Source organism: Enterobacter vonholyi (genome assembly GCF_040834095.1).
Lineage (GTDB): Bacteria > Pseudomonadota > Gammaproteobacteria > Enterobacterales > Enterobacteriaceae > Enterobacter > Enterobacter vonholyi.
On record NZ_CP162152.1, the window covers coordinates 3599133 to 3656803 of the forward strand.

45 protein-coding genes (2 of these 45 cut by a window edge) are annotated in these 57671 nt (G+C 56.1%); 15 read left to right on the forward strand and 30 right to left on the reverse strand.

Going from position 1 to position 57671, the window contains the following annotated elements; translation table 11 throughout:
- The 12 genes from recD to rppH all read right to left on the reverse strand — a co-directional run.
- A protein-coding gene (gene recD, locus AB3N39_RS16875) for an exodeoxyribonuclease V subunit alpha (protein WP_367896911.1) crosses the window boundary here: on the reverse strand, nucleotides 1-561 show its start. It extends 1260 nt beyond the left edge of the window; the window shows 561 of its 1821 coding nt (coding positions 1-561); the start codon lies at nucleotides 559-561; the stop codon falls past the left edge of the window.
- Complete coding sequence (recB, locus tag AB3N39_RS16880; protein ID WP_325814274.1) at nucleotides 558-4100, reverse strand: exodeoxyribonuclease V subunit beta; 3543 nt, start codon at nucleotides 4098-4100, stop codon at nucleotides 558-560. The genes recD and recB overlap by 4 nt, the downstream gene beginning before the upstream one ends.
- On the reverse strand, nucleotides 4097-6979 hold the full coding sequence (gene ptrA, locus AB3N39_RS16885) for a pitrilysin (protein ID WP_136195114.1): 2883 nt from the start codon (nucleotides 6977-6979) through the stop codon (nucleotides 4097-4099). The genes recB and ptrA overlap by 4 nt, the downstream gene beginning before the upstream one ends.
- Before the next feature lie 139 nt (nucleotides 6980-7118).
- Nucleotides 7119-10493 carry an exodeoxyribonuclease V subunit gamma gene (recC, locus tag AB3N39_RS16890; RefSeq protein ID WP_143345477.1) on the reverse strand — a complete coding sequence of 1125 codons (3375 nt, stop codon included), beginning with the start codon at nucleotides 10491-10493 and terminating at the stop codon, nucleotides 7119-7121.
- A 12-nt stretch (nucleotides 10494-10505) separates the two neighbouring features.
- Nucleotides 10506-10829, reverse strand: a complete 324-nt coding sequence (locus AB3N39_RS16895; RefSeq protein ID WP_133295081.1) for a prepilin-type N-terminal cleavage/methylation domain-containing protein — start codon at nucleotides 10827-10829, stop codon at nucleotides 10506-10508.
- Nucleotides 10814-11215 carry a DUF2509 family protein gene (locus AB3N39_RS16900; RefSeq protein WP_127732206.1) on the reverse strand — a complete coding sequence of 134 codons (402 nt, stop codon included), beginning with the start codon at nucleotides 11213-11215 and terminating at the stop codon, nucleotides 10814-10816. Before AB3N39_RS16900 ends, AB3N39_RS16895 begins: the two co-directional genes overlap by 16 nt.
- Nucleotides 11212-11772, reverse strand: coding sequence for a prepilin peptidase-dependent protein (locus AB3N39_RS16905; protein WP_127732208.1), 561 nt, complete (start codon nucleotides 11770-11772; stop codon nucleotides 11212-11214). Before AB3N39_RS16905 ends, AB3N39_RS16900 begins: the two co-directional genes overlap by 4 nt.
- Nucleotides 11763-12227: a prepilin peptidase-dependent protein gene (locus tag AB3N39_RS16910; protein ID WP_127732830.1), complete on the reverse strand. Its 465-nt coding sequence runs from the start codon at nucleotides 12225-12227 to the stop codon at nucleotides 11763-11765. Before AB3N39_RS16910 ends, AB3N39_RS16905 begins: the two co-directional genes overlap by 10 nt.
- A 184-nt stretch (nucleotides 12228-12411) precedes the next feature.
- Nucleotides 12412-13206: a thymidylate synthase gene (gene thyA / locus AB3N39_RS16915; protein ID WP_111966081.1), complete on the reverse strand. Its 795-nt coding sequence runs from the start codon at nucleotides 13204-13206 to the stop codon at nucleotides 12412-12414.
- Between the two features lie 6 nt (nucleotides 13207-13212).
- The gene (gene lgt / locus AB3N39_RS16920; protein ID WP_127732210.1) at nucleotides 13213-14088 is read right to left on the reverse strand and encodes a prolipoprotein diacylglyceryl transferase; all 876 of its coding nucleotides are present in this window, start codon (nucleotides 14086-14088) and stop codon (nucleotides 13213-13215) included.
- Nucleotides 14089-14281: 193 nt separating this feature from the next.
- Entirely contained in the window at nucleotides 14282-16528 is a 2247-nt protein-coding gene (gene ptsP / locus AB3N39_RS16925; protein ID WP_111966082.1) for a phosphoenolpyruvate--protein phosphotransferase, read from the reverse strand.
- A 12-nt stretch (nucleotides 16529-16540) separates the two neighbouring features.
- A complete protein-coding gene (gene rppH / locus AB3N39_RS16930; protein WP_013098553.1) occupies nucleotides 16541-17071 on the reverse strand; it encodes an RNA pyrophosphohydrolase in 531 nt (176 codons plus the stop codon).
- Nucleotides 17072-17754: 683 nt separating this feature from the next.
- On the opposite strand from rppH, the gene mutH reads away from it, so the two are divergent.
- The 3 genes from mutH (at nucleotide 17755) to AB3N39_RS16945 (ending at nucleotide 19966) form a co-directional block, all read left to right on the forward strand.
- Nucleotides 17755-18447, forward strand: a complete 693-nt coding sequence (gene mutH / locus AB3N39_RS16935; protein WP_133295084.1) for a DNA mismatch repair endonuclease MutH — start codon at nucleotides 17755-17757, stop codon at nucleotides 18445-18447.
- Nucleotides 18448-18575: 128 nt separating this feature from the next.
- Entirely contained in the window at nucleotides 18576-18794 is a 219-nt protein-coding gene (locus AB3N39_RS16940) for a YgdI/YgdR family lipoprotein (RefSeq protein ID WP_008499668.1), read from the forward strand.
- 131 nt (nucleotides 18795-18925) lie between these two features.
- A complete protein-coding gene (locus AB3N39_RS16945; protein WP_133295085.1) occupies nucleotides 18926-19966 on the forward strand; it encodes an NADP(H)-dependent aldo-keto reductase in 1041 nt (346 codons plus the stop codon).
- A gap of 91 nt (nucleotides 19967-20057) precedes the next feature.
- Here the strand turns inward: AB3N39_RS16945 and lplT are convergent, their stop codons facing one another.
- Together lplT and aas are read right to left on the reverse strand one after the other, a co-directional pair.
- Nucleotides 20058-21251: a lysophospholipid transporter LplT gene (gene lplT, locus AB3N39_RS16950; RefSeq protein ID WP_111966085.1), complete on the reverse strand. Its 1194-nt coding sequence runs from the start codon at nucleotides 21249-21251 to the stop codon at nucleotides 20058-20060.
- On the reverse strand, nucleotides 21244-23403 hold the full coding sequence (aas, locus tag AB3N39_RS16955) for a bifunctional acyl-ACP--phospholipid O-acyltransferase/long-chain-fatty-acid--ACP ligase (protein ID WP_367896912.1): 2160 nt from the start codon (nucleotides 23401-23403) through the stop codon (nucleotides 21244-21246). The genes lplT and aas overlap by 8 nt, the downstream gene beginning before the upstream one ends.
- A gap of 425 nt (nucleotides 23404-23828) precedes the next feature.
- Here aas and galR point away from each other — a divergent pair, with 425 nt between their 5' ends.
- On the forward strand, nucleotides 23829-24845 hold the full coding sequence (gene galR / locus AB3N39_RS16960; RefSeq protein ID WP_127732218.1) for an HTH-type transcriptional regulator GalR: 1017 nt from the start codon (nucleotides 23829-23831) through the stop codon (nucleotides 24843-24845).
- On the opposite strand, the gene AB3N39_RS16965 is transcribed toward galR, so the two are convergent.
- A complete protein-coding gene (locus tag AB3N39_RS16965) occupies nucleotides 24806-25282 on the reverse strand; it encodes a GNAT family N-acetyltransferase (protein ID WP_133295459.1) in 477 nt (158 codons plus the stop codon). The two genes, galR and AB3N39_RS16965, sit on opposite strands and share 40 nt — an antisense overlap.
- A gap of 229 nt (nucleotides 25283-25511) precedes the next feature.
- On the opposite strand from AB3N39_RS16965, the gene AB3N39_RS16970 reads away from it, so the two are divergent.
- The gene (locus tag AB3N39_RS16970) at nucleotides 25512-26549 is read left to right on the forward strand and encodes a LacI family DNA-binding transcriptional regulator (protein WP_111966089.1); all 1038 of its coding nucleotides are present in this window, start codon (nucleotides 25512-25514) and stop codon (nucleotides 26547-26549) included.
- Here AB3N39_RS16970 and lysA read toward each other — a convergent pair.
- Nucleotides 26519-27781: a diaminopimelate decarboxylase gene (gene lysA, locus AB3N39_RS16975; RefSeq protein ID WP_115876207.1), complete on the reverse strand. Its 1263-nt coding sequence runs from the start codon at nucleotides 27779-27781 to the stop codon at nucleotides 26519-26521. The two genes, AB3N39_RS16970 and lysA, sit on opposite strands and share 31 nt — an antisense overlap.
- Nucleotides 27782-27902: 121 nt before the next feature.
- Here lysA and AB3N39_RS16980 point away from each other — a divergent pair, with 121 nt between their 5' ends.
- Complete coding sequence (locus AB3N39_RS16980) at nucleotides 27903-28835, forward strand: LysR family transcriptional regulator (RefSeq protein ID WP_325814279.1); 933 nt, start codon at nucleotides 27903-27905, stop codon at nucleotides 28833-28835.
- 19 nt (nucleotides 28836-28854) lie between these two features.
- Here the strand turns inward: AB3N39_RS16980 and AB3N39_RS16985 are convergent, their stop codons facing one another.
- On the reverse strand, nucleotides 28855-29406 hold the full coding sequence (locus AB3N39_RS16985) for a flavodoxin family protein (RefSeq protein ID WP_173647440.1): 552 nt from the start codon (nucleotides 29404-29406) through the stop codon (nucleotides 28855-28857).
- A gap of 187 nt (nucleotides 29407-29593) precedes the next feature.
- Between AB3N39_RS16985 and AB3N39_RS16990 the strand changes: the two genes are divergently transcribed.
- Nucleotides 29594-29986, forward strand: a complete 393-nt coding sequence (locus AB3N39_RS16990; protein ID WP_111966092.1) for a helix-turn-helix domain-containing protein — start codon at nucleotides 29594-29596, stop codon at nucleotides 29984-29986.
- Between the two features lie 14 nt (nucleotides 29987-30000).
- Here the strand turns inward: AB3N39_RS16990 and AB3N39_RS16995 are convergent, their stop codons facing one another.
- From AB3N39_RS16995 to AB3N39_RS17020, 6 genes are all read right to left on the reverse strand, one after another.
- A complete protein-coding gene (locus AB3N39_RS16995) occupies nucleotides 30001-30693 on the reverse strand; it encodes an aspartate/glutamate racemase (protein ID WP_115876209.1) in 693 nt (230 codons plus the stop codon).
- A 132-nt stretch (nucleotides 30694-30825) separates the two neighbouring features.
- Entirely contained in the window at nucleotides 30826-32241 is a 1416-nt protein-coding gene (locus AB3N39_RS17000; protein WP_136195111.1) for a sugar porter family MFS transporter, read from the reverse strand.
- 313 nt (nucleotides 32242-32554) lie between these two features.
- Nucleotides 32555-33316 carry a 2-dehydro-3-deoxy-D-gluconate 5-dehydrogenase KduD gene (gene kduD, locus AB3N39_RS17005; RefSeq protein ID WP_136195110.1) on the reverse strand — a complete coding sequence of 254 codons (762 nt, stop codon included), beginning with the start codon at nucleotides 33314-33316 and terminating at the stop codon, nucleotides 32555-32557.
- A gap of 63 nt (nucleotides 33317-33379) precedes the next feature.
- The gene (gene kduI, locus AB3N39_RS17010) at nucleotides 33380-34216 is read right to left on the reverse strand and encodes a 5-dehydro-4-deoxy-D-glucuronate isomerase (protein WP_115876212.1); all 837 of its coding nucleotides are present in this window, start codon (nucleotides 34214-34216) and stop codon (nucleotides 33380-33382) included.
- A gap of 233 nt (nucleotides 34217-34449) precedes the next feature.
- Complete coding sequence (locus AB3N39_RS17015) at nucleotides 34450-35628, reverse strand: acetyl-CoA C-acetyltransferase (protein WP_111966096.1); 1179 nt, start codon at nucleotides 35626-35628, stop codon at nucleotides 34450-34452.
- Nucleotides 35629-35721: 93 nt separating this feature from the next.
- Nucleotides 35722-36588 (reverse strand): LysR family transcriptional regulator, encoded by an 867-nt coding sequence (locus AB3N39_RS17020; RefSeq protein ID WP_111966097.1) that lies wholly within the window; start codon nucleotides 36586-36588, stop codon nucleotides 35722-35724.
- A gap of 105 nt (nucleotides 36589-36693) precedes the next feature.
- On the opposite strand from AB3N39_RS17020, the gene AB3N39_RS17025 reads away from it, so the two are divergent.
- Nucleotides 36694-37155, forward strand: coding sequence for a multidrug/biocide efflux PACE transporter (locus AB3N39_RS17025; protein ID WP_325814281.1), 462 nt, complete (start codon nucleotides 36694-36696; stop codon nucleotides 37153-37155).
- Between the two features lie 119 nt (nucleotides 37156-37274).
- Nucleotides 37275-38504 carry an amino acid permease gene (locus AB3N39_RS17030; RefSeq protein WP_248175247.1) on the forward strand — a complete coding sequence of 410 codons (1230 nt, stop codon included), beginning with the start codon at nucleotides 37275-37277 and terminating at the stop codon, nucleotides 38502-38504.
- Between the two features lie 36 nt (nucleotides 38505-38540).
- Here AB3N39_RS17030 and AB3N39_RS17035 read toward each other — a convergent pair whose 3' ends face one another.
- The gene (locus AB3N39_RS17035; RefSeq protein WP_023309067.1) at nucleotides 38541-39011 is read right to left on the reverse strand and encodes an Lrp/AsnC family transcriptional regulator; all 471 of its coding nucleotides are present in this window, start codon (nucleotides 39009-39011) and stop codon (nucleotides 38541-38543) included.
- Nucleotides 39012-39126: 115 nt separating this feature from the next.
- Between AB3N39_RS17035 and AB3N39_RS17040 the strand changes: the two genes are divergently transcribed.
- Entirely contained in the window at nucleotides 39127-39738 is a 612-nt protein-coding gene (locus tag AB3N39_RS17040; protein ID WP_127732236.1) for a LysE family translocator, read from the forward strand.
- A gap of 27 nt (nucleotides 39739-39765) precedes the next feature.
- On the opposite strand, the gene AB3N39_RS17045 is transcribed toward AB3N39_RS17040, so the two are convergent.
- Together AB3N39_RS17045 and yjdI are read right to left on the reverse strand one after the other, a co-directional pair.
- Nucleotides 39766-40038, reverse strand: coding sequence for a GNAT family N-acetyltransferase (locus tag AB3N39_RS17045; RefSeq protein ID WP_008499687.1), 273 nt, complete (start codon nucleotides 40036-40038; stop codon nucleotides 39766-39768).
- A gap of 10 nt (nucleotides 40039-40048) precedes the next feature.
- Entirely contained in the window at nucleotides 40049-40279 is a 231-nt protein-coding gene (gene yjdI / locus AB3N39_RS17050) for a 4Fe-4S mono-cluster protein YjdI (protein ID WP_008499689.1), read from the reverse strand.
- Between the two features lie 176 nt (nucleotides 40280-40455).
- On the opposite strand from yjdI, the gene AB3N39_RS17055 reads away from it, so the two are divergent.
- The 5 genes from AB3N39_RS17055 (at nucleotide 40456) to AB3N39_RS17075 (ending at nucleotide 46945) form a co-directional block, all read left to right on the forward strand.
- Nucleotides 40456-42096 carry a sensor histidine kinase gene (locus AB3N39_RS17055; protein ID WP_133295097.1) on the forward strand — a complete coding sequence of 547 codons (1641 nt, stop codon included), beginning with the start codon at nucleotides 40456-40458 and terminating at the stop codon, nucleotides 42094-42096.
- Nucleotides 42080-42775, forward strand: coding sequence for a response regulator (locus tag AB3N39_RS17060; protein ID WP_023326016.1), 696 nt, complete (start codon nucleotides 42080-42082; stop codon nucleotides 42773-42775). The genes AB3N39_RS17055 and AB3N39_RS17060 overlap by 17 nt, the downstream gene beginning before the upstream one ends.
- 168 nt (nucleotides 42776-42943) lie before the next feature.
- Complete coding sequence (locus tag AB3N39_RS17065) at nucleotides 42944-44032, forward strand: ABC transporter substrate-binding protein (protein ID WP_045909906.1); 1089 nt, start codon at nucleotides 42944-42946, stop codon at nucleotides 44030-44032.
- 80 nt (nucleotides 44033-44112) lie between these two features.
- Nucleotides 44113-45882, forward strand: a complete 1770-nt coding sequence (locus tag AB3N39_RS17070) for an iron ABC transporter permease (RefSeq protein WP_023333293.1) — start codon at nucleotides 44113-44115, stop codon at nucleotides 45880-45882.
- Nucleotides 45875-46945 (forward strand): ABC transporter ATP-binding protein, encoded by a 1071-nt coding sequence (locus AB3N39_RS17075; RefSeq protein WP_023326018.1) that lies wholly within the window; start codon nucleotides 45875-45877, stop codon nucleotides 46943-46945. Before AB3N39_RS17070 ends, AB3N39_RS17075 begins: the two co-directional genes overlap by 8 nt.
- A gap of 210 nt (nucleotides 46946-47155) precedes the next feature.
- Here the strand turns inward: AB3N39_RS17075 and AB3N39_RS17080 are convergent, their stop codons facing one another.
- The 4 genes from AB3N39_RS17080 to AB3N39_RS17095 form a co-directional block, all read right to left on the reverse strand.
- Nucleotides 47156-47608, reverse strand: coding sequence for a hypothetical protein (locus tag AB3N39_RS17080; RefSeq protein ID WP_136195108.1), 453 nt, complete (start codon nucleotides 47606-47608; stop codon nucleotides 47156-47158).
- Complete coding sequence (locus AB3N39_RS17085) at nucleotides 47608-50160, reverse strand: hemagglutinin repeat-containing protein (protein ID WP_367897314.1); 2553 nt, start codon at nucleotides 50158-50160, stop codon at nucleotides 47608-47610. Before AB3N39_RS17085 ends, AB3N39_RS17080 begins: the two co-directional genes overlap by 1 nt.
- Before the next feature lie 75 nt (nucleotides 50161-50235).
- The gene (locus AB3N39_RS17090; protein WP_133295100.1) at nucleotides 50236-50487 is read right to left on the reverse strand and encodes a MafI family immunity protein; all 252 of its coding nucleotides are present in this window, start codon (nucleotides 50485-50487) and stop codon (nucleotides 50236-50238) included.
- Nucleotides 50488-50497: 10 nt separating this feature from the next.
- Nucleotides 50498-57671 carry the 3' portion of a hemagglutinin repeat-containing protein gene (locus AB3N39_RS17095; protein ID WP_367896913.1) on the reverse strand. Its footprint extends 6122 nt past the window's final position, so only the last 7174 of its 13296 coding nucleotides appear in the window; its start codon lies beyond the right edge, outside the window; the stop codon is at nucleotides 50498-50500.

Consider the following 57671-nt stretch of genomic DNA (forward strand, 5'->3'; position numbering starts at 1 on the left):
CAGCGCGGCGAGCAGTTTTGCCACGGTGGTCGTTTTCCCGGTGCCCGGACCGCCAGAAATGACCGAGATCCGACGCGTTAACGCCACGGCAGCTGCCACTTTCTGCCAGTCTGTCGCATCGTCAGATATAAACAGCGTATCCAGCGTTTGCCGGAGCTGCGTTTCATCGCAGGGAAGCGAGGCGTTGCTCTCACTGAAGAAGCGCGCCACCGTCAGTTCGTTACGCCACAGACGGTTAAGATACAAACGTTCGCCGACAAGGATCATCGGCGTCCCGGTATCGGCTCCGCTTACGGCAGGCGAGCCGAGTAATATCTCCTGCCAGTCCACGGCGTCACCGATCTGCGCGAAACACGCCTGTAAAGCTGGCGGCATTTTCTCATCCACCGCCAGACGCGACAGCGGCAGGCACACGTGCCCTTCCCCCGCGTCTTTGCTAAGAATGGCTGCGGCAAGCATGACGGCAGGCTCCTCACCTGCCACCATCATGGCAAACTGCACGTCCAGGTGGCGCAGTAATCGTTGTTCAACTGCGTCCAGCAGTAGCGCCTGCATCGTCATGCCACCTCCTCCGTGCTCGCAGCAAACAGGTTATCCATTTTTTCAATCAGTTCCTCAGCCGGACGCGTGCTAAAGATGCCGGAACGCGGGTCGTTAGCATCCACGCCGCGCAGGAACAGGTAAATCACGCCGCCAAAATGCGCTTCGTAACGGTAATTGGCCATGCGATGGCGCAGATAACGGTGCAGCGCCAGGGTGTAAAGCTGGTACTGCAGATCGTAGCGATGCAGTTGCATTGCCGACGCCATCGCCTGTTGGGTATAGGCTTCGCTGCTGTCACCGAGCCAGTTCGATTTGTAATCCAGCAGGTAGTAGCGTCCTTCGTGGCGGAAAACCAGGTCGATAAAGCCTTTGAGCATCCCCTGCACCTGGCGGAAATTCAGCGGCGGGCATCCGGCAGATAGCGGATCGTACTCGCGGATCAGCGCATCAAGCGCCTCGGCCCTGAGCGGGCTGGCGATGGGGAGATAAAACTCCATCTCCACCTGCTTATCTTTGGCGGTCAACTGATTCAGCGAAATCCCCTGCGTCGTGAGCGGCGCGTGCAGAACCGCGCGGATCCAGTCGGTGAGAACCGGCTGCCACTGTGCGTCGTAACCACCGCTCTGTAACATCTTCAGCACCCACTCTTCGGAAACCGGCTGGGTGAAATCCAGCTCTTCAAACAGGCTGTGCAAAAACGTGCCCGGCGAAGCGCCGCGAGGGAACTGGTGCGGCGTCAGCACAGGCTCAGCCGGCACGCTACCGGCGCCTGCGGCATCCACGTCCAGTTTTGGCATCAGATCCTGCGCAATACTCTGCCCGTGCTGCTGTAAGCCGGAGTAGCTGGTAACGCGCCAGTCGTCGGCAATGGTACGTACCACCTGACGGGCATGGAGATCTGACTCGTGCGGATCCGGCATGTGCCAGCGGCTGTTATCGGGCAGCGATGGAATATGCAGGGCAACATGCTCAGTGCAAAGCGATTCGATGCACTGGCGCAGGCCCGCCGCGTCTTTGGGCTCACCCTGTTGAATAAGCCGCCCCAGCGCGCTCAGATGAAAATCGCTCTCCCCGGTCTTTTCGCCACGGCGACGGAACAGCGGCGCAACGCCCAGGCTGCAGTGCCATACCGAACGGGTCAGCGCCACGTAAAGCAGGCGCAGGTCTTCCGCCAGACGCTCGGCTTCGGCCAGCTCAACGCTGGACTCCGCGTTGCTGAGATCGAGCACCGCCTCGAACGACTCGCGATCGTGGTAAAAAGCCTGATCCTGCACGCGGTAATTGGCGATAAACGGCAGCCAGACCAGCGGATATTCCAGGCCTTTCGACTTGTGAATGGTGACGATCTGCACCAGATGTTTATCACTCTCGAGGCGCATCTGCTGGCTGGATGAATTGCTGTTCGGATCGGCAATCTGCTGCGCCAGCCAGCGCACCAGGGCGTGCTCGCTCTCAAGCTGCGTACCGGCTTCCTGCAAAAGCTCACTGATGTGCAAAATATCGGTCAAACGACGCTCGCCGCCTGCGGTAGCCAGCATATTCTCCGCAATGTGGCGCTGTGCCATGAGCTCGCGCACCATCGCCATGACTCCACGCTTCTGCCATTTTTCGCGATAGCGCACAAACTCCTCTACCACAGCATCCCACGCGGCTTCGTCATTGTTGAGCGCATCTATATCCCGCACGTTCAGTCCGAGCATCGCGCTGGCTAATGCGCTACGCAATGTACTTTCCCGCTCCGGGGCCAGCACGGCCTGGAGCAGCCATAACATCTCTTGCGCTTCCAGCGTTTCAAAGACGCTGTCACGGTTCGACAGATAGACGGATGGGATATTCAGTAACGTCAGGGCGTCTCGGATTAATGCGGCCTCCTGACGGCTGCGCACCAGCACCGTAATATCCGATGCCTTTACCGGGGTGGGGTTATCCCCCTTCCACAGCAGCGCCTCGCCCCGCGCCCCGGCACTGAGCCAGTCACGGATTTGCGCAGCACAGTGTTGGGCCATGGCATTTTGATAGTCGGCAACGCCGCAGCCTTCCCCATCCAGCAGCCAGAAGTTCATGGCAGGCTGCGTCACGCCGTTAAACTCGAAGCGCAGCGAGGCATTTTTCGGGGCAAATTTTACCGGCTGAAACGGGATCTCCCGAAACATAAACGCCGTATCCATGCGGCTAAAGAGCGCGTTGACGCTTTCCACCATGCCGGGAGAGGAGCGCCAGTTGGTATCGAGCGTGTAGTGTGCGTCAACCTCGCTGCGGGCTTTCATATAGGTGAAAATATCCGCCCCGCGGAAGGCGTAGATGGCCTGTTTTGGATCGCCGATCAACAACAGCGCGGTACCGGGCTGCTGGCGCCAGATACGGCGGAAAATGCGGTACTGCTGAGGGTCGGTGTCCTGAAATTCGTCTATCATCGCAACCGGGAAGCGGGTGCGAATCGCGGCGGCAAGCGCTTCGCCGTTTTCACTGCACAGCGCCGCATCAAGGCGGCTCAGCATATCGTCGAAACCCAGTTCACCCCGGCGGCGTTTCTCGCGCGCCACGGCTTCGCGAATTTCGGTCATGGCGCGAGCGATCATCAGATCGTTGAGCGTAAGGTTATCCGCCAGCAGGGTTTCTATTGCCACAAACAGGGGATGCTCAGGCACAATGCCGTCGGCTTTGGTCCGCTCAGCCAGGAAACGCTGGGAGAATTTCTCCAGCGCGTCCGGGAGCTGATAGCCCCGCGTCTCTTCCTGCGCCCAGGCGCTGATCTTGTCGATCCATTTCCCCTGATTGCCGCGGTTGAACTTGCGACGATCGATGCCGGAATTTTCGATGATGGCGTCAATCTCGCCGACTGACTCCATCCATTTTTGCTTGATGTCCGCAATTTTCGCGATGATTTTTTCATGCCGCGAGGCCAGGGTTTCATCTGCCGGCGGCGGGGATTTGATTACCGGCGCTTCCCCCTGGAGATAACGATCGATCGCGCGCAGCAGCGCCTCCGGGCCTTTCCAGAGCGCGTGTACCGCTTCGGCAATATCACGCTGTAAGGGATAGCAGTGGCGACGCCAGAAATCCGCGCAGGCCTGATAGCGAAGCACGGATTCATCTTCAATGAGCTGCTGTTCGAACAGCATTCCGGACTCGAACGCATTCAGGCTCAGCATACGCTGGCAAAAACCGTGAATGGTAAAGACGGACGCTTCATCCATCTGCCGTTCAGCGAGCAGCAGCCACTGGGCGGCCTGATGCTTATCGGCAATCTCTTCCAGAAGGCTGGCGTAGAGGGGGTTATCCGTGCTCTGACGCAGGCAGGCAATGCGAAGCTCGTGGATATTGGTTCGAATACGGCCCCGCAGCTCCGCGGTAGCGGCCTCGGTGAAGGTGACTACCAGCAGCTCTTCCACGCTCAAAGGGCGTGGAAAAGCTGCGTTGCCGCCAAGCCCTAACAGCAGGCGCAGATAGAGGGCGGCAATGGTGAAGGTTTTTCCCGTTCCCGCTGAGGCTTCAATCAATCGTTCACCCTGCAGAGGTAAACGTAAGGGATCAAGGGACTCAGCGGTATCGGTCATTCTTTCTTACTCCAGGGCATAGATTGCTGCAGCGCGCTGACGCTCTTCCAGACTTTCCAGCCTTTCGGGTTCACGTACTCCGTTTTCCCGTTCTGGCTACCGGAAACCTGAGACAGGATGGTGATTCCCTGCGGCTTAATGACCGCCTGATGGAAGAAGTCGGCAACCTTCTGCGGCGTCAGCTGTTTTATCTCGGCCACTACTTTATCACGCGAATCAAATTTCAGATTACCGCGATCGAAATCTTTGCTCAGCTGAGAGGCTTCTTCACCCAGCGTCTGCGGCGGCTGCATCACCTGCGCGATGACGGCCTGCTGGATCTGAGCAAACTCTTCCGGCTTCATGGCACGCAGTTTTGCTTCCACCTGCGGGAAGAAGGCCTGATAACGCTTCCAGAGATACGCCGGTTGTTTGTCGCTGCTTTGCAGCAGGAAGCCCAGCCCCCACTGACGCCCGACGTTCATGGAGAAGGCAAACACCGCGTAGCCAAGCTGCTCCTCGGTGCGTAACTGGTTATAGAACCACGGCTGAATAATCTGCCCCAGCACGGCACTCTGCGCCGAGCTGGCGAATTCATCATAGCCCGTTGGCACAAATACCGCGGCCAGCGCGGAATCCGTGCTGTTACCCGCCTTTTCAAAAATCACATTTTGCTTTTTCTCAACCAGCACGTCCTGGTTGCGGCACCACTCGTCGCCTTTAGAGCCGAGCTGAGTGCGAACATTCTGCGCCAGGGTTTTAGCCTGCTCCTCACTCATGTTGCCGACAATCAGGAACTCCGGACGCGTATTGGTTTTCAGCGCGTCACGGTACGCCAGCACGTCTTTTAAGGAGATGGAAGGCAGCAGCGCGCGGCGCTCCTCTCGCTGGAAATAAGGAACCTGCGACAGCATTTGCGCCGGCATAAGCGCAAGATCGTAGGCCTTGCCCTTCTCGGCAGAATCCATCATCTGGGCATACCAGGATTTAGCCTGCTCAAGCTGCTCTTCCGTCGGCGTGTAGCTGAAGTAGCCCTCCAGCAAGGCCTGGAACAGCTGAGGCAAGCGCTGGGTATAGCCGTTTGCATTAAGCATCAAACCGTTATTGGCGTTGGTGGAGAAGCTGATCCCGCCCACGGCGGCCTGGTTGCTGAGCTGATCGAGAGCGATACCGGCGAGATAGTCATTGAGTGCGAACATCACCTGATTTTTGGCGCTGTTCATTGCTTTCGGGTTACGCAGCACCACGCTGACATCGGCTTTTGGCTCACTGGCAAAATAGCGGCTTGGAGTATACACAACGCGCAGCGTTGGCTCATCAATGATGAGTTCTGGATGCGGGTAATCTTTCGTCGTTTTGATAAGCGAAAAATCATCCGGAATATAGGGGTTCAGCTCCGGCAGCTTCAACGCAATCTCCCCGGCCTTCTTCTGCCAGTCGGCGAAGGTCTGGGCGCTGATTTTATCCACCTGATAAGGGGCATCGACAAAGTACGCCGTCTTGTTATGCGGTTCGTTCGGGCTGATGTACCAGATGCGGGCATTCTCCGGCGTCATCATCGCCAGGCGGGCTTTTACCGCCCCGGCATCATACTGGTCGGCAATATTTACCGCGTCGAGGGTATGTTCCACCGGCACGCGGATCATGGTATCCGCCAGCCACTCCACATAGTCCATGTCGCGGGTTATGGATGGGTAGCGGAAGTCGAGATCCAGCACGTGCGCGAGTTCATCAAAATAGCGCTTATCGACGCCTCTCTCGCGCAGCAAAGCGAGGTAGCTAAAGATAGCCGCCACGACTTCATCGCGGTTGGCCAGCCCTTTGTCGGTCAGGGTGGCGGAGATCGCCAGTACGCCGCTATTACCGTTCACTACCGGATCGGAATCGGCGCGAATACCTTCCGCCAGCCCCTGCTTTTGCAGCCAGTCAGACAGCGTACCCAGGCTACGGTTACCTATCAGGTAGGTCACCAGCTCATCGGTTTTACTGCGAAACTGAGCCGTGTTGTTATCAATGCGGAATTCGACGCGCAGCACTTTGCGCGGCATGGCAGGAACGTAGTGGATCACGATACCTTTTTGCGCGTCCGTGACCACCGGAACGGTTATTTGCGGCAGGTCGATATTTTTATTCGGCACCCGGCCAAACGTTTTGGCCGCCATGTCTGCCAGCTCAGGCAAAGGTTTATTGCTGTAGATGACCGCTTTCATCAGGTTGGCGGAGTAGTATTTATCGCGAAACGCGTGCAGGGCATCCAGCACCGGGCTATTCGGTTTGTCGCTCAAGGTTTCGAGGTTACCGCCGGAGAAGCGCGAACCCGGGTGCGCCGGGTTGATGGTCTCGGCGCTGACCTGCGCCATGCGCATACCGTCTCGCGTGCGGGCCATGGTCAGCTCGGCATTCACCGCATTGCGTTCACGATCGGCGTATTTTTTATCCAGCAACGGCGCGGCGATGGAATCAGCCAGACGGTCGACTGCCCCTTCCAGCGCATCATTTTCGACTTCGAGATAAAAGGCCGTGCGGTACGGTGCCGTACTGGCATTGTGGCTACCGCCATGCATCTTGAGAAATTCGGACAGGCTATCTGGCTGTGGGTATTTTTTTGACCCCATCAGCGTCATATGTTCCAGATAGTGTGCAAGTCCAGGATGAGCGTCAGGATCTTCCAGCGACCCAACCGGCACCACTAATGCCGACAGGGATTTCACCGCCTGCGGGTCGGAAACCAGCAGCACGGTCATGCCGTTATCAAGACGAATAGCCTGATATTGACGGGTATCTTTTTCGCTCTTACGGATAGTTTCCTGAACGGGTTGCCAACCGGAGTCTGCGTGAGTGACGGGCGCCCAAAGGGCAATAAACAAAACAAACGCTTTAAACAAGGTGCTGCCTGGCATTACGACCTCTTTATCACGGCTACATCATAAACAAACTGCGTGCTGGACACGCCAACATCTCTTTCTTTGGGTACATCAGTCCGTGATAAGAAGTGCATCATAAATGAACACCCTTAGCTGCGCAATTTTTATACAGCACTCAGGACTGATTAAATTTAAACAACGGCAGCAGGTAGCGCTGCGCCTCTTCCGTAATAGCCTCAAAGTACTCTGGCTCAAGCGTTCGCCATAAGCGCTGATACCAGACATCTTCACCTTCGCCACGCACCATCATGTTACCTTCGTAGGCCTGCATAAACTTACTGCGGGCTTTCTGCAGCGAAGCCTCATCCGTTAACATCGCATCATTCTGCGCGTCATAACAGGCTTTTATCCAGGCGCCGCCACTTTCCGGCAGTAGCAGGAGGGGTTTGTTCATTCCCTGGCGGTAGCCATCAATGTACAAAGACAGATACCGTAACGCCTGATCAGACTCCATTGGCGGGAAGCGCCATTCGCCCTCTTTGCGCACGAAAATGCGGCTTTCGCCTTTATGCCCACCCGCACTGTAGACAAGATGTTCCAGCCAGAGTTGCAAACCCTGTGAAACGCTAAGCATTGAAGGCCGCCAGCGAAGCAGCCCATCCTGCTGAACCTGGGTTAACCAGCCCGTGAGCTGTACCCCGTTGCAGTTGAGATCGATTTCAATACTATTCCCTGGCTGTCGGCACGCTCTTACGCGCTCTGCCAGGGCGGTCATCTCCTGACACTGCGCCTCCCAGACGATCTCCCCGAACGCCCCATAAGGCAACTGTCCCGCAGCGCGGTAGCGGCGGTAAAGTTTTTCAGCATCTTCCTCTTCAACCAGCGCATTCAACAGCTGCAGGTTTAACTGGTAGCGCTCCAGACCTTCCAGCGTAAACGGCTCTGCATCAGGAATTTCACTCTCTTCAGAACGGAAATTGACCTGTAGTCGCTGCTGGAAGAAAGCGCGCACAGGATGCGCCCAAAACCGCTGAAGCTGCTCGAAGGTCAGGGTGTCGACAGGGCGAGGGTCGAGTTCCTGAATAAAATCGGTATGCGCATTCCCCTCTTTTTTCGCCGCTGGCAGCCACTCCTGCGCATAGCTCTGGCGCTCGCTGGCCGTATAGTTCACCGGGTCAAACGGCATGCGGCTGTGGAAACAGGTGATATGGTCTTTCACCCTCTTCTCGCTTTCATCGCAGTTGCGCTCTTCATCCCCCGGCAGGTAGTGGCTCTGACCGATATAATCCACCAGTTCCTGCACCAGAACGGAGGGGAAACGCTCGCTGTTGTCCTGAATCGAACGGCCGATATAGCTGATATAAAGCTTACTCTGGGCGGAAATAAGCGCCTCAAGGAAGAGATATCGGTCATCATCACGGCGGCTACGGTCGCCCCGTTTTGGATTTGCGCTCATTAAATCGAACCCCAACGGCGCGAGCGCGCGAGGATAAACGCCGTCGTTCATGCCAAGTAAACAGACCACTTTAAACGGGATTGAACGCATTGGCATCAGGGTGCAAATATTGATGGGGCCTGCCAGGAAACGCTGGCTGATTCGCTCCTGGTCAAGCCGCTGCGTCAACTCATCCCTCAACAGCGACAGCGGAATGGCCTCCTGATAGTGGGAATTGACGCCTTCGTCGATGATAGCCTGCCACTGCGTTTCAATGAGCGCCATCGCCGCTTCGGTGTCATTGTCCGGCAGGAAGAAATCATTAAGCAACGCTCTGCAAACCGGGAGCCATTCTTCAAGTGGACGCGGCTGCAGCAGCTCGTGTCGCCAGCGGTTAAGCTGCATCAGGAGCGATGCTAAATGCCCCACCAGTTCAGCAATTAACCCGCTGGACTCATCGTAAGGCAGCACCTCATTCCACTCGCCCTGACTGCTCTCCATGGCATAGCCCAGCAGCATACGCGTCAGGCCAAATCGCCAGGTGTGCTGCCCGGTTGGAGGAAGTTCGAACTCCTGAACGTTATCGTCATCGATACCCCAGCGAACACCAGACTCATTCACCCACTGGCGAAGGTAGCGAAGCCCCTCTTCATTGATGTTGAAGCGTGCAGACAGAACGGGGACATCCAGTAACGCCAGGACATCTTCGGAGATAAAGCGGCTATCCGGCAGTGAGAGTAAAGTGATAAACGCCTGCAATGCCGGATGCGACTGACGGGCACGACGGTCAGAAATAGCATAAGGAAGATATCGCTCGCCCGTCGCGCTGCCAAAGACGGCCTGAATAAAGGGGCTGTAGCTGTCGATATCCGCCACCATTACCACGATATCGCGTGGCGTCAGTTCGGGATCGTCCTGCAGCATCGCCAGCAGCTGGTCGTGAAGCACTTCGACCTCACGCTGAGGGCTATGGCAAACATGGATCGTGATGCTGCGATCGTCAGCGTCCAGCTTACGCTTGCTGTCGCTGCGTTCGAACTCGTTCGCCGTCACGCCCATGACGGCACGGTTTTCCAGATCCAGAATATCTAACTGAATATTATGCAGCAGGCTGTCCGGAGCGATCTCGACAAAGGCATCCACGTCACCTTCGCCTGAGGAAGTGATGTCTGAAAGCATGTGAATGTAGTCACGCCCCAGCTTCCCCCATGAGGCAAGCAGCGGATTGGGCAGGTTCTGGATACCATCTTCGTCAAAAAGCTGCCCGGCAGTCGAGCCGTCCTTAAACAGCGGGACGGACCGTTCTTCAAAAAGGCGCTTTCGTTGGCGAGTTACCAGACGCGCAAGCCAGCGTTCATCGAGGATATCCCCCCAATACTGTCGGCAAGGGTTGGTGAACAAAATATGAATATCAATATGTTTACCCAGCGCATTCAACGCCTTCAGATAAACAGGCGGTAAAGCGGATATCCCGCAGATAAAAACGCGTGACGGTAGTCTTGCTGGACGCTCTGTCGCATTTTCGAGTATTGAAATAAACCGATCGTACAGGTTGGCACGGTGCCACTTAGGCTGCCCAAGTTTCTCCGTATGTTCTACCAGTGCTTTCCACAGCGGTGCCTGCCATATTTGCGCCTCCGGCAGACCTTCAACCAGCTCGCCCGCTTCCCAACGAATTAACCAGTCAGAACGGTAAACAAGGTATTGGTCGTAGAGATCGGCAGTACGCGACGCCAGCTGGAACAGCTTGCGCTTGTCGGTATCGTCATTGAGGTAGTGGCGCAGCATGGCGAATTCATCATGCTGCAGCATTTCCGGCAGCAGCGCCATGAGCTTCCAGCTCATGGCCTGCTTGTTGAAGGCGCTCTGCTCCGGGATGTCCGGCAACACGCGCACAAACATCTCCCAGATAAAGCTCGCGGGCAGCGGGAAATCAATATTTGCGGCTATGCCAAATTTACGGGAAAGCGACATTTGCAGCCACTGTGCCATACCGGTGCTCTGCACCAGCACCATTTCAGGCTCAAAAGGATCGTCAAGCCGCTCGCGCTCAACGATAAACTCCATCAGCGCTTCCAGCACATCCAGACGATTTGAGTGGTAGACCCTTAACATAGACGCTCCCGACTACTGGCTAACCGGGCAATGCAGACGCGTTAGCTCACCGCGCCGCCCCAGAGGAGAAATAAGTGTAACCGTGATGCTGACACATCCTGCGTGCGTTGTCTGCCCCCGACTGGCCTGCCAGCCTGCAGGGAGAACATTTGTTGAGAGCTGAGACTGATTCCAGGCATGGTGCCAGAGCTGGCGATACTGGTTAAACAGGGTAAACCGCGCCGCCAGCGCCCGGTGATAACCCGACAAAGCCGTCACGACGATCACCAGCAGCATCATCGCCAGCAGGACTTCCACCATGCTAAACCCTTTTTCTTTGCTCACGGCAGCTGGCATAACGCGCTCTCCTTAAGGGGACAAAAATCACTCCAGCCGTGAGGCAAAAAGCGAACTTCCCCGTCGACAATCTCTGCTGCGCGCCAGAGCAGCAGGCCGCTGTCTCCGGCAATCAGTAACGCGCGCCCCTCACTCAGCTGGCGCAAACACACTCGCCACGCAGGTGTCTTTTTGCACTGAATCTGGGGCTCTGACGACCAGCTCTGAACCCGTCCCCACTCAAGCGCTGACTGTACCGTCGCCTGCTGCTGAAGCGAGCGGCTCTCGCCGCCAACGAGCGCGCTAAACGTTATGAGCTGCTGATTGAGACCCGTGAGGATCAGTGTCCCGAGCACCAGTAAAAGCAGAACCAGCGCCAGCGAAGATATGCCGCGTTGACGATTCAAAGGTTGTATCCCGTGACCGTATACAACGCCTGCCAGGGCTCCCCCTTCTCGCCTTTGCGAATCGCCGCCATTTCGATATTCACCTCAGGCGCAAAACCGGCATGCTCCACTGTTCTTACCACAAAATGCGCGATCGTAAGCCTGCTCGGGTCAGTAAGCTTTTCCCATCCTTTTCCTTCACATGAGGTCGCTCCACGCAGGGTTTCCAGCGCCCCCGACTCCAGACGAAAACCGGTGCTGTCATTTTCTGATGCGCTGTTATCCCAGCTGCCGTTACTGTTGGCGTCCGACCGCACAATGACGCAACTTCCAAGCCTCGCGGTCACCAGCGCCTGCCCCTGACAGTTTCCCGCGCAGTACCCCGCACGCTGAAGCTGTTTGCCCACGGAAAACAGATGATGCCAGACCTCTTCCTCTAGTTCTCTCTGGCCGGATTGCACTAAGACCGCTCGCTGCAAGCCGGGTAAAAATCGCGATGCGCTTATCAGCAAAAGGCTGCTAATCGCCGTAGCAATCAGAACTTCAGTCAGCGAGAAACCACGCTGCCTCATCGACATGAACCTCCCCCAGTGACCTTACACATCCTGATGCGTCCTCCATTTGAGACAATAATCAACCACTCTCCTGCACGGCTTTGAACGCGTATCCGCCCTGCCCACGCCGTATCCCTTAATCCATAGAACGCGAGCGACGGCGTTACCTCGCCGATCGCGACTTCAGGCCAGAGTGGTATCAGCACAAAGGGACTGCCCTTCTCACAGCCTTGGGCGGCAGAGCTCACCAGACAGTCCCGGCCTCCCACCCGCTGATGGGTAATTTGATGGTCGCGGTTGTAGCGGTTGGCATGATTGCGTAGAAAAAGCAGGTAATCTCGCACCTGACTGGCGGTTTGCCACAGCCGCTGCTGCCGCTGCCAGCTGTCCCATCCGTACAGCCCTGAGGCGCTAAGAATAACGACAAGCGATATGGCGACCAGCGTTTCGATAAGCGTAAAACCGTTCTCTTTTTTCATACCGGGAGTGTGGCGAAGCACCGTGAACATGACGAGCATCGAAATATCGTTTTACGAGGCGTTATCCGGAGAATTGGAAGAGTTGCAGCGCGTTGCACGCTTTCTGGATAGCGCTTCGGGAAACGAGATATAGGCGAAAAAAAACCGGCGCTAAACAGCACCGGCTGTGTCACGCTTTATCGCATCAGATAGCGACGGGCGCTTTGATGCCCGGATGTGGGTCGTAGCCCTCAATTTCGAAATCATCAAAGCGGTAATCGAAGATTGATGCCGGTTTGCGCTTGATAACCAGCTTCGGCAGCGCACGCGGTTCGCGCGTCAGCTGGAGATGCGTCTGTTCCATATGGTTGCTGTAAAGATGGGTATCCCCTCCGGTCCAGACAAAATCCCCCACTTCCAGATCGCACTGCTGCGCCATCATGTGGACCAACAGCGCATAGCTGGCAATGTTAAACGGCAGGCCGAGGAACACGTCACAGGAGCGCTGGTAGAGCTGGCAGGAGAGCTTCCCATCCGCCACATAGAACTGGAAGAACGCATGGCACGGTGCCAGCGCCATTTTATCCAGCTCGCCGACGTTCCAGGCGGAAACGATGATGCGGCGCGAATCCGGATCGTTTTTCAGCTGGTTCATCACGGTGGTGATCTGGTCAATATGGCGGCCATCAGGCGTTGGCCATGCGCGCCACTGCTTGCCGTAAACCGGGCCCAGGTTGCCATTTTCATCTGCCCATTCGTCCCAGATTGAGACGTTATTTTCGTGCAGATACGCTATGTTGGTATCGCCTTGCAGGAACCAGAGCAGTTCATGAATGATCGAGCGCAGGTGGCAGCGCTTTGTCGTCACCAGAGGGAAGCCTTCTTGCAGGTTGAAGCGCATCTGGTGGCCAAAAATGGAGAGCGTACCGGTGCCGGTGCGGTCGTTTTTCGGCGTGCCCTCGTCGAGCACTTTTTTCATCAATTCAAGATACTGTTTCATGGTTCCTCAGGAAATTTGTTGCTGTGGACGACGACGATACGCCCAAATCATCATAATGGTACCCGCGACAATCATCGGTATGGAGAGGATCTGCCCCATGCTGATGTACTGTACCCATTCGCCGGTAAACTGTGCGTCTGGCTGACGGAAGAACTCGACGATAATACGGAATGCGCCGTAGCCAATAAGGAACAGGCCGGAGACAGCGCCCATCGGACGCGGTTTGCGGATAAACAGGTTGAGAATGATAAACAGCACAACGCCTTCCAGCGCCAGCTCGTACAGCTGAGACATATGGCGCGGCAGAACGCCGTAGGTATCGAAAATGGACTGCCACTCCGGATGTGATGGCAGCAGCGCGATATCTTCCGCGCGGGAGCCCGGGAACAGCATCGTATAAGGCACGCTCGGGTCGACGCGGCCCCACAGCTCACCGTTGATAAAGTTACCCAGACGACCGGCACCCAGACCAAACGGGATCAGCGGCGCGATAAAATCCGAAACCTGGAAGAAGTTGCGTTTGGTGCGTTTGGCAAAAATCACCATCACCAGGATCACCCCAATCAGGCCGCCGTGGAAGGACATGCCGCCGTCCCAGACGCGGAACAGGTAGAGGGGATCGTTCAGGAATACAGGGAAGTTATAGAACAGCACGTACCCAATACGGCCACCGAGGAACACGCCGAGGAAGCCCGCATAGAGCAGGTTTTCAACTTCGTTTTTCGTCCAGCCGCTGCCGGGACGACTGGCGCGACGGCCAGCGAGCCACATGGCAAAAATGAAGCCCACCAGGTACATCAGACCGTACCAGTGAAGCGAAACAGGTCCTACTGAGAAAATGACCGGATCAAATTCCGGAAAATGCAGATAACCACTGTTCATCTGTCACCACAAGATGTTGTTATTCCGCTGAAAGTGGACAGCGGTAGAAATGCGATTCTGCCGTAAGCAGAGGCTCCAAAGTTGCGAATCATAGCATAAGGCGGGCGCGGAGGATGCGCCCGAGATGTAAAAGATGTGTATAGGGTGTTATGCCCGCTGGTGCCCTCTCCCACCGGGAGAGGGAGAAAGACGATTAGCGGCCGCCGCGGATTAGGCCGCCCATACCGCGTCGTTCCATAAACGCCGCGACCTGGTGACGGACCTCAGCAGCCAGCTGCGCCTCAAGGCTGCGTTCTGCGAGTTCGCGAGCATCATTGATGTCGATATGTCGCAGCAGGTATTTCACGCGGGCGACAGCGCGACCGTTCATCGACAGATGGCGGTATCCCAGACCAATCAGGATCGCAACGCACATGGAATCCCCGGCCATTTCACCGCACAGGCGTAAATCAATGCCGTACTGCTCCGCTTCACGGGCAATCATCGCTAACGCGCGAATGATCGCCGGATGCAGGCTGTCGTAGATACTGGCGACGCGGGTATTGTTGCGGTCGACGGCCAGAATATATTGCGTCAGGTCGTTCGTGCCGACAGAGATAAAATCAACACGACTTGCCAGCTGCGGCAGCATAAAGACCATAGACGGCACTTCAAGCATCACGCCGATCCGCGGTTTCGGGATCGCATAGCCGATCATCTCTTCCACTTCACGCCCGGCACGTTCGATCAGCCGCCGCGACTCGTCTATCTCATCAATGCTGGTGACCATCGGCAGCAGGATGCTGAGATTGCCCGTCGCCGCGTTGGCGCGCAGCATCGCGCGCACCTGGATCAGGAAGATCTCCGGCTGATCGAGCGTAATGCGGATCCCACGCCAGCCCAGGCACGGGTTTTCTTCGCTGATCGGCATGTAGGGGAGCTGTTTATCCGCGCCGACATCCAGGGTTCGCAGGGTGACAGGTTTGTCGTTAAACATCTGCAGCATCCCCTGATACTGCGCCACCTGCTCCTCTTCGGAGGGGAAACCGCTCTGCAGCATGAACGGGATTTCAGTACGGTATAGGCCAATGCCGTCGATGCGGCTGCCCAGCTTTTCTTCATGCTCAGGGCTTAAACCGGCGTTGAGCATGACTTTGATACGCTCGCCGCTCTTAAGCTGTGCGGGCAGGTTGACGTCATCTTCCGCCAGCTTGCTTAATTCATTCTCTTCGCTGATAAGACGCTGGTATTCCTGGAGCAGAACCGGCTCAGGATCGACCAGCAGCTCACCGCGATAGCCGTCGACCACCAGCGTACGTCGGTGCAGTACCGACGGCTGAATGTCCGCCCCCATAACGGTAGGGATACCCAGCGCGCGCACCATAATGGCGGCGTGTGAGTTGGCGGCACCATCGCGCACCACGACACCGGCCAGCCTGTCCTGCGGCAGTTCAGCCAGCGTGGTTGCCGACAGTTCATCGGCGACCAGAACAAACCGTTGAGGCCAGGCATTCGGCCCCTGAATGGTGTCATCAAGATGGAACAGCAGACGTTGTCCCAGGGCCCGGAGATCTCCAGCCCGCTCTTTCAGGTAACCGTCGGTCAATGCCGCAAATTGGTCGGCAAATTTCTCGATAACCTTCTTAACGGCCCACTCCGCGACCGAGCCTTTATCCACTTCAGCAAAAAGCTCACGACGCAGACGCGCATCGGAAAGCAGGTGCGAATAGAGGTCGAAAATGGCCGCCGTCTCTTTTTGCGCACCTGCGGCAAAACGCTTGCTGTAACGACGAAATTCATTCGCCGCCTCTTCCAGCGCGGCGGTAAGACGCTCGCGCTCAAGCGCTTCATCAAGCGTTGAGGCTTCGTAAACCTGCTCCATTAACGGCAGCGTGGCGTCCATCCAGCCTTCAGCAATCGCTACGCCTGGCGATGCCGGAAGGGCACGAATGCGCGTATGGCGATACTGGCCAAAGAGCGCGGCAAGCTGAGACTGGGAGAGGATCGCCGCCATCTGCGTGGCCAGCGTGACGAGGAAAGACTCCTCGCTTTCGTCATACTGACGTAGCTCACGCTGCTGGACGACCAGTACGCCGAGCAGCTGGCGACGCTGGATAATCGGTACGCCAAGGAAAGCGCGGAAGCGCTCTTCTTTTACGGAAGGAATGTATTTAAAGCTGGGGTGTTTTTGCGCGTCAGCAAGGTTGATGGGTTCAGCCAGCCGCCCAACCAGACCGACGATACCCTCATCAAATGCGAGCGTTACGGTGCGTCCACGTGGCTTCTTCAAACCACGGGTCGCCATCAGGTAATAGCAGCGCCGATCGTGGTCGGCCAGATACACCGAACAGACCTCGGTCTCCATCGCAAGACAGATGTCGGTGACCAGAATATTCAGCGCCTCGTTCAGACGCGGAGCGCTGGCCACCTTCTCGACTATTTCTCGCAAGCGGGTGAGCATGATTTGCGTAGCTTAACCTCTTTTACGTCGCCAGGCAGGTGCGCTCTGCGGCTTAGGCGGGATCTCCTGAAGCTGCATGACCACACTTGCAAACTCTTTCATCACCCTACGGTAAACATCGCGTTTAAATGACACGACCTGACGAACAGGATACCAATAGCTCACCCAGCGCCAGCCATCGAACTCCGGCGTACTGCTGGTTTGCATATTGATGTCTGAATCGTTGCCCACCAACTGCAACAGAAACCACTTCTGTTTCTGGCCGATACAAACCGGCTTTGTGTCCCAACGCACCAAACGTTTCGGTAACTTGTAACGCAACCAGTTGCGGGTCGAAGCCAGGATGCGAACATCTTTCCGGCTCAAACCGACCTCTTCAAAAAGCTCCCGGTACATCGCTTGTTCTGGGGACTCTCCCGGATTGATCCCGCCTTGCGGGAACTGCCAGGAGTGCTGACCATATCGCCGGGCCCACATTACCTGGCCCTGACGATTACAAATTACTATTCCTACGTTCGGGCGGTAGCCATCGTCATCAATCACCGGACTACCCCAAACTAAACCTTATATATGAATGATTGTTTCACACTACAGGGAGGCGGTAAACCACTCTCTTACAGGGCTGCAGCCTAATAACATTTGAATAACTCACAAATAAGTGCTGAGTTATAAACAGATGAGAGCCATTAAAAGGAATTTTATTCACCTTTTCTGTGGATATAGTTGTGAAGAAGTGTCTAATTACCAATGAACAACCTCAAACAATGCCGTCCCCCCTTTTTTAGCTTAATTCAATAATGCAATTATTTTCATATAGTTAAATGTATTTCCATGAACACAAAACAGAATAGCGTGACGATCGTCACGTCAGGGATCATCGTGCTGATGAAAGATCGAACAGCGTCGGTTTTATCCACAGATTGTGCCAATAAGTTAGTCACAATTTGTTTGAAATTTCGATTTTCCACGCACGTCAAGGCTGTAAATTGAAACAGTAGTCAGGGTTATGCCCAGTTATCCCATTTTTCTGTGGATAACATGGTGTAAGATCCTGTTCATTGTCAGTGACCAGATTTGAACAACCCGTTTTCCGACTCTGGTGAAACGATTTCAAACCAGTAAAAAAACATATAAATCATGCACATGGAATATTCGTACAGAAATAGTTAAACTCTATCCACAGGGGACAATTTCTTCGTTTATTTTTTAATCAAAAGGTTACCATCATGCATCCGCTTACACCCTTGCTCTCACCGCCGTCCAGCGAGGGCCAGTTGCTACAGCAGGCACAGCGTCTTGCAGGCTTTTCGCTTGGCGAGCTGGCGGCAATAGCAGGGCTTAAGATCCCGAAGGATCTTAAGCGGGATAAAGGCTGGATCGGCATGCTGCTTGAACTATGGCTGGGTGCCAGCGCAGGGAGCAAACCTGAGCAGGATTTTGCTGCACTTGGCGTGGAGTTAAAAACTATCCCTGTAGACAGCCAGGGCAAGCCGCTTGAGACCACCTTTGTCTGCGTTGCGCCATTAACCGGCAATACCGGCGTGACGTGGGAAACCAGTCACGTTCGCCACAAGCTGAAGCGCGTATTATGGGTACCGGTTGAAGGTGAGCGTCAGATCCCCCTGGCTGACCGTCGCGTTGGCGCACCGCTGCTCTGGAGCCCGGACGAGGATGAAGAGCATCAGCTGCGCCTGGACTGGGAAGAGCTGATGGACATGATTGTGCTTGGGCAGGTAGAGCGCATCACCGCCCGACACGGAGAAGTGTTACAGCTGCGTCCGAAAGCGGCCAACAGTAAAGCACTTACCGAGGCAATCGGCGCGCAGGGTGAACCGATACTGACGTTGCCGCGCGGTTTTTATCTCAAAAAGAATTTCACCGGCGCACTCCTGGCACGTCATTTCCTGTTAAAAACATAGTTTTTTACTTATTTTGCGAGCTCTCAAACATAATCGACTGCTTTTTAAGATTTTACCGCTTCCTCAAGTCGCCTTATCGGGTTAATACTAGATTATGATTTGATACAAGCCAGATGAGGACGATAACGATGAAAAAATGGGCAGTATTAGTGTCAGCAGTCGGTTTAGCGTTTGCCGTATCGGGCTGTAGCAGCGATTACGTCATGGCGACAAAAGATGGTCGAATGATCCTGACCGATGGCAAACCCGAAGTCGACGATGATACCGGTCTGGTCAGCTACCGCGACCAGGAAGGCAATAAAATGCAGATCAATCGCGACGAAGTATCGCAAATTATCGAGCGATAATCAGAGAGAGGTCAGTCGCTTGCTGGCCTTTTTGATTTTTTTCTTCCCCTTTTGCTTCCCCTCTGCCATGTTTATATTCCTTTGTCGGGCACGCCCTGACGCGGTCTATAAGTCTACTGAGGAAGCCGGCTATGCATTATCACCGTATCCCCCACAGCGCTCTGGAAATAAGCCAACTGGGGTTGGGCACGATGACATTTGGTGAACAAAACAGCGAAGCCGATGCCCATGCACAACTCGATTACGCCGTCAGCCAGGGCATTAACCTGATTGATGTTGCAGAGATGTACCCAGTTCCGCCACGCCCTGAAACGCAGGGACTTACCGAAACCTACGTCGGTAACTGGTTGGCAAAGCGCGGCAACCGTGAAAAGCTGGTGATTGCCTCAAAAGTCAGTGGCCCCGCGCGCAATAACGATACCGGGATCCGTCCGAACCAGATCCTCGATCGCAAGAATATCCGCGCCGCTCTGGATGCCAGCCTGAAGCGCCTGCAAACCGACTATCTCGACCTCTACCAGGTGCACTGGCCTCAGCGACCAACCAATTGCTTTGGCAAGCTCGGATACAGCTGGAATGAGAGCGCCCCCGCCGTGACGCTGCTGGAAACGCTGGAAGCGCTGACCGAGTGCCAGCGCGCGGGAAAAATCCGCTACATTGGCGTATCTAACGAAACGGCCTTTGGGGTCATGCGCTATCTACACCTGGCGGATAAGCACGATCTTCCGCGTATTGTGACTATCCAGAACCCGTACAGCTTGCTTAACCGCAGCTATGAGGTGGGTCTGGCCGAAGTGACGCAGTATGAAGAAGTGGAACTGCTCGCCTATTCCTGTCTCGGCTTCGGCACGCTGACGGGGAAATACCTGAACGGCGCGAAGCCGGCGGGGGCGCGAAACACCCTCTTTAGCCGCTTCACCCGCTACAGCGGTGAGCAGACGCAGAAAGCCGTTGCTGCCTATGTGAATATCGCAAAGCGTCACGGTCTTGACCCTGCACAGATGGCGCTGGCCTTCGTGCGTCGTCAGCCGTTTGTTGCCAGCACCCTGCTGGGCGCGACCACGATGGAACAGCTGAAAACCAATATTGAGAGTTTCCACCTGAACCTGAGTGAAGACGTGTTAGCAGAGATTGAAGCGGTGCATCAGGTATACACTTACCCGGCACCGTAATAAAAGTAAAACGGCAACGCAGGTTGCCGTTTTAGGGGTTGCCCCCTCTCCCTGCGGGAGAGGTCGGGGTGAGGACATCAGGCCTCACTTATCAACGGCGACGCTGCCAAATCCACAAGCCCGCGATCGCAATCGCAAACAGCCCACCAAACCCGACGCCGATCCCCACCACCGGCACACCCACTTTTACCGCCAGCGAGTAGAGCCCCAGCATTAACAGCATTGCCAGGTTTTCACCCAGGTTTTGTACCGCGATAGCATTTCCCGCCCCGACGGTCTGCTTACCCCGTTCCTGCAGCAACGCGTTCAGCGGCACCACGAAGAAGCCCCCCAGAATACCAATCAGGATGAGGAGGACATACGCGGGCAATAACGCATGCTGCAGCGAGAAGATAAGCACCACGACGCCAATCAGGATCCCTGCGGGCATGCAGCGTGCGACCGTCTCGAGCGTCACCAGCTTCGCCGCCGCACCCGCCCCAACCACAATGCCGATGGCCACCATCGCATTAAGATAGGTCGGCGTCGCATTGTCCGTAATGCCCAGCGCCACCGGCACCCACAGGACCAGCAGGAAGCGCAGCGTGACGCCCGCCCCCCAGAACATACTGGTCCCCATCAGGGAGAAACGAGTTTCCCCGTTACGCCACAGCACGCGGCACGCGTTGAAGAAACTGCCGGTCATCGGTTTGAAGCGCCAGGATTGCCCCGGGCGAGCCACTGGCAGCTTCGGAATAAAGAGGTTCGCCACGACCGCCCCGCCATACACCACCGCGCAGATGCCCAGTGCCGCCAGGACATGCCAGTCGGCCAGTACGCCGCCCGCGACGGATCCGAGCAGAATAGCAGCAATGGTTGACGACTCCATCAGGCCGTTGGCTTTCACCAGCTTATCGCCCGTGGTCAGCTCTCCGAGGATGCCATACTTTGCCGGGGAGTAGGCGGCAGCGCCAATGCCCACCAGCGTGTAGCCAATAAACGGATTGAAGCCAAAGCAAATGCTGGCGGCACCCAGCAGCTTGAGACCGTTGGCAAACATCATCACCCGGCCTTTCGGGAAACTGTCCGCTACCTGCCCTACGAACGGAGCAAAAATAATGTAAGCGCCCACAAACACCATCTGCAGGATCGGCTGACTCCAGTCGGGGTAAAACTCGGCTTTCAGCAGCGCCAGCGTGGCGAACAACAGCGCATTATCACCGAACGCAGAGAGGAACTGCGCGGCAATGACCGCCATCATGCCTTTTGAACGCAGTGAGGTGTTAGTGTGTACTGACTCACGCATTTTGCTGTTCCGCCTCTTCAACCATGCCTTTCAGGGTCACGAAATCGGGCTTCCCGCTACCCAGCACCGGGAGCTGCTTCAGGTAGCGAATGTCGCGCGGCACGGCCAGTTCAGGGATACCGTGTTCACGCGCATAGCTCAGTAACCTGTCGCGCTTAAGTTCAGCGTCGGTCGTAAACAGCACCAGCGCCTCGCCTTTGCTGGCATCACTCTTCACCACCGTAGCATGCATCTTATCCGCAGACACGGCCGTTGCCAGCTGTTCGACCATTTCCAGTGAGACCATTTCACCGGCGATTTTGGCGAAGCGTTTCGCGCGTCCCTGAATTTGTACAAAGCCCTGCTCATCGAAACGGACGATATCGCCGGTGTCGTACCAGCCGGTTTCAACCTCGCCGTTGACGTTTTCCGCCGTCGGCGCTTCCAGCACGCCCGGATTTTCCACGCGCAGATAACCGTTCATCACGTTTGGCCCTTTCAGCTGCAGACGGCCACCGTCCTCAATGCCCGGCACCGCCAGCAAACGCGCATCCATTCCCGGCAGGATTCGGCCAACCGTACCCGGTTTCGCCGCCATCGGCACGTTAATCGAGACCACGGGCGCACACTCGGTAACGCCATAGCCTTCAAGAATGCGCAGGCCAAACTTGTCCTGCCAGATCTGGCGCGTGCTCTCCTGCAGTTTTTCCGCACCGGCCACCACATACCGCACGCGATAGAAGTCATACGGATTGGCGAAACGCGCATAGTTGCCCAGGAAGGTTGAGGTTCCGAACAGGACGGTGCAGTTACGGTCATAGACCAGCTCCGGCACAATGCGGTAATGCAGCGGGCTCGGGTAGAGGAACACTTCTGCGCCGGTCAGGAGCGGCGTGAACAGCCCCACCGTCAGGCCAAAGGAGTGGAAAAGCGGCAGCGCCGACATAAAGCGGTCATTCGCGGTAAAGTCGGCGATGCTTTTGATCTGCTCAACGTTCGCCAGAATGCTCTTGTGGCTGTGGACGACGCCTTTCGGGTTGCCCTCCGATCCCGACGTGAAGAGGATAATCGCGTCATCTTCCGGCTGCTGTTTGACCTGGGCCAGACGCGGCACCAGCAGATGCGCAAAAATCCACAGCTTGTCGCCGCTGGTCACGTCCGCTTTCAGATCCTCCAGGAAGACCCAGCGCACCTGGGTGAGCTGCTCGGGAAGGTGCCAGAGCTTGCCTTTGTCCAGGAACTGTCGGGAGGTAAAGACGGTATTAATCTGGGCTGCGGTGATGGCGCTGGTCAACCCCTTCACGCCCGCCGTGTAGTTCATCATTGCCGGGATACGGCCCCGGGAAACCGCACCGAAAATCACCGCCGCGCTGATGCCCGCATTAGGCAGCATCAGGCCAATCTTTTCGCCTTTTTTGCTGTACTTCTCCAGAATACGGCCCACAAACAGGGTTTTGGTCAGCAGTTTGCGATAGGTGTCCGGGGTAAAGTTGATGTCTTCGATGCAGTTTTTCTTCGCGCCATAGCGGTACTGCGCGGATAGCAGAGATTCGTACAGCGTTTCGCGCGGGCGCACGGCCATGCGCGCTTCCATCATAATCTGGTGCAGCATTTCCCCGGCGATTTTACGGCGATCGCGGGCACGCGGCGCTTCTGGCATCGGTAACGACGTTGGCGGCAGAATATGCAGGGTTATTTTAGGGAACAGACGCTGCTTCACCAGCCCCTTCAGGCGGCTGAAATGGGTTAGCTCCGCGCCTTCAATGCGCAGCGGCACCACGGTCGCTTTTGATTTCGCTGCAACAAACCCCGCGCCGTCGTAGATTTTCATCAGCGAACCGGTCACTGAAATACGCCCTTCAGGGAAAATAACCACCGGACGCCCCTGCTCAACCAGACGCACCAGATGCTTAATCATCATCGGCTTGGTCGGGTCGAGCGGCACAAAATCAATCAGCGGCGTGAGCCAGCGCATGTACCACTGCTGGCTGATAGAGGTATAGACTGCAAACACCGGGCGCACGGGTAAAAACAGCGCTAGCAGGATACCGTCTATAAAGGAAACATGATTTGGCGTGATAAGAACGCGTTCGCCGCGAAGCGCCTGGGCATCGCCAGTAACGCGGATGCGAAAAAGAATACGGAAGAGTGTACGGAAGAACCCAAATAGCATCTCAACTCCCTTTGCCAGCCAGTGTGGAGGGTTGATAGTAAATGGTGGCAGATTACACGAGAAGTGATACGGGAGCGACAGCAAAAGTGGAGGCGAAAAAAAACCTGCGCATCCGCGCAGGTTGGTGCAAGAGATGAGTACGAAACCGTACTAAGAATTCTCACCAATCAATACCTCTGGGATCTCAACTGTATCAATCTCATTAACATCCTCGCCATCGGACAATCGCAACAGCCTGAGGCAAAGTGTAACCAAAGGTTCAGATTGACATTCTTCAGACATGACTGCGCGTGTAACGATTACACCACCAGGGTTGTCCTGCGTCACGTTTGTGGAGAGCGGAAATCCGCTCCCCTTGAATGCGCGCCGCTTTTCCGCAACACTATTTGGTGTGTAAACGCTTACCCCCAATAAGAAGGTAATGAATGGCGACAATAAAGGATGTGGCCCGTCTGGCAGGCGTGTCGGTGGCAACCGTCTCCCGCGTGATTAACGACTCCCCAAAAGCCAGTGACGCATCGCGCCAGGCGGTACAAAATGCCATGGAATCCCTGAACTATCATCCCAATGCCAATGCCCGCGCGCTCGCCCAGCAGTCCACCGAAACCATTGGGCTGGTGGTGGGTGATGTTTCCGATCCCTTTTTCGGCGCCATGGTTAAAGCGGTTGAACAGGTTTCTTATCAGACAGGTAATTTTTTACTGATCGGCAATGGCTATCATAATGAACAAAAAGAACGCCAGGCCATTGAACAGCTGATCCGCCACCGCTGCGCGGCGCTGGTGGTTCACGCCAAAATGATCCCGGACGCCGAGCTGATTCACCTGATGAAGCAGATGCCCGGAATGGTGATCATCAACCGCATTATTCCCGGATTTGAAAAACGCTGCGTGGCCCTCGATGACCGCTACGGTGCCTGGCTTGCAACGCGGCACCTTATTCAGCAGGGCCATACCCGAATTGGCTATCTCTGTTCAAATCATCCGATTTCTGATGCAGAGGACCGCCTGCAGGGCTACTACGATGCCCTTCGTGAAAACGGGCTGCCGTGTAATGACCGCCTGGTGGCCTACGGTGAACCGGATGAGAGCGGCGGTGAACAGGCCATGACCGAGCTGCTGGGTCGCGGACGGAATTTCACGGCGGTTGCCAGCTATAACGACTCAATGGCCGCAGGGGCGATGGGGGTGTTGAATGACAACGGAATTGAGGTACCGGCAGAAATTTCGCTGATTGGCTTCGACGACGTGCTGGTCTCCCGCTACGTTCGCCCGCGTCTGACCACCGTGCGCTACCCAATCATCACCATGGCAACGCAGGCCGCCGAGCTGGCGCTAGCGCTAGCTGAACAGCGCCAGCCGCCGGAAATTACGCATCTGTTTAGCCCGACGCTGGTTCGCCGTCACTCCGTTGCGTCACCTGCGGAAGCGCAGAGCGAATAACGGTAGAGGTGAACCCGCGTGTTGGGGTATTCCAGACCATCACCGATGTACTGCCAGCCGTAACGTTCGTAGAAGTCGCGGCAGGCAGACCAGAGATGGAGCTCCTCATACCCGGACTGCGCTGCGTAAGCGATAACATGCTGCTGAAGTTGTCCCGCCAGCCCCTTACCTCGCGCCGCCTCATCAACGTACAGCGCCGCCAGCCACGGAAAGAGATCCTGTCGGGTGATCAAATCGCAGCGCCAGAGCCCTACCGTGCCAAGAAGCTGTTCGCCTTCAAGGGCAATAAACGTCAACGGTAATGCCCCCGGTGTCTGGCTGTGCTCAACAATACTGTGGAAAAATTCCCGAGAAAGCCCTTCGCCAAAGGCCTGCCAGAGCCAGTCGGTGACCTGCTCCGCATAGTGCGGTGCCTGGTAAAGCGGGAGGATGGCTATCTTTTTCACGTTTCACCTGCATTTTCTCATGTATTTACTGGCCTGATGCTCCAGCCCGGTTCGGTGATTATCTTACCAGAGTCAGGCTATTGAGTTTGACTTCAGGCTGGCCGGACGAATCGTTACCAAAAAGCGTGATCGTGGCAGAGTTTTTGCGCTTCCCGCATCGCTTATACGGCATAAGCTCTGTGGTAAACTGCAGATCGTTACGTGGAAGCAGGAATGTAGAATGGCAACAATGCTGGATGTATCACTGCGCGCGGGCGTGTCGAAGGCCACGGTATCGCGCGTGCTGAACGGCACAGGTCAGGTAAAAGAGAGTACGCGTCAGCAGGTGTTTGCTGCGATGGAAGAGCTGGGCTATCGCCCGAACTTTCTCGCGCGCTCGCTGGCTAACCAGACCAGCAACAGCATTGGTCTGGTCGTCTCGACCTTTGACGGCTTTTATTTTGGCCGCCTTCTCCAGCAGGCGTCGCGGCAGACCGAAACTCACGGGAAACAGCTGATCGTCACCGACGGTCACGATGCGCCGGAACAGGAAGAACAGGCGGTGCAGATGCTGGCCGATCGCCAGTGCGATGCCATCGTGCTTTACACGCGCTACATGAGCGAAAAAGCGATCGTCAAACTGATGAACACCGTGAAAACGCCACTGGTGGTCATTAACCGTGAAGTGAGCCAGGCGCCGGATCGCTGCGTGTTCTTCGAACAGCAGGATGCCGCATTCAAGGCCGTGGATTATCTGATCGGCCAGGGCCATCGGGAGATCGCCTGTATCACCGTCCCGATCCACACTCCCACGGGTAAAGCGCGGCTGATGGGCTATCGCAAGGCGCTGGAAAAGCATGGTATCCGTCTGGACGAGCGTCGGATAAAGTACGGCGATGCGGGAATGACGCGGGGATACGAGCTTTGCAAGGAATTGATTGCCGACGGAGTACCGTTTAGCGCCCTGTTTGCCTGTAACGACGATATGGCGCTGGGTGCGTCCAAAGCGTTGCACCAGGCGGGGCTTAAAATCCCGCAGGATATTTCACTGTTCGGCTTTGACGATGCCCCAAGCGCGAAATGGCTGGAGCCTGCGCTCTCATCGGTTTATCTGCCCATCGACAATATGATTGTCACGGCCATCGATCAGGCGATCCGGCTGGCAAAAAACCAGCCGGTCGATGCCATCCCGCCGTTTACCGGCACGCTGGTCTTACGCGATTCGGTCACAACGGGACCGTACTTTAATCAGATGAGTTCTAAAGCCAGCAGTTCCTGAATGGTCTGGCGACGGCGGATCAGCCGCGCTTTACCGTTATCAAACAGCACTTCCGGCAGCAGCGGACGGCTGTTGTAGTTAGATGACATAGATGCCCCGTAGGCACCGGTGTCATGCAGCACAAGATAATCGCCCGGTTTGACCTCTGGCAGCGCGCGGGTTTCCACTTTGCCGCCTTCCTGCTGGGTAAACACGTCGCCCGATTCGCACAGCGGCCCCGCAACGACCGTCTCAACGCGCGGCGCCTGCGTTAAATCACGGCCGTCAGCAGCCAGGGCGGTAATGTGGTGATAGCTGCCATACATGGACGGACGCATCAGATCGTTAAAGCCTGCATCAATCAAGACGAAGTGGCGAGACCCCATCTCTTTCACGCTGCGCACCTGCGAAACCAGCACGCCGGCTTCCGCCACCAGGAAACGACCCGGCTCAATTTCCAGCTTCACCGCATGGCCCAGATGCGCGGCGATTTGGTCACGCGCGGCGCTCCACAGACCGTAATAGTGATCGGTATCGATCGCCTCTTCGCCTTCGCGATATGGAATGGAGAGACCGCCGCCCGCAGAGATCGCCTCCAGATCCTGACCGAAGTCGACAACCTGGCGCACCATCGCGCCGCACACCTGCTCCAGGTGGCCGTAATCCACGCCAGAGCCAATATGCATATGAATACCCACCAGCTTCAGGCCGTAGCGCTGTAATACCTCCAGCGCGGCAGGCATATCGGCATACCAGATCCCGTGCTTGCTATTTTCGCCGCCGGTATTGGTTTTTTGGCTGTGGCCGTGACCAAAGCCCGGATTCACCCGCAGCCAGACGCGATGGCCGGGAGATACCTGACCCAGCTGCTCCAGCATATCCACAGAACCGGCATTCACCGGGATCTGCAGCTCGTGAACGCGCGCCAGCGTCGCGTCGTCGATCACATCGGCGGTAAAGACGATCGCGTCGCCGTCAGCTTTCGGATCGTATCCGGCCGCCAGCGCGCGTTCGATTTCGCCAAGCGAGACGGAGTCGACCTTCACGCCCTGCTCACGCATCAGGCGCAGAATATGGATATTGGAGCAGGCCTTCTGGGCAAAACGCACCACGTCAAACTGATGCAGGGCGGCGATCTTCTCGCGGACAATCTGCGCGTCGTAGACCCACACCGGACAGCCAAATTCGGCAGGCAGGCGCAGCAGGTTGTCGGCGTTCAAATCGGTATCAGTCTGGTTCAGCGGGCGTGGCATGGTCTTCTCCGGATAAATGCGTTTTGATGATTACGCCACAGCGCAAAGAGAATAAAAAATATCGTTTTATCGCGAGTCTATGCAAAAATGATATGGACAGTTCTCTGCTTTCAGGTGCCCTATGCCCGCCGTCAATTTACGCCACATCGAGATTTTTCACGCCGTGATGACCACCGGCAATCTCACCGAAGCCGCACAGATGCTGCATACCTCGCAGCCGACGGTGAGCCGCGAGCTGGCCCGCTTCGAGAAAGTGCTGGGGCTGAAGCTGTTCGAACGCACCCGGGGCAGGCTTCACCCTACGGTGCAGGGACTACGCCTGTTCGAGGAAGTTCAGCGCTCCTGGTACGGGCTGGACAGAATAGTGAGTGCAGCCGAAAGCCTGCGCGAGTTTCGCCAGGGCGAGCTGTCGATCGTCTGCCTGCCCGTCTTCTCGCAATCTTTTTTACCGATGCTGCTGCAGCCCTTTCTGGCGCGATACCCGGAGGTCAGCCTCACCATCGTGCCTCAGGAATCTCCCCTGCTTGAAGAGTGGCTTTCGGCTCAGCGCCATGATTTAGGCCTAACCGAAAACCTCTCAACGCCAGCAGGCACGGCGCGCACGGAGTTACTTTCGTTAGATGAAGTGTGCGTTCTGCCCGCCGGGCATCGGCTTGCCGGTAAGGCGGTGCTCACGCCAGAGGACTTCCACGGGGAAAACTACATTAGCCTGTCGCAGACCGACAGCTACAGACAGCTGCTGGATACCCTGTTTGCCGAGCATCAGGTCAAACGGCGAATGGTGGTGGAAACGCACAGCGCGGCTTCAATTTGCGCGATGGTGCGAGCGGGCATCGGCGTCGCGGTGGTGAATCCGCTTACGGCGCTGGATTATGCGGAAAGTGGAATTGTTGTGCGTCGGTTTAGCGTCTCAGTTCCTTTTACCGTTAGCCTAATCCGCCCATTGCATCGTCCGGCGTCGGCGCTGGTGGAGGCGTTTAGCGAACATCTGCAGGAAGCGCTAAGTATGTTGGCGGGCCAGCTAAATAAGATGTTGAATCAGACGCCCCGCTGAACAGCGGGCGTCTGAAAACTCAGTTAAAACGTTTCGCAATGGCCGCAACACGCTCGCCGAATTTAACCGCAGTTTGCAGATCGCCGCTGGCAATGGCGCCAGCATCAGCATCCGATGGAGACTGCACCAGCAAACCTACTGAACCGCCCAGATTATTAATGTCCTGACGGGTTGCCGCGAGAGTATTTGACGGCGGCAGCCCCAGGCTCACCCAGATCCCACCGTGCTGAGAGGCTAGCGTTTGCAGATATTGCAACGATACCTGCTTATCACCGTTCAGGCTGGCGCTGTTGCTGAATCCCGCGAACACTTTGTCCTGCCAGCTACGTACGAACCAGGCTTTAGAGGTCGCGTCAGCGAATTTCTTAAACTGCCACGGTACGCTTCCCATGTAGGTTGGCGCGCCAAAAATAATCGCTTTGGCATCGTTGAGTTTTTGCCAGTCGCTTTCCTGAATATCGCCATTACTGTCAATGGCGATAAGCTCAGCCTGCGCGCCCTCGGCGACAGTTTCAGCAACGCGTTTGGTATGGCCGTAGCCAGAATAATAGATAACTACAACGCTCATGATAGATCTCCTGATGCAATATTGCCTTGTGAGTCAAACGATTAAGACGACTTTAAAATTGCTCTGCGAGCCCGTTGCCATTTTCGGTTCCCTGGTATCAAATAGAAACCTTACGTCGTTTTATACACGCAAACATTCACGGGCGTAAGAAGGCACCTTTACCTCACCTGGTTACCTCGAGGGAACCACCATGACCCATACAGCAGTTCTGAAAAAGGAGATGCCTCCTTACAACGTGTTCGATGAGCGCTGCCCGACCCGCGGCGTGCTGACGCGTATCGCCGATAAGTGGGCACTGTTAATCCTTGCGCGTCTGGAGAAGGGACCGATGCGCTTTAGTCATCTTCAACGCGATATTCAGCGAATCACCAAAAAGGTGCTGACCCAGTCTTTACGCAAGCTGGAACGTGATGGGCTGGTGTCGCGAAAGATATTCGCCACGGTACCTGTAACAGTCGAGTACAGCCTGACACCGCTTGGCCAGACATTAACCGAAACGGTGACGGTGCTGGCGCACTGGGTGGAAAATAATATTGATGCCATTGTGGCGGCGCAATCCGCCTATGACGCCGCCAACACGTAAACCAGAACGGGTGCTCAGGACAGCATAAACGCCACGGCATCCGCAGCGTGGATGGCGGTGGTATCGAATACCGGAATCGGGCTTTGCGCTACGGGGACCAGCAAACCAATTTCCGTGCAGCCGAAAATCACCCCTTCGGCCCCCTGCTGCGCGAGTTTATCGATAACGCTGACGTAATACGCGCGGGAAGATTCGCTAAAGGTACCGAGGCAGAGCTCGTCAAAGATAATCTGATTGATGCGCGCCCGGTCGTCTTCATCCGGGATCAGGCTCTCGATCCCAAACTCGCTGTGCAAACGTCCGCGATAAAAATCCTGCTCCATGGTGTAGCGTGTACCCAAAAGCGCTACGCGGCGCATCCCGGATGCCGCAATCACACGCCCGGTCGCGTCCGCAATATGCAAAAACGGCAGCGAGCAGCGGTCCTCAATATGCGACGCCACTTTGTGCATGGTATTGGTACAAAGCACTATACCCTCGGCGCCAGCACGCTCCAGCCCAAGCGCCGCCTGGGCCAGGATCTCCCCGGCTTTATCCCACTCGCCGCTCGACTGGCAGGCTTCGATTTCATGAAAGTCAACGCTGTGCAGGAGCAGGCTTGCGGAATGCAGACCACCCAAACGCTGCTTCACCCCTTCGTTAATCAGGCGATAATAAGGGATTGTCGATTCCCAGCTCATTCCACCTAACAGGCCGATCGTTTTCATCATCCCTCCTTTTCGTTGATTTCTTCTTTTAACACATCCGGTGCCAATAAAAAAAGGCGCTGCATTCAGCGCCTTTTAAACAAACATTGGTTATCCCCTGCATACGTTGGGCCAGGTAAACGGGCAATACGATCACACGCCGATGTTTCGCAGTTTCTCTCCGGCCATCAGCTTGCGCTCGATGTGTTCCAGCGTCACACCTTTGGTTTCCGGGATCAGCCAGAACGTGACGCCAATAAACGCCACGTTCAGCACGGTATAGAGCCAGAACGTTCCCGCTGCGCCAATCGCGTCCAGCAGCGTCAGGAACGTCGCGCCGATGATCATGTTCGATACCCAGTTGGTGGTCGTGGAACAGGTGATGCCAAAGTCACGGCATTTGAGCGGCTGAATTTCGGAGCACAGGATCCAGACCACCGGCGCGGCGCTCATCGCGTAGCCTGCGATACACATCATGGTCATCCCGACAGAAAGCCAGGAAAGTCCGCTTGAGGCCGTACCGTTATCAAACTGCATCAGGCAGTAGCCCAGGATCAGCGTGCCGAGCGCCATCACGCTGAAGCCAATTTTCAGCGCAGGTTTACGGCCCGCCTTGTCCACGGTGAAAACGGCAATAAAGGTGGCGAACATGAAGGTCAGCCCGACCACCAGGGTCGCGATCATCTGCTGTTCCGTGGTGGTAAACCCGGCCATTTTGAAAATCCGCGGAGCGTAGTACATGATGATGTTCATGCCGGTGAACTGCTGCATCGCCTGCAGCAGCATGCCGAGGAAGACCGCCCGGCGCACGTTGCGGTTGATTTTAAACAGCGCCCAGCCCCCCTGCTTGAGCTTCAGGCTTTCGCGGATCTCGTTCAGCTCTTCGCGGGCTTTTTCGGAGGTATCGCGCAGCATGCGCAGCACCTCTTCCGCCTCAACGTGGCGCCCTTTTTGCGCCAGCCAGCGCGGGCTGTTCGGCAGGAAAATCACTAAAACAATCAGCACCACCGCTGGCAGCGCCAGCACGCCAAGCATCGCGCGCCAGTTGCCGCTGTAGCTGAAGTAGGTGTCAGACAGAAACGCCAGCACAATACCCAGCGTGACCATCAGCTGATACATGCTGATCATCTTGCCGCGCACGTTTTCGCTCGCCATTTCGGAGAGATAAAGCGGCGCGGTGTAGGACGCAATCCCCACCGCCACGCCCAGCAGCACGCGGGAAAGCAGCAGGATTTCAACGTTAGCGGCAAACGCCGAGCCAATGGAGCCGGCAACGAACAGAATTGCCCCGACCATCAGGCTGTATTTGCGCCCCAGACGAAACGACAGCCAGCCGTTGAACAGCGCGCCGATGGCCGCACCGAGCATCATGCTGCTCACCACCCACTCCTGCAGGCGACTGCTGAGGGTAAAGTGATCGGTAATAAAGGGCAATGCGCCGGCAATAACGCCGATATCCAGTCCAAATAACAGGCCCGCCACGGCGGCGGCAATGGAGACAAACTGGTTCATGCGGCGAGTATCACGCAGCGCAGCGGGCATTAGGGTAGAGTCATTTATCGATGTCATATTTTTCCTGCCTCAACAGCAAAATTCGTTAAATGAAATTACGAGAAAGCGAGGAAAAGTGTCAGGTGGGAAAAGGTGAAGATATGGATTATTTAGCTGCGACATAGCGATCTGTGATGGACATTACAATTTCAACTAACGCTTAATAATCACGTTATTTTACTAATGCATTAATTTTTCAGAATTAAAAGTGTGATGAATGTCGTTCATGATTTTTTAGTATGGATTTTTCGTGTTTACCCATATGGACTTTGACAATTTTTTGAGCAAAAAAAACCTCCGCCCGAAAGCAGAGGTCCAGACCCGATGCGGGTTATCGCGCCAGCCAGCCGCCATCAACCGCCACGGTGTAGCCGTTGATATAGTCCGATGCCGACGAGGCCAGAAACACTACCGGCCCCATCAGATCGCCCGGCAGCCCCCAGCGCCCCGCCGGAATACGTTCAAGTATTTCCGCGCTGCGCTGCTCGTCTGCGCGCAGCTGCTGCGTGTTGTTGGTCGCCATGTAACCCGGCGCAATGGCATTCACATTGATATTGTGTTTCGCCCACTCGTTTGCCAGCAGGCGGGTCACGCCCATCACGGCGCTTTTGGACGCGGTGTAAGACGGCACGCGGATTCCCCCCTGGAACGAGAGCATAGAGGCAATATTCACGATCTTGCCGCCGTTCCCCTGCGCAATAAAATGCTTCGCCGCCGCCTGGGACATGAAAAATACGCTCTTGATGTTCAGGTCCATCACGTCGTCCCAGTCGCGTTCGCTGAAGTTGATCGCATCTTCACGGCGAATCAGCCCGGCGTTGTTGACCAGAATGTCGATATGGCCGAATTCCGCTACCGCGCGATCCAGCAGTTCAGGAATGGTATCGATTTTACGCAGGTCGGCGGTCAGGCTCAGGAAACGGCGTCCCAGAGCCGTCACGCGCTCGATGGTTTCTGTAGGCTCAACGATATTAATCCCGACGATATCGCAGCCCGCTTCCGCCAGGCCTAACGCCATCCCCTGACCCAGCCCGGTATCACATCCGGAAACCACCGCCACTTTCCCCTGCAGGGAGAATGCATCCAGAATCATGTTTATTCCTTACTCTTTCAGAGCCTGTCACTCACAGGCAGGTTTATGCTTCACTGCCCGCGACTAGCGCAGATCGCTGACCGCAACATGGTCCATATCATCAAAGACCTGGTTTTCGCCCACCATTCCCCAGATAAAGGTGTAGGCTTTTGTCCCAACGCCGGAGTGAATAGACCAGCTCGGTGAAATCACCGCCTGCTCGTTGTGCATCACGATATGGCGCGTTTCCTGCGGCTGCCCCATCATGTGGAACACGCAGGCGTCCTCATCCATGTTGAAGTAGAAGTAGACTTCCATGCGGCGCTCGTGGGTATGGCACGGCATGGTATTCCACAGGTTGCCCGGCGCAAGTTCGGTCAACCCCATGCTGAGCTGGCAGGTCTCCAGCACGTCCGGCACGAAGTATTTATTAATGGTGCGGCGGTTGCTGGTGAGGTTGTCGCCCAGCGTCACGGGTGCGACGTCTGCCGGGGTCACCTTTTTGGTTGGACAGGTGGCGTGGGCCGGCGCGCAGTTGTAGTAGAACTTCGCAGGCCTGCTGGCGTCGATGCTGGCAAAGACCACGTCTTTCGCCCCTTTACCCACGTACAGCGCCTCGCGATGGCCAATCTCATAGCACTGTCCGTCTACGGTGATGGTGCCCGGCCCGCCGATGTTAATCACCCCCAGCTCGCGACGTTCGAGGAAATAATTTACGCCCAGCTGTTTACCGACCTCGCCGCCAACGGAGACGGTTTTCGTGACGGGCATAATTCCGCCCACAATAATGCGGTCGATATGGCTGTAAACCATGGTGTACCTGTCGGCCTCGAATACCTGCTCGACTAAAAACGCATTGCGCAGCCCCTGAGTATCCAGCGTTTTGGCGTGCGCGCTGTGGATGCTTTCTCTGACGTCCACGGTAACCTCCAGATGTGGTCATGCCCGAAGGCGGAAATAAACGAAACAGCGTTCCGTTTTTCATAATGAGCACATACTATCGGCATAAAGTGGGCTTTTCAATGAAATTTAAAACAACGTTTCATTTTAATTTTTGTTTATAACGGAAATGGTGTTCGGATCACAATTAAGCCGCCAGGAGAAAAAGGGCGCGAAAAAAAACCTCCCGGAGGAGGTTTTTTAATAAGAAGAGTTTAGCGTTCGATGGCCAGCGCCACCCCTTGCCCGCCGCCTATACAAAGCGTGGCAATCCCTTTGCGGGCATTGCGCTTTTTCATTTCGTGGACCAGCGAAACCAGGATCCGGCAGCCGGACGCCCCGATAGGATGACCCAGCGCGATCGCCCCACCGTTAACGTTGACCCGCAGCGGATCCCACTCAAGCATTTTTCCGACGGAGATCGCCTGCGCGGCATAAGCTTCGTTCACTTCGATCAGATCCACATCCGAAAGCTGCCACCCCGCACGCTCCAGGCAGCGGCGGGTCGCGTAGACCGGTGCGATCCCCATTAACGCAGGATCAACCCCCACGCTCGCGAACGCCTTAATGCGGGCCAGGACGGGGAGATCGAGCTCAAGAGCTTTGCTTTCGCTCATCATCATAACGGCGGCAGCGCCGTCGTTAATGGAAGAGGCATTTCCTGCCGTCACTGAGCCCTGCATTTCAAACGCGGGGTTCAGCCTGGCCAGGCCTTCAGCACTGGCGTCAGTGCGCGGCTGTTCATCGGTATCTACGACGACATGCTCGCCGCTCTGACGCTGCGTGCTGACCGGGACAATTTCGTCGCGAAAACGACCGGAATCGATCGCCGCACGCGCTTTTTGCTGCGAGCTCAGCGCATAGGCATCCTGCACCTCACGGCTGATACCGTACTCGCGCGCCAGATTTTCCGCCGTCACGCCCATATGATAATCGTTGAATGCGTCCCACAGCCCGTCATGCACCAGGCTGTCGAGCAGCTGACTGTTGCCCAGCTGTGCGCCGGTCCGGCTGTCGGTCAACACGTGCGGCGCGCGGCTCATATTCTCTTGTCCGCCAGCAATGATCACGTCCGCCTCACCACACTGAATGGCCTGCGTCGCGAGATGCAGCGCTTTTAATCCTGAACCACAGACGTCGTTGATGGTGATGGCAGAGACGGTATTGGGCAGCCCGCCCTTCAGCGCCGCCTGACGCGCAGGGTTTTGCCCGGCACCGGCCGTGAGAACCTGTCCCAGGATCACCTCATCAACTTCATGTGCTGCGATCCCGCTACGTTCCACCAGCGCTTTCACCACCACGCTGCCCAGGTCAACCGCCGAGTGACGCGCGAGCGATCCCTGAAAACAGCCGATAGCTGTACGCAACGCACCCACTATTACGACATCTTTCATCACGACCTCTGTGTTAAATGACATGACGATAGTAGAGGATTGTTACTGGCAATTATCTTAATTGTTTAAAAATAGTGAGATTAATCACAAGGATCAGCGCGCATCCTGCAGATACTGCCGCAGCCAGCTTCCGGCAATGCCGGGAGGGGATCGTTTATTCCACAGCAGATCGATGCCGATCGCCCGCGGCCAGCCGGGAACATTGAGCTGTACCAGGGATTTCGCGGCGGCAAATTCATCCACCAGCGCGCACGGCAACACGCACCAGCCAAATCCCTGTACCGCCATACTCAAGAGTAACAGGTAATTCGGGGCTGACCAGACGGGCCCGCGCGCAATCTCCGCCTCGCGCTCAAGATAGGTGCTCAGCCGCAGCTCTCGCCAGCCGTGCAGCTCGTCACGCTGAACGTCATGTTGTCCGGCGAGCGGATGCGTGGTCGCGACATAGATCGCCATGCGGGTCTGCATCGGCAGCCGGATAGCGCCGATATCCGTAGGATAACCGTCTCGCGCCTCGGTGAGGCCAACCTGCGCGCGCTCCTTTTGCAGGAGATCGATCACGTCCTCCTCCTCGCCAATAAGACATTCGAATTCCGTATGGGGAAAGCGCGCGTCAAACTGTTTCATCATCTCTTCCAGCACGTCCGGGTTAAGGGTATCGGAAAGGACAAACGTCAGACGCGCCTCCGTTTGCGCCGATAGCGACACCGCCAGCTCGTCCAGCCTCGTGCTGGCGGCGAGAATAGCCTGCACATAGCCCAGCACCTGTTCCCCCTGGGCCGTCAACACCGGCTGGCGCGCAGAGCGGTCAAACAGCTCGAAGCCCAGATCGGCTTCAAGATTGGCAATGGACGTGCTGATCGTCGACTGGCTTTTGCGCAGCCGGCGTGCGGCCGCAGAGAAAGAGCCTGCCGCAACGGTCTCAACAAACGCGTTAAGGGCTTCGGGTGAATAGCGCATAACCTATCTACTTTAGCGATGGATACTATCTTTAATATATCAGCTTTAGCGATGAAAATAGGCCACATCAACGCCCATACCGGCGAATTAACGAGGTCTATCGCTATGCAACATCAGGATGCACTCCAACGTAAACTGCCGGAGCGGATCTTTCATGCTGTCTGTTTTGAAGGGATTGCGACGGCGATCCTCGCCCCTACTGCGGCGTGGCTTATGCAGCGTTCCGTGGTGGAAATGGGCGGGTTGACCATTGTTCTGGCGACCACCGCCATGCTGTGGAACATTATTTATAACTTCGGCTTCGACCGCTTCTGGCCCGTTCAGCGCGTCAAACGTACGGCAAAAGTGCGTGCGCTGCATGCGCTTGGGTTTGAATGCGGGTTTATTGTGATTGGCGTGTCGATTGTCGCCGCCGTGCTGGGCGTTACCCTGCTGCAGGCATTCACACTGGAAATAGGTTTCTTCCTGTTCTTCCTGCCGTACACCATGTTCTATAACTGGGCGTACGATAAGCTGCGCGAGAAATTTCTTAAGCGTCGCCAGCAACGGCGCGCCCTGGCAGGCTAAACACCTTCTGGCCGGACGCCCGCTCCGGCCAAACGCCTTCGAAGCAACTGCGCTCTCGGTGCATAACTATGGTAAATTGCACTCCATTCCGATGGTTTGATAGTTGAAACGTTGCTCTAATGTCGAAAATTTGGTCAAAAGATGAGACTCTCTGGAGTTTCGCTCTCTACGGCACGGCCGTGGGCGCAGGAACGCTGTTCCTGCCCATTCAGCTGGGCTCCGCAGGCGCAATTGTCCTGTTTATTACCGCCCTCGTGGCCTACCCCTTAACCTACTGGCCGCACAGAGCGCTGGCGCAATTTATTCTGTCGTCGAAAACGAAAGGCAACGAGGGGATCACCGGCGCCGTCTCGCACTATTACGGCAGGAAGATTGGCAACCTGATTACCACGCTCTATTTCATCGCCTTCTTTGTGGTGGTGCAGATTTATGCAGTGGCCATCACCAACTCGCTCACGGAGCAGCTGGCGAAACACCTGACGGTTGATACCGCCGTTCGCGTGCTGGTCAGCCTGGGCGTGGTGCTGGTCCTGAATCTGATCTTCCTGATGGGACGGCACATCACGATAAAAGTGATGGGCTTTCTGGTGTTTCCGCTGATTGCCTATTTCCTGTTTGTCTCGCTCTATCTGATAGGCAGCTGGCAGCCCTCGCTGCTGACCAGCCAGATGGCCGTCGATCGCCACACGCTGCACCAGGTCTGGATTTCGATCCCGGTGATGGTGTTTGCGTTCAGCCATACCCCAATTATCTCCACGTTTGCCGTTGACCGTCGCGAGAAGTTTGCCGATGGCGCCATGGATAAATGTAAAAAGATCATGAAGGTGGCGTACCTAATCATCTGCCTGAGCGTGCTGTTCTTTGTCTTCAGCTGCCTGCTCTCAATTCCGCCGTCGTACATTGTGGCCGCCAAAGAGCAAGGGGTGACTATCCTGTCCGCGCTGTCGATGATGCCTTCATCACCGGCATGGCTGGGAATTTCCGGGATTGTCGTGGCGATAATTGCGATGTCGAAGTCCTTCCTCGGCACCTATTTTGGGGTGATTGAAGGGGCGACGGAGATCGTGAAGTCGTCGCTCGGTCAGGTGGGGGTGAAAAAGAGCCGCGCCTTTAACCGCGCGATTTCCATTATGGGGGTGTCGTTAATCACCTTTGCCGTCTGCTGCATTAACCCGAACGCCATTTCGATGATTTACGCCATCAGCGGCCCGCTTATCGCCATGATCCTGTTTATCATGCCGACGCTGTCGACGTATCTAATCCCCTCCCTGAAACAGTACCGTTCCATTGGCAACCTGCTGACGCTGATCGTCGGGGTGCTGTGCGTGTCGGTGATGTTTGTCGGCTAACGCCCTGCATGCCCGGCGTTCTGCCGGGCATGCCCCTCAGTCTCGCCCAGCTGATTCCAGCGGAAAAGGCCTGTCCTGCACCACCGTTTTCATGACAAGCGTAGATCGAAGGTGCTGCACGCCGGGCATGGCGGAGAGCTTCTCGTCGTAGAGTTTCTGGAAAGCGGACAGGTCGCGGGTCACGACGTGCATTAGATAATCGGGATCGCCAAACAGGCGCTGTGCCAGCACGATCTGCGGGATCTCCTCCACCGCCGCTTCAAACGCGCTAACCGCCTTTCTGTCACCCTCCTTCAGCGTCGCAAACACTATCGCCAGGAAGTTGAATCCCATTTTGGCGGGGTCGAGGCTGGCACGGTATCCCGTTATCGCCCCGCTTTGCTCCAGCGCCCGCACGCGACGATGGCACGGCGAGAGGCTCAGATTCACTCTTTCCGCCAGCTCGGTCAGGGATAAGCGGCCATCAGACTGTAGCTCAGCAAGAATTTTTCGATCGATGCTATCCATGTGGAAGATTTTCTCAATTTCACCGTGTTATGAGCATAACATTGAAAGCCTATTTCGCAGGGTTAACGATATTCTTTTTCGCAACGTTTAACGCACTGCGGGAGTTTTCAGAACGATGGAAATGAGTATTGTGGCCGGCTTTTGGGTGGTTTCGTTTCTGCTCATCATGACGCCAGGCGCCGACTGGGCCTACGCCATAAGCGCCGGGATTAACGGACGACGCGTGGTACCGGCGGTGCTGGGGCTGATGTCCGGGCATCTGTTAGCCACGCTCATTGTCGTGGCTGGCGTGGGGGTCGTGATTGCTCAACATCCGCTGGCGTTAACCGGGCTGACCCTCGCGGGGGCCGCGTATCTCCTGTGGCTCGGCATCGGACTGTTGCGTCACCCTGCCGCCCCGGAAAAGGCGAGCCACCACGCGGGAAACTGGCGACAGTGGGCGGTGAAAGGGCTCTGCATTAGCGGCCTAAACCCGAAAGTGTTTTTGCTGTTCCTGGCCCTGCTTCCGCAGTTTACGGACCCGACCGGAAGCTGGTCGATAGCAATGCAGATGTCCACGCTTGGGATGATGCACCTTATCACCTGTACGCTGGTCTATCTGCTGGTGGGGTATGGTTCGAAAGCGGTACTGGCGACCCGGCCACAGGCGGCGCGTCTGGTAAGCATGGCATCAGGAGGGATCATGGTGCTGATCGCGATGATATTGCTGTTTGAGCAGGTAAGATAAAAAAACACCGGCCATCGCCGGTGTTATTTACGCCCGAATATCGTCATATTCCCGCGTTTTATCAAACTCATGTTTCGCGAACGGGCACAGCGGGATAATTTTACGGTTCTCACCGCGCATCTTCTCCACCACTTTCGCTACCAGCTGTTTACCGACGCCCTGCCCTTTCAGGCTCTCATCCACGTCGGTGTGCTCGATAATGCTCAGGTGCTCGCCGGTCGGTACGAAGACAATCTCCGCGACCTGATTGCCGTTCGCATCATTCACGTAAAACTTGTTATGGCCTTCCAGAATATCCATGGTTCCTCGCTTATTTTTGGCGATACTTCAGCGCACCGCTCGGGCAGGTATCAATCACGCGGACAACCGTTTCAACGTCCACTTCATCGGGAATAATCCACGGCTTACGTTTGAGATTAAACAGCTTTGCGCTGCCACGCACGCAGTTACCGGAGTGTTTGCAGATCCCGGTGTTGAAGTAAACGTCAATTTTCTCGCCGGTATAGGCCCGGTAACCCGCATCCAGTAGCTCTTTATCCATGACATTGCCTCTGTAATTATTATCGTGCTGAATGAAGAATAGCCTGACGGGATCCTGCTGGCTATAACGCCGAAAACGAAAAGCCAGGTCACAACTCTTTTCTTGCCAGATTGCGTCCGCTATTTGCCCATGTCAGGCTCGGCAAATGTCACTTTTACATAACATCCGCAGGTTGAATGAAACGCAGACTCTCTTTTCAGGTAAAGCTATTTTTAGCGCTGGTGTGCTTCTCCTGCCTGCTGTTAGTTCTGCTGGGAACGATCCTGTTTCATTTTATTGACCGGCAGCTCCATCACGATCTCGGCCAGCGCGCCCGGGTTCAGGCCAGCCAGATCGCGCTGATGCCGGGTCTGGCTGCAATGGTTGCGGCCCGGGATATCCCCGGCATCGCCCGGTTAATTCAGCCGCTGCGCGCCCAAAGCGATGCCAGCTATATTGTGATTGGCGATACGCAGGAGCAGCACCTTTATCATTCGGAATCCCCGGAGCGCATAAATTTACCGATGATCGGCGGGGATAACGCGGAGGTATTAAAGGGCAAAACCATTATTTCCGTGCGTCAGGGCGGTATTGGGGTTTCACTGCGCAGCAAAGCGCCGATCTTTAACGCGCAGCACCAGGTGATTGGTATTGTCTCGGTCGGCTATCTGACCTCCTATATTGCCAATATTAACGCCCGTATTCTCTGGCAGTCCGGGCTGTACGGCGCGGCTCTTCTGCTGCTGCTGTTTATGTTCTCCTGGCTGTTTACCCGCAATCTCAAAAAACAGATGTTCCGACTGGAGCCGAAAGATATCGCTCAACTGGTTTTGCAGCAGCGCGCGCTATTAGAAGCCATGTATGAGGGGGTATTTGCCGTCAATGAAGAGAAGCAGCTGATCTTAATTAACCGCGCCGCACGAGAAATGCTGGATATTCGGCAAAGTGAGAAAGACCTTATCGGTAAACCGCTGGAAGACGTTCTGCAGACGTCGCCGGGCTTTTTATCCCAGCGCTACGCCTCGGTCAGCGCTGGCAGCCACGACCAGATTGCGGTGCTGAACCAGCGCGAGGTGATCGTCAACCGCGTGGCGATTGAGGTCGAACCGGGCGTTGAAAGCGGCTGGGTCTACAGCTTTCGCGACAAAAATGACATCAACACCCTCAGCAGCCAGCTCAGTCAGATCAAGCGCTATGCGGATAACCTGCGCATTATGCGCCACGAGCAGCTGAACTGGACCGCCACGCTGGTGGGCTTGCTGCAGATGAAACACTATGACGAGGCGATTCGTTACATTCAGGTGCAGTCCGAAGGCGCGCAGCGGGTGCTGGACTTTGTCTCCGCCCGTTTTTCCTCTCCCGCGCTATGTGGGCTGCTGTTAGGAAAATACGTCAGCGCGCGCGAAAAAGGCATCGAGCTGCTGTTTGATCCCGCCTGCCAGCTCACCCGCATGCCCGCCACGCTCAACGAAACGGAGCTGATGTCGGTTATTGGAAATCTGCTGGACAACGCGGTGGACGCAACCCTTAAAGCACCGGTCCCCGCGCCGGTAGAGCTTTACATTTCAGACCGTAACCAGGAGCTGCTGATCGAGGTGGCCGACCGGGGCTGCGGGGTGGAGGATGCGATGAAGCCGCACATTTTCCGCCAGGGATTCAGCAGCAAGCCGGACAGCGAAAACGACATTGTGGGCACCGAGCACGGTATTGGCCTGTATCTGGTGGCAGGATATATCGACAAGGCTGGCGGCACTATTGAGATTGCCGACAACACGCCACAAGGGACTATTTTTTCTGTGTTTATTCCGAATGGGCAAAAGCATGACCCGAGCACTTGATGTTGTGATCGTTGAAGATGAGCCGCACCTGGCGGAGCTGCATCGCGAGTATATCGAGCAGAATTTTCATTTGCGCGTGGTGGGCATCGCCGCGTCGATTGAGCAGGCATGCAGCCTGATTCGTCAGCATCAGCCGCGGCTTATCCTGCTGGACAACTATCTCCCGGACGGTAAAGGCGTGGAGCTCATCGATAACCCGCTGCTGAAAAGCTATGAGTGTTCGGTGATCTTCATCACCGCCGCCAGCGATATGCAGACCTGCAGCCACGCCATGCGCAGCGGCGCGTTTGACTACCTCATCAAGCCCGTCTTTTTCCAGCGCCTGCACGCCTCGCTGGAGCGGTTTATGCGCTTCATCCACACCGTACAGCAGGTAAAGGTGGTCGACCAGCATGCGCTGGATCGCCTGTTTCATCTGCCTGCCGCGGAAGCCTCCGTTACGCCGTCCACAAAGGGCATTGAACCCCAGACGCTGGAGCGGATAAAACGCCTGTTCGCCGAGCATCCCGACAGCGCGATGTCGGTTGAAGAGGTGGTGGAAAACGTAGGGATCAGCAAAACCACGGGGCGTCGCTACCTCGAATACTGCGTGGAGAGCGGGTTAATCAGCGTCGAAATGCTGTATGGCAATATTGGTCATCCTCGCCGGTTATACCGCAAAGCCCCCGATAAACCGTAATCCAGAACCGTTCGTAAGCTAACGTTCGCGGATTTTATGGTGTTAATTGCTGAAACGACGGCGACAATCACACTTCGGAATCATTGCCATCGCCTCCCTATTGTCGGAGGCGCGCTTTACGCTATGTTGACAATTAGTTCCTCAAATGTAACTAAAAGGTTAACTATAATGTCGAACACGTTCCGAATTTCTCTGCTTACCGCTACCGTACTGTTCTCTGCTTCTGCACTGTCTGCCCTGCCGCAGGGTTATCCTGCTGAGTATCAAAAAGTGGTTGATGCCGCCACGAAAGAGGGCAAGGTTGTTATTTACTCCACCACCGACATCAAAGCTGCCGGACCGCTGATCCAGGGCTTCGAAAAAACCTATCCAGGCATTAAAGTCGAATACAACGACATGAACAGCACCGAGCTGTACAACCGTTTCATCAGCGAACAGGCCTCCGGCGGCGTGAGCGGCGACGTGGTCTGGAGCTCCTCGATGGACACCGGCCTGAAGCTCGCCACCGACTACGCCATGGAGTATAAATCGCCGGAGCAAAGCCAGCTGCCGAAATGGGCGGTCTGGAAGGATAAGGCATACGGCACTACCTATGAGCCGGTGGTCTTTATCTACAACAAGCGTCTGATCCCGGCCGGCGACGTGCCGGACTCTCACGCCGCACTGGCGAAGCTGATTGCCAGCCAGACGGACAAATTCAAGAACAAAGTCACCACCTACGACATCGAAAAATCGGGTCTGGGCTTTATGCTTTCGGTGCAGGATCACAACGCCGATCCTAACTACTTCAAGACCCTGGCCGACGTCGCCAAAGGAGGCCTGTCGGTGCAGTCGTCTACCGGCACCATGATGGAGCGCGTCTCCTCCGGTGAAAACCTGATCGGCTTCAACATCCTCGGTTCCTACGCGGAAGCGCGCGCGAAGAACGATCCGTCGCTCGGCATTGCCTATCCAAAAGATTACACCCTGGTGCTGTCGCGCGTGTCGTTCATCAGCCAGCAATCGCAAAACAGCAACGCCGCGAAGCTGTGGCTTGACTATGTGCTGTCTGAGCAAGGGCAAAACATTCTGGCCAATCAGGCGGACATCCCCTCCATTCGTAACGATATCGAAGGCAAGAATGATATCGACGGCCTGACCAAAATCCTCGGCAACGCGCTGAAGCCAATTCCGGTTGATGAAACGCTGCTGGAATACCTGCAGCCGAAAAAACGCCTGGAGTACATCAAAGAGTGGCGTACCGCCGCCGGTAAATAAGAGTCTGAGCGCGGCGCAGGCCGCCGCGCTCCCTTATCGACTGAGTTCGTTTTTCTGGGCTGCAACACCAGGGATACCCCATGAATACATTACGCAGAAAGTGGCAAAGCCTGCCGCGAGGCATCGTCGTGCTGATAACCGCCCTGGTTATCTACACGCCGCTGTCGTTTATCGTGATACAGAGCTTCCTGTCCGCCCCGTTCTTTTCGCCGTCAAAAGAGTGGAGCTTTGAATCATTTGAATTTATTTTCACCGACCCTGATTTTTATAAGGCCCTGAAAAGCGGCTTTATTCTTGCTTTCGGGCTAGTCTTTATCTCAATCCCGCTGGGCGGCGTGCTGGCGTTTCTGATGGTACGCACCGACCTGCCCGGTCGCCGGTTGATTGAGCCGCTGATCCTGGTCCCGATTTTCGTTTCACCGATGGTGCTGGGCTTTGGCTACGTGGTGGCTGCCGGTCCGGTGGGCTTTCTCTCCCAGTGGGCTCAGGCGCTGATTGGCTTTGTGCCGTGGAACATCTACGACATGTCGAGCATTGTGGTCATCGCCGGCCTGACGCACGTCCCGCACGCCTATCTGTATATCTCGTCAGCGCTGCGCAGCGTGGGCTCCGATGTGGAAGAAGCCGCGCGCACAGCGGGCGCGTCGCCCTGGCAGGTGATGACCTCCGTCAGCCTGCCGATGGTGCGCCCGTCCATTCTGTACGCCACCGTGCTGCTGTTCTTCCTCGGGCTGGAGGTGTTCGGCCTGATGCTGGTACTCGGCGACCCGGAAGGCAATATGGTGCTGGCGACCTATCTCTATAAGCTGACGAACAAGATGGGCACCCCATCCTATAACCTGATGGCGGCGGTTGCCGTGGTGCTGATCTGCATCACCATCCCGCTGGTGATGCTCCAGCGTCGCCTGATGCGCACCGCCAACCGCTTCGTCACCATGAAGGGCAAGGCCTCGCAGGCCCGCGCGCTGCCGCTGGGTAAATGGCGCTGGGTGGCTGGCGCGGTGATTGCCTTCTGGCTCACCGTCACCATCGGCGTTCCGCTGCTCGGCGTGGTATTGCGCGCGTTTATCTCAAACTGGGGCGTTGGCGTTTCGCTGTGGGACGAGCTTTCTCTGAACACCTTCCGCACCATCTGGGCGCAGCCCAACCTGCTGCGCGCCATCGTCAACTCCATGGCGATTGGCGTGATTGGCGGCGCGCTGGCCGTGGTGTGCTACCTGTTTGTCGGCATTGCCATGCACCGTAAGCCGGACAACACCACGCGTTTCCTGGACTACAGCGTGCTGGTGCCGCGCGCCGTGCCTGGCCTGCTGGCGGGTCTGGCGTTCCTGTGGGTGTTCCTGTTCCTGCCGATGTGGCTGGATAACTCGCTGAAATCCGGCTGGCTTTCCGGGTTTGCCTGGACCGACTGGATGCGTGAAAACGTCATCGTCTGGCTGCGCTCGCTGCGCAGCACCATTTTCAGCGTCTGGCTGGCCTATACCGTGGTGTGGATGGCTTACGGGCTGAGGCTCATCTCTTCCACGCTGCTGCAGGTGGGACCGGAGCTTGAAGAGGCGGCGCGCAGCACCGGGGCGACGCGCGGGCAGATCACCCGCCACGTCACCATTCCGCTCTCCCGCTACGGTCTTATCGGTTCGTGGCTGCTGATGTTCCTGATCTTTGAGCGCGAATATTCAACGGGTGTGTACCTGCTTTCACCCGGCACGGAAACCATCGGATCGATGCTGGTTTCCCTCTGGGCCGCGGGTGCCATTGATATCGTGGCGGCGCTCTCTTTCATTAACATCCTGCTGGTCGTGGTAGGTCTGGGCATTGCCCTTCGTTTCGGAGTGAAAATACATGATTGAATTAGCGGTTGACGATCTGCACTTAACCTACGGCGACAATCCTGTTTTAAAAGGTGTCTCCATGAACCTGAAGCGCGGCGAAGTGGTCTCCCTGTTAGGCCCCTCCGGCAGCGGCAAAACCACCCTGCTCCGCGCCGTCGCGGGTCTGGAAAAACCGACCCAGGGGTCGATTGTGATTGGCAACAATAAAGTTTACGACGGCACGCCGCGCAGCGAGGTCCCGGCGGAAGAGCGTAACCTGGGGCTGGTGTTCCAGTCCTATGCTCTGTGGCCGCACAAAACCGTGTTTGAGAACGTGGCCTATCCGCTCAAGCTGCGCAAAGTCCCGGCCAAAGAGATCCAGCAGCGCGTGCAGGACGTGCTGGACCAGCTGGGTCTGGGCCATCTTGGCAAACGTCACCCGCACCAGCTCTCCGGTGGACAGCAGCAGCGCGTGGCGATCGGCCGGGCGCTGGTGTACAACCCGCCGGTAATTTTGCTGGACGAGCCGCTCTCTAACCTCGACGCCAAGCTGCGTGAAGAGGCCCGCGTGTTCCTGCGCGAGCTGATTATCAAGCTCGGGCTATCGGCACTGATGGTGACGCACGACCAGAACGAAGCGATGTCCATATCCGACCGCATCCTGCTGCTCAACAACGGCAAAATTGAGCAACAGGGCACGCCGCAGGAGATGTACGGCTCGCCGAAAACGCTGTTTACCGCCGAGTTTATGGGCAGCAACAATCGCCTGCACGGCAAGGTCACCGAAGTGCGCGACGGCAGAGCGCGTATCGAAGGAAAAGGCTGGGTGCTGTGGGGTCAGGCCGGTGAAGGGGTGCAGAGCGGTGATGAAGCCACGGCGGTGATCCGCGTCGAGCGCGTGGCGGTAGTCGAGGGGCCAGGGGAAAATCAGCTTGAGCTGCCGCTGCTTACCAGCATGTATCTCGGCGACCGCTGGGAATACCTGTTCCGCACGGTGGGAGATGATTTTGTCATTCGTGCGTATGGGCATGAGGTTCGGGATCCGCAGCACTGCCATCTTTCGCTGCCGGAGAAGCATGTTTGGGTGTTCCCGAAAGGGTGATGAGTCAATAATTAATCTGCCATGGCCCGGTAGCGATTCGCTTACCGGGTCTACAAAACAAAGAAATGCGCAGATGCCAGGATAGATGGCGCTAGCCATTATTGTTAAGGCATTCGGACTAAAATAGCCACCTGACACTTTTTTCCGTCCGTACGTATAACGGTTTAAGACTCCATATCAAAATGTTATTACAGAGCATATAAAGAAAATTTATGCGCCATATCCAGCATTTTTGAAAACTAATTGAACATGCTCCGTCAGTCCAACAAGATCTTCATAGGCGATTGGGCCAAAATCAGGATAATGGTTTTCAATATACTCGTTAACATCTTCCATACCTTCACTCGCTCTGAGATTTTTAACAAATGTAGGCAAAATACGATGATTAACACCAGTACCATACTCTTTCGGATGATGGGTCATACACCACTCAACTTTACCTTTATATGATTGAATCGCATCTTCCAGTAAGGTGATAACTTCTGGAACCTCTTTTTCAAAACGAAAACTGGTATAAGGAGGGTACTTAGAGCGATCAATTTTTTCAAAATGGTCATTTATCCATTCATCTTCAATACGGCTCTGATAATGTAACCACTCCAGTTTTCCAAGAGAACCAATGAAGTCCAACAAGATTGTTTCTTTCTTACCTATCGGAAACATTATTTTAACCCCTGTAATTTATCAGAGATCGTAACACTTCCCTGATTTATAGATTTGATATGTTTTTCCCAATCTCCTTTAGGAATCGGTTTTAAGGACACTCTTGGATCGTAAACATACTGACCATCGGTATAAACCTGATGGAAAGCTTGTTCATGTACAATTTTTCCATTTTCATACACATTTAAGTTGTACGGAGTCGTCGGCCTTGCTTCAATAATTTTCCCGTGCCCGCCAGCTGCATCGAGAAGCTTAGGTGCGATATCTGAGCAATCCGTACAATCTGTATTGCCTATCCAGGCAATAAACTTAGGTTCGTTCATTTTTTCAATAACACTCTGATTGGCTGGATAACCGGGATTTTCAGGGCGAACCTTTTCAAGGCCGGGGATCTTCTCGTTCTGATAGAAAAGATCATCCAGTGAAGGAGAATCCGGAACAGGCGTAGTTGTCGTCCAGCCATTATTGTTTGACGCTCCATCACCGTTGGTATTACCAGTATGATTTATCCCTCCGGTTGCTACACTATTATTCCCTGTGTTGGAGGGCGTATTTCCGGTTACAGTCTGGTCTCCACCAGTATTTGATGGTCCCGGGTTAATGACCTGCGTACCACCAGTACTGGTGATTGTCTTACCTGTCAGGGACTCATAGGCCGCTTTCTGAGCATCATTTAACTGACTGAGCTGGGAAGGATCATTGAGCGAGGCCACATAGATCAGATGTAACTGCTCATCTTGTGACAATGTATCCATTGCTGATGTGGATGCACCAATCCCCAGTAAAGCACCCAGACCACTGGCAACCAGGCGATCACGGCAAGCAGAAATTTTCAGACATCCCTGTGCAGCCAGTTTACCGCCCTGTATAACGACACCCAGCGAGTTATTCTCAACCTCCACCTTCGCCGTTTCTGACGCCGCCGCCGCCATGGAGACACTGCCATCCGTCACCGCAGCGCCCGCCAGACCACCCGCGATACTCACGAGGCTACTGACCAGCCGTTTTTCCTCTGGCGTCAGGTCACTGGATTTTTTATCTCCATACAGCGCACTGATCAGATGGTCGGTCATCGCCGAGGCCGTAATGGCTCCAATGGCACCAGCCTTCAGGCCATCCGCAGTGCTCCCGCCACTCAGCTGCGTCAGCGCTGCAGCTACAATACCGTGCAGCGCGGCACGGGCTGTCGGGTCTTTCTGCTCCTTGACCAGGGTCGCCAGCAGAGGGGCCGCCCCTGCTGCCGCGCCTGCCTTCAGGTTACCGCCAAGCGCACCTGCCAGTAATCCCGCCGCTGCGCTGCCCTTCGTCCAGAAGGCACTCCCCGGACCGTACTCGGTATTCTGATATCCGGGCTGCGTCTTCAGGAACGCTTCCTGCTCCTGCGGCGTATCGCCCTGCAGTTTCCCTTCAGATGCCAGCTTCGCGCCCAGCGCCGCATTGGATTCCCGCGCTTTCTGCTCCGCATACTTACCGTAAGCATCCAGCGCAGAGGTGGCCAGCGCCGCGCCTTCGCTCTGGACCGCCAGGTTATCCCTGACCTTCTGCACATCACCGTTCACGTCCACGCCGTGGTGGGCGTCAGCCGTATCACGGCTCAGGTCAGCAATATCCTGTTTCTGTCCCGCCGGGTTGCGAATGACAATGCTACCGCCACTCACCGCTGATGAGGTCGTCCCGGTGTGGCTCTCTTCTGCCTGGCCCGTACCGATTGCCGGTGCCAGGTTGCGGTTTTCACCGTTTCCGCTGCCGCCCGCGCTGCCGGAAAGCGCCACCGTGTAGCCGTTGCCGCTGGTCTGGCTCTCGTTGTGGAGATTACTGAAACCCAGCGTACCCGTGTCGAGGCTATTTTTATCTGCAGACGCCGTGGATGCAATCACCGCGCCGTCAAGCTGGGTATGATTTCCGGTGGTGACGGCAAAGCCGCCCTTGCCTGCGAATATCCCGCTCTGTTCAGCAACGCTCTTACCATTCTGGGTGATATTCTCACCCGATGCACTGACGCTACCGGAAGACGCACCATAACACAGTGGCGGTATGCACAGGCTGAGGGACGCGCCTGACGAAGACTGCTTGCTGTCATAACTGGCCGTATCCTGCACGCTGCTGATGGTGAGATCGCGCCCGGTATTCACCACCACACGATTACCTTCCAGCTCCGCACCTTTCAGGGTGGTGTCGCGTCCGCTGTTCACCGTAAGCTGTTCATCAGCATGGATAACACTGTTCGTATTGCGCTGCGACTGGCTGTTTTCCTGCCCCTTATGCTGTGACGCTCCCAGCTCCACCGAGATGCCGTTTTGCGCACCAATCAGGCTCACACCGACACCGACGCTGAACTGGCTGCCGCAGTTTTTACTCTCAGAGTGGGTTGTGTTCCGGGAGGCAGACAGCAGAATATCCAGCCCCGCATCCAGCGCCACCTGTTTACCCGCGATCTGTACCCCCACGCCAGCAATGTCATTTCCGGCACGGACAGAGACATTCTCACCGGCATTAATGGTGGTGCCCTGTGCCCCGGTGTTGGTCAGCGTGGAGCAGGGACGGCTGGTGATCGAACCGGTTAAGCTCTGACGGTTAAAGAGAAGATCCCGGCGCTGAGGCCGGGATTAGTCATAGTTATTAGAATGTTATTTCTCTGGATTGATATATGTATATCTACTATCTATTTCTAAACCAAGATCATTAGCTATTTTAAGTACTTGCGTGTATTCATCTCTACTAATCACAACATCAAAATCAGCGATGTGATCACATAGCGTTTCAAATGCTAATACGTTCTCTGAGAACCCAATATAATCAAGGGCAAAGTCAACTAGCGAAGGATCCAACCGATCCTTTAATCCTTCACCTAATAATCTAATTTTGTCATTAATATCCATCGCGCCCACACTATTTCTTAATTGGCCTTAAACCTGGAGGAGTCGGATTATTATCCGGGAACGCTGTTACTATTTTCCCACTAGCAGGCTCGTATACCACACGAACTCTAACACCCTCTCGCTCTTCCCAGGCAACCCATCTTGCTGGTCTTCCTGCATTTGTATACGCCCCGCCCGTTCCGGTCTGGGCAAACCATTTGGTATCGGGTGAAGTAGCTATATCACCCACAGCATGAACAACCTTGTCTGCTGACCAACTTTGAGGGAAAACTGTTTTTCCTGGATTTCCGGGATACAGATGTCCACCTTGCGTAGGGCTATCCCCATACAAAATATGCTGTTTCGCTTCCGGTGAAAGGATATCCACATATTTCTGGTTTGCAGGCGATAATCCAAGATCTGAGCTTGTTGGTGTAGGTAGCGAGCTACCTTTTCCTCCTTTCCCAATCCCAGCCGCTATCCCCGCTGCGCTGGTTCCGGCCACCTGCGCTAACGAGTTTATCGCAAGCTGCTTCGCCTCCGACGAATCACCCGACATCAGCGCATTATGAATAGCTGCATTTCTGTCCGCTTCAAGCTGCGGTAGCACTCCCTGAAGGTAGGCCCATTCCTGCTTCTCTTCTGTTGTCAGACTACCTGTGCTGTGAAGCTTATCACCAAGTTCGCCAAGACGATTTGCGTATGCCGTCTGCAGGCCGCCGACCTCATTAGCCTTATCAACACAGGCCTTTGCGCCTTTACACTCAACAACGCTCTTATGCTGCTCAGCATTGAGTTGCTTATATTTTTCGGTAATCCCTTTGTCACAGCCTGCATTACCCTGACACTCAGATAGCTCTTTAATGCGGTGCTGGTTCTGATCGACACTCAGCGAGTTATTCTCAACCTCCACCTTCGCCGTTTCCGACGCCATCGCCGCCATGGAGACACTGCCATCCGTCACCGCAGCGCCCGCCAGACCTCCCGCGATACTCACGAGGCTACTGACCAGCCGTTTCTCCTCTGCCGTCAGGTCACTGGATTTTTTATCTCCATACAGCGCGCTGACCAGATGGTCGGTCATCGCCGAGGCCGTAATGGCCCCTATGGCACCAGCCTTCAGGCCATCCGCACTGCTCCCGCCACTCAGCTGCGTCAGCGCCGCCGCCACAATACCGTGCAGCGCGGCACGGGCTGTCGGGTCTTTCTGCTCCTTGACCAGGGACGCCAGCAGAGGGGCCGCCCCCGCTGCCGCGCCTGCCTTCAGGTTACCGCCAAGCGCACCTGCCAGTAATCCCGCCGCTGCACTGCCCTTCGTCCAGAAGGCACTCCCCGGACCGTATTCGGTATTCTGATATCCAGGCAGTGTTTTCAGGAATGCTTCCTGCTCCTGCGGGGTATCGCCCTGTAGTTTTCCTTCTGACGCCAGCTTCGCGCCCAGCGCCGCATTGGACTCCCGCGCTTTCTGCTCCGCATACTTGCCGTAAGCATCCAGCGCAGAAGAGGCGAGCGCCGCGCCTTCACTCTGAACCGCCAGGTTATCCCTGACCTTCTGCACATCACCGTTCACGTCCACGCCGTGGTGGGCGTCAGCCGTATCACGGCTAAGGTCAACAATATCCTGTTTCTGTCCCGCCGGGTTGCGAATGACAATGCTACCGCCACTCACCGCTGATGAGGTCGTGCCAGTGTGGCTCTCTTCTGCCTGGCCCGTACCGATGGCCGGTGCCAGGTTGCGGTTTTCACCGTTTCCGCTGCCGCCCGCGCTGCCGGACAGAGCCACCGTGTAGCCGTTGCCGCTGGTCTGGCTCTCGTTGTGGAGATTACTGAAGCCCAGCGTACCCGTGTCGAGGCTATTTTTATCTGCAGACGCCGTGGATGCAATCACCGCGCCGTCAAGCTGGGTATGATTTCCGGTGGTGACAGCAAAGCCGCCCTTGCCTGCGAATATCCCGCTCTGTTCAGCAACGCTCTTACCATTCTGGGTGATATTCTCACCCGATGCACTGACGCTACCGGAAGAGGCACCATAACACAGTGGCGGTATGCACAGACTAAGGGACGCGCCTGACGAAGACTGCTTGCTGTCATAACTGGCTGTATCCTGCACGCTGCTGATGGTGAGATCGCGTCCGGTGTTGACCACCACACGGTTACCTTCCAGCTCCGCACCTTTCAGGGTGGTGTCGCGTCCGCTGTTCACCGTAAGCTGTTCATCAGCATGGACAACGCTGTTCGTATTGCGCTGCGACTGGCTGTTTTCCTTGCCCTTATGCTGTGACGCTCCCAGCTCCACCGAGATGCCGTTTTGCGCACCAATCAGGCTCACACCGACACCGACGCTGAACTGGCTGCCGCTGTTTTTACTCTCAGAGCGGGTTGTGTTCTGGGAGGCAGACAGCAGAATATCCCGTCCCGCATCCAGCGCCACGTGTTTACCCGCGATCTGTACCCCCATACCGGCAATGTCATTTCCGGCACGAACAGAGACATTCTCGCCAGCATTAATGGTGGTGCCCTGCGTGTCGGTACTGTGGTAACGACTGTCCTGAGATGACGTCCCCACCGTTAAAGACACTTTAGCCTTGATGAGCGACGAGTCCGACAAAGCGCCCTGCGCCGCGGTTGCCGCCGACTGGCCTGTTCTGATGGCGGTCAGCCGTGGATCATCGCCGTTTTCTGCGCTGCGGGCAGCCGTCTCAGCGGCTTTAGCAGCCTCAACAGCCCAGCCGCCAGCAGATGCCGTCACACCATACTGGGCGCTGCTGCTGTGGTTTTCACCGTCACGGGTATCCCGGCTCACCCCCATGAGGACATTTTCGCCACTGAGTGAGACCGATTTACCGGCACGGATATCCGTACCTGACAGGGAGAGATCGTTACCGGCCTGCGCGACAACGTTACCGTTTTTACTGCTTAGCTGGCTGCGCAATCCGTTTTCGAGGCTGCTATCTTCCCGACTGCTGTTTTTTTCATGGCGGTAGCCTGCCGTGGCGCTGTAACCATCGCCGCCCAGCGTTCCCAGCAATTTGCTGCTGCCGCTGCTCTTACTGCGCGATGTATCGCGTCCGGCAGAAACGGAGATATCCCCATTTATGGCTGACAGCAGAAGATCGTCCGTGGCGGTCATCAGGCTGCCGCTGATATTCACGCTGCCGTCACGACTGTTAACGTAAATATCTGAGCCCTGAACAACCGACGCGTTTTGTGTGGTCCGGGTGCCGCTACTGTTGCTCTCCGCCTTGCTCATCCCGCCCGGGAGAAGCTGATTGCCGTGGGAACCCCCACCCAAGATGGCGCGAACAGCACTTCCGGCGCTCAGGGCGCTCGAGAGATTCCAGCCGCTATTTTTAGTGCTGTTGCTGTATTTTTCGCTGTCTGTGGATGTGGTGATATCAACGTCACGTTTCGCATCGAGGATCACCGTTTCACCGGCCTTAGCCTGGCTCCCGGCAATCAGGATATTACCGCTGTTGCTGCCTCCCTGTTTACCGGTGGCAGTCATCTGGATATTGCCTGCGGCGGCAAGATGGCTGCCGCTGTTAAACTCGCCCTCGTAGTGCGACTCAGAGGAAGACCGGGTGCGTCCTGCGGAAATGGCCATCATCTGCCCTGGTCCGTCAAGCGCGAGCGCACCGCCTTCCGCCCCCAGCCCCTTCACTTTATCGACGGTGCTGTTGCCACTGTTGCCCTTACCACGAACGATATCGCGCACGTTACGCACTGTGTCTTCAAATGGCGCTTTCACACTGACGGTGACGCCAGACGATTTGGACTCCTGCTTCATGGACTCAGTGGCCGTATCCCGTCCAGGAAGGATGGCGATGCTGTCGCCAGTGATATCGATATGGCCGGTTTTGCGGGAGGAATCATCCTTCGCTCTTCCGGCAACCACGTCTGCCGCGCTCAACTGGACGTCATTTCCGGCGCTGATAATGACATTACCGCCAGTAGTACCCACCGTGCTGCGGGCATCACTTTGCGTCGTATTTGCCCCCTGCCGGGTGCTTTTTGAAGACTGCGACCCGATGGTGATACCCAATCCCGACCCGCTGGAGAAAACGCCGGATTTTTTCGTCTTCTTCATGTCGTAGAACGTGTCGGTGTTGGTTGCTGCCTCCACGGTCAGATCATTTCCAGCCTTCAGTGCCACATCGCGCTCAGCGGCAACTGATGAGCCCTGCACCGTCAGGTTGTTACCAGCCCGGAGAGCAACGTTGTCGCCGGAAAGCTGCGTACCTTTCTCACGCGTATGCGTTTCTTCGTGGATGGTGTGAGTGGTTTTCTTGCTGAGGAACCCACCGGATGTCTTTTTCTTCTCCCGGTACGCATAGTCACTTTCCGTCGCAGTGGAAAGGGTGATATCCCGCCCGGCGGCCACGGCTGTATCGCCTGCGGCATAGACATCTGCTGCCTGTGCCGTCACATCCCGTCCGGCGACAACGGTCACATTCCCGCCCGCAGTGATGTCGGTTCCCGACTGGCGAACCGACTCGTTAATCACTTTTTTATTGCCCGACCTATAGCTGTCGCCCTGCGTGGTCTCTTCCGCAGCCAGATTCACGTCGCGACCCGCCTGCAGCCCGACGCTTTTCTCCGCTGCCAGCGCGGCGGCCTGAGCGTTGATATCCTGCCCGGCCTTCAGCACCAGGTTATCGCCTGCGGAAATCGTGGTGCGGTCGAGCCCGGTGCTGTGGGACTCGCTTTTCCCTTTCCGGCTGCTTTCGCTGGTCTGTGCCGCGTTCAGATTGAGATCGTTGCCCGCGCTCAGCCCCGCGCTGCCGCCCGCCTTCAGGTCGCTGGCGGTCACGTCAAGGTTGTGCCCGGCGTTCACCAGCAGGTTGCCGCCCGCGGTGACGTTACTGCCCTGATACGTGACGGACGAACGGCTGGTTTTCGCCCGGCTGGAGCTGAATGCGTCGTTGATCTGATTCGCGTTGACGGCAATATCGCCCCACGCGTTCAGCAGCATATCGCCGCCGGAGGCCAGGTTCGCCCCGGTAACGGTGATGTTTTTCCCCGCCTCAAGCGACAGGCCATCCTGTGCGGTAATAGACGCCGTGTTGCCCAGCAGGGTGTCCTTCAGGCCGATGTTGCCGTACTTCCCGCCGGCGTTGATATCAATCTGCTCAACCTGGGTCAGGTTGTTGATGCTGCCGTTCAGGCTCTCCAGCGCGACCGTTTTGCCGCTGATGGTGGAGCTGATGTTATTGATATCGCCGATGGCGCTCAGGTTCAGGTCGCCGCCCGCTTTCATCAGGCCGTTACTGAGGTTACTGATGCTGTTCTGGCTGTCGAGCGTCAGGCTGTTTTGCGCCAGCAGCGAGCTGCCGCCGTTGGTGATGCTGCCGCCCTTCAGGGTGACGTTGTTGCCCGCGATCACGCTGCCGTTGTTGACGGTGACGTCCTTCGGCGACAGGTAGAGTTTCGGCACCATCACCGTTTCGCCGTTGACGGTGGCTTTCTCCCACCACAGCAGGCTGTGGTCGAGCGCGGCAATCTGATCGGCGGTCAGCGAGACGCCAAACTGCAGGCCCAGCGACTGCTGCGCCGCCGCGGCGTTGTCCATCAGGTAGCGCATCTGATCCAGATCGGAGCCGATACCGTTCAGGTAACGGTTACCGGTCTGGTTGAGCACCACGTTGGAAACGTAGCGGGTATCGAACGCCGCATCACCGAGGAAGCGGTAATCGTAATCCGGGTTCAGGTTGAGACGGCCGAGCATGTAAGACGAGCCGAGGAACTGCTTCTCGTCGGTAAACGCCAGCCGCGTCTCCTGCGGCGCAGTGGACGACGGTTTGACCCCGAGCATTGCGTTCAGGTCGGCAAACAGGGCGGGATCAAGCTGTCCGAGACCGTTCAGTTTCGGGTTGATGCCGATCAGGTACGGGCTTTTCGGGTTGTCGGAGAAGACAAAATAGCCGTTGTTGCCCGACGGCAGCGGGTAAGCGCTGGTATCGACGCGCTGGCCCTGATAATGCCCGACGGCACCGCCCTGAGCGGTTCGGAGATCGGCGGTGGTGACCCCGGCGTTCGCCAGCGCGCCCAGCTGGCCGAGGTTCGCGTTGCCTTTCTGCCTGGTGCCAATGTTGCTGAGAGGCGTGCCGGACGCGCCGCCGTTTTCCAGCGCGCCGCCGCCGTTAAGCTGCTGCAGCGCACCCTGGAGCCGATCGTTCCACTGCGGCGAGTTCACCGCCACGGTGCCGGTAGCGTTCAGCCCCTGTTTTTGTACGCCGCTGCCGACAGTCTGGTTGCTGAGGGTATTCAGCGACGGCGTGGAGATAACGTTGCTGACGCCGCCCGCATTCGCAGTGGTATTGGTGTTGCTGATATTGCTGGTAAAGTTTGCATTAACGTTACCGCCGGCTTGTATAACAGCGCGGTAAACGGGGCCATCAGGAACAGAACCTGAAGAACTCTTAGGCCTGTAAACAACCGTAGGGAAATCACCATCGGAGCCTGACATAGTGGATAATTGGTAAACAATTTCACTGGAGCTTTTACCAGACTGGTAACTTTGATTATTTAACTGATTTCCGGAAATATTGATATTGCCAGTTGCCAGCATATTACTGGCCTGATTAATAAGCTCATTGCTGGAAATATTCAAATCTTTTCCTGCAGAAAGCCTCCCTGCGGTACCTTGCGTGTGTATAGTTACATTTTCTTCCGGTCCGTTACTGAGTACAACTTCATCGGGTATAAGATCAATATGCATCTTAACTTCAATGTAAGGACCTTTACTGTCCTCCCCAAAATGGGCATTGGAAGGTAATTGTTTATTTAAGTCCCCTGAATTAGTCGGACTACTGCTTTCTGTTTTTACATCAAAAACTTCGTAATGATTAAAAAAACGATTAGTTTTAATTGTAATATCGCCACCCTGCGTCTCAATATTCCCCGACGTGTTCACCACCTGGCTGTTCGCATTCCCCGCCGCATCCCGCTGCATCCACAGGTTATTCCCCGCCATGATGTCGCCGCGCCGGTTGGTGATGCTGTCGGCAAACAGCGCCAGGTTATTCGCCGCGTACAGCAGCGCGGTGTTGACGATGGCGCCCGGCGCGCTGAGGGTCAGCGAGCCGCGCGTGCCGGTGAAGCCGTCGACGGTAATGTTGCTCCGGCTGGCCACGGTGATGTCACCTCCGCCCTGCACCGAGCCCGCGCCGTTCAGCGCCACGCTGCTGCCGGAGAGCGTGCTCGCG

Excerpts from the sequence above, each read along its gene's own strand:
- mutH (WP_133295084.1), top strand. The coding sequence starts at position 17,755 with ATGCATCCGCTTACACCCTTGCTCTCACCGCCGTCCAGCGAGGGCCAG.
- AB3N39_RS17070 (WP_023333293.1), top strand. The coding sequence starts at position 44,113 with ATGAATACATTACGCAGAAAGTGGCAAAGCCTGCCGCGAGGCATCGTC.
- AB3N39_RS16945 (WP_133295085.1), top strand. The coding sequence starts at position 18,926 with ATGCATTATCACCGTATCCCCCACAGCGCTCTGGAAATAAGCCAACTG.
- kduD (WP_136195110.1), bottom strand. The coding sequence starts at position 33,316 with ATGATTCTGGATGCATTCTCCCTGCAGGGGAAAGTGGCGGTGGTTTCC.
- AB3N39_RS17060 (WP_023326016.1), top strand. The coding sequence starts at position 42,080 with ATGACCCGAGCACTTGATGTTGTGATCGTTGAAGATGAGCCGCACCTG.
- AB3N39_RS16910 (WP_127732830.1), bottom strand. The coding sequence starts at position 12,227 with ATGAAAAAAGAGAACGGTTTTACGCTTATCGAAACGCTGGTCGCCATA.
- AB3N39_RS17000 (WP_136195111.1), bottom strand. The coding sequence starts at position 32,241 with ATGACATCGATAAATGACTCTACCCTAATGCCCGCTGCGCTGCGTGAT.
- yjdI (WP_008499689.1), bottom strand. The coding sequence starts at position 40,279 with ATGGATAAAGAGCTACTGGATGCGGGTTACCGGGCCTATACCGGCGAG.
- AB3N39_RS17035 (WP_023309067.1), bottom strand. The coding sequence starts at position 39,011 with ATGGATAGCATCGATCGAAAAATTCTTGCTGAGCTACAGTCTGATGGC.
- thyA (WP_111966081.1), bottom strand. The coding sequence starts at position 13,206 with ATGAAACAGTATCTTGAATTGATGAAAAAAGTGCTCGACGAGGGCACG.
- AB3N39_RS16895 (WP_133295081.1), bottom strand. The coding sequence starts at position 10,829 with ATGCCAGCTGCCGTGAGCAAAGAAAAAGGGTTTAGCATGGTGGAAGTC.
- ptrA (WP_136195114.1), bottom strand. The coding sequence starts at position 6,979 with ATGCCAGGCAGCACCTTGTTTAAAGCGTTTGTTTTGTTTATTGCCCTT.
- AB3N39_RS17020 (WP_111966097.1), bottom strand. The coding sequence starts at position 36,588 with ATGCGCTATTCACCCGAAGCCCTTAACGCGTTTGTTGAGACCGTTGCG.
- lgt (WP_127732210.1), bottom strand. The coding sequence starts at position 14,088 with ATGAACAGTGGTTATCTGCATTTTCCGGAATTTGATCCGGTCATTTTC.
- AB3N39_RS17040 (WP_127732236.1), top strand. The coding sequence starts at position 39,127 with ATGGAAATGAGTATTGTGGCCGGCTTTTGGGTGGTTTCGTTTCTGCTC.
- galR (WP_127732218.1), top strand. The coding sequence starts at position 23,829 with ATGGCGACAATAAAGGATGTGGCCCGTCTGGCAGGCGTGTCGGTGGCA.
- AB3N39_RS17055 (WP_133295097.1), top strand. The coding sequence starts at position 40,456 with ATGAAACGCAGACTCTCTTTTCAGGTAAAGCTATTTTTAGCGCTGGTG.
- aas (WP_367896912.1), bottom strand. The coding sequence starts at position 23,403 with ATGCTATTTGGGTTCTTCCGTACACTCTTCCGTATTCTTTTTCGCATC.
- AB3N39_RS16980 (WP_325814279.1), top strand. The coding sequence starts at position 27,903 with ATGCCCGCCGTCAATTTACGCCACATCGAGATTTTTCACGCCGTGATG.
- AB3N39_RS17080 (WP_136195108.1), bottom strand. The coding sequence starts at position 47,608 with ATGTTTCCGATAGGTAAGAAAGAAACAATCTTGTTGGACTTCATTGGT.
- AB3N39_RS16990 (WP_111966092.1), top strand. The coding sequence starts at position 29,594 with ATGACCCATACAGCAGTTCTGAAAAAGGAGATGCCTCCTTACAACGTG.
- AB3N39_RS17015 (WP_111966096.1), bottom strand. The coding sequence starts at position 35,628 with ATGAAAGATGTCGTAATAGTGGGTGCGTTGCGTACAGCTATCGGCTGT.
- AB3N39_RS16995 (WP_115876209.1), bottom strand. The coding sequence starts at position 30,693 with ATGAAAACGATCGGCCTGTTAGGTGGAATGAGCTGGGAATCGACAATC.
- AB3N39_RS17075 (WP_023326018.1), top strand. The coding sequence starts at position 45,875 with ATGATTGAATTAGCGGTTGACGATCTGCACTTAACCTACGGCGACAAT.
- ptsP (WP_111966082.1), bottom strand. The coding sequence starts at position 16,528 with ATGCTCACCCGCTTGCGAGAAATAGTCGAGAAGGTGGCCAGCGCTCCG.
- AB3N39_RS16905 (WP_127732208.1), bottom strand. The coding sequence starts at position 11,772 with ATGTCGATGAGGCAGCGTGGTTTCTCGCTGACTGAAGTTCTGATTGCT.
- AB3N39_RS17090 (WP_133295100.1), bottom strand. The coding sequence starts at position 50,487 with ATGGATATTAATGACAAAATTAGATTATTAGGTGAAGGATTAAAGGAT.
- AB3N39_RS17045 (WP_008499687.1), bottom strand. The coding sequence starts at position 40,038 with ATGGATATTCTGGAAGGCCATAACAAGTTTTACGTGAATGATGCGAAC.
- recB (WP_325814274.1), bottom strand. The coding sequence starts at position 4,100 with ATGACCGATACCGCTGAGTCCCTTGATCCCTTACGTTTACCTCTGCAG.
- AB3N39_RS16970 (WP_111966089.1), top strand. The coding sequence starts at position 25,512 with ATGGCAACAATGCTGGATGTATCACTGCGCGCGGGCGTGTCGAAGGCC.
- AB3N39_RS16940 (WP_008499668.1), top strand. The coding sequence starts at position 18,576 with ATGAAAAAATGGGCAGTATTAGTGTCAGCAGTCGGTTTAGCGTTTGCC.
- AB3N39_RS17025 (WP_325814281.1), top strand. The coding sequence starts at position 36,694 with ATGCAACATCAGGATGCACTCCAACGTAAACTGCCGGAGCGGATCTTT.
- AB3N39_RS17065 (WP_045909906.1), top strand. The coding sequence starts at position 42,944 with ATGTCGAACACGTTCCGAATTTCTCTGCTTACCGCTACCGTACTGTTC.
- lplT (WP_111966085.1), bottom strand. The coding sequence starts at position 21,251 with ATGCGTGAGTCAGTACACACTAACACCTCACTGCGTTCAAAAGGCATG.
- AB3N39_RS17030 (WP_248175247.1), top strand. The coding sequence starts at position 37,275 with ATGTCGAAAATTTGGTCAAAAGATGAGACTCTCTGGAGTTTCGCTCTC.
- lysA (WP_115876207.1), bottom strand. The coding sequence starts at position 27,781 with ATGCCACGCCCGCTGAACCAGACTGATACCGATTTGAACGCCGACAAC.
- recC (WP_143345477.1), bottom strand. The coding sequence starts at position 10,493 with ATGTTAAGGGTCTACCACTCAAATCGTCTGGATGTGCTGGAAGCGCTG.